Origin of the sequence: Rubripirellula amarantea, assembly GCF_007859865.1 — a bacterium.
Lineage (GTDB): Bacteria > Planctomycetota > Planctomycetia > Pirellulales > Pirellulaceae > Rubripirellula > Rubripirellula amarantea.
The window spans coordinates 115,344-173,014 of sequence record NZ_SJPI01000002.1 but is presented as its reverse complement, the minus strand read 5'-3'; the positions used below and the strand labels follow the sequence as shown (position 1 = coordinate 173,014).

The window sequence follows — 57,671 nt, the reverse complement described above, 5'->3', positions numbered from 1 at the left end:
TATCAAAAGACCAATTCCTATCTTCGCGGAAAAGCCATTTACGACCGGCTTGCGGCGCGTCGTGAACTGGACGCTAACACTTCACAACTTGTCAGTGCCGAAGCCGCGATCGCCGAACGCTACAGCGATCTTGTGCGTGCTCAAGCCGCGGTCCGCAATGCCCAGTCCCGATTGCGTTCGCTGGTGAATAATCCTGCTTATGCCGATGTGGAATTGCTTCCGACCGATGCACCGTCGTTTGCATCAAGTTCCGTGGACCTCGACGAATCGGTTGCGATCGCGTTGCAAAATCGTCCTGAGATCATGCAGGCGCTCAAGCAGATCAAAGCAGGCGGCATCCGCTTGAGCATGTCCAAGAACGAATTGATGCCCGTCTTGAACTTGGTCACTCAAACCTACGTTTCGGGTTTGGCCGGTCAAGGCGATTCCATTGAAGCATTTGAGAATCAATTTACGGTGGGAACGCCTAGCTATGGAATTGGGCTGCAGTATGAATTTCCCGTAGGCAATCGAGCCGCCGAAGCACGCTTGCGACGTCGAAAGCTAGAATTACGACAGGTCAGCAACCAGTACGAAACCACGTTGCAGACGATCCGTCACGAAGTTGCCGTGGGCGTTCGTGAACTGCAGACGTCGATGACGGAACTTTCCACAAAACAGACGGCCATGCGAGCTCGTTCTGCTCAGCTTGATGCGATGACGGCGCGTTGGGATCAACTCCCGGGCGACCAAACCGACAAAGCTCTGTCGCTTGAAAATCTGCTGATCGCGCAGAACCAACTCGCGAGTTCAGAATTCGAATACTTGACCGCCCAGTTGACCTACAACCTATCCCTCGTGAACCTCAAACGCGTTACGGGGCTATTGTTGCAGAGCGAGCGTGTCGACATCGCAAAGATCTGCGAATGCGGACTCCCAAGAAATATCCTTGTGAAGAACAACGACGAATCGTTGGCAAGCTTTGGCATGTTGGAAACGGGGACTCACCAATCGCAAGAGTACCATCCTTCGCAATCACCGGTTGATAATCCAAACGAGGTAGATTTCTATCACTACGAATCGCCAGGGCTGATGGAAGTCCCTTTGGTTGAAGAGCTATAGACCAAGTCATTGGCTGACTACTCAACGCCGACGTGCTACCTAGCACGTCGGCTTTTTTCGTAGGGTCAAGCGGTCGTATCCGTGAATCAACCCATGCCATGCGATTGCCAATCGTTGCGGCGTCTCGCGCCTGACAACCGCCAAAGGACTGACTTCCGCATGCGTTGAACTATTCGCTACGACGCGACGAATCCTTCATGTTCTCGCGACTCGATAAGCAGCCTGGCAAAGACTGACTATTGCGACGGTTAGTGGACACTTGGCTCGCATGATGTGCTGATACAGATACTAAGGTCACCGCCATCGGTGCACCTTGTCTGATCATCTCCGCTTGCCTGTGGCTTGCATTCACGCACCTTCCCCACACGCTTCCCCGAGCGTAACGCTGCACCATGAATCGCACCTCTCAAAGTTTCCTTCGCAATCGCCTTTGGCAACACCTCGAACCACGCGTCCTATTTGACGCTGCTCCCGAGGCCGAAGTTACGACAGTTGATGATACCGCAGCGCAGGATTCCGAACCCGAAGTGGCCATCGTAGCGGCATCGGACGAAACGACATCCGCAAGTGTTGAAGAGCTGGACCAAGAGGCAACCCGTGAACTTGTGATCGTGGATGCGAGCGTAGAGAACTACCAATCGCTCGTCGCAGATCTGCTTGGCAACCAAGATGAGTCACGAACCTTTGAAGTGATTGTCATTGAGGCTGACGAGGACGGTATTGCGCGATTGACAGAAGTTCTCGGCCAACGGGATAACCTTGATGCCTTGCACCTTGTTTCGCACGGCGAAGAAGGTGCATTCAAGCTCGGTCATACCTGGATCAACGATCATTCGTTGACCGCCAATGCCGGTGCGATCTCGGCATGGGGCGATGCGATTAAGGACTCCGGCGACATTCTTCTTTACGGATGCGATGTGGCGGGAAATGCAACGGGCCAAGAACTGGTCGAAAGCTTGGCCGCGTTAACGCAACAACAAGTTGCCGCCAGTGATGACGGCACGGGGTCCGCCAATCAAGATGGCGACTGGCACCTGGAATACCACGTCGGAAACGTTGATACCGATGTCGCCGTGAGCGAGTCGTTTCAGAACAGTTACGCCGAAGTGCTAGCGGCCGGACCGGGCGTTAGTTTCGCGACCGGCGCATCAAATGTTCCGATCGGTGAAGACTTTACCTTCATCGTTGAATACCAAAACACTGGCTTGGATGTCGGCTACGGTCCCTTTATCGACTTGCTGATGCCAACGTCCGGTGAGGATGGTGACGACGGAATCACCTTCAATGGTGCGACGTACCTCGGCACCAGTGTCAACGCCACGCAAATGACCTTCGGCGACTTGGGCGGCGGATACGGAATCGTGTCGCACCCATACAACGTGCAACCGGTTAACGAGACTCAAGCCATCGTAATCAATGGCGATGTCACCGGTGGAACGTTTACCCTCACGTACAATGGCCAAACAACTAGTGATCTCGCCTACGATGCGGACGCTGCCACGATTGCTAGTGAACTGGCGGCACTGTCGTCGTTGAGCGGCTCGAATATCTCCGTCACGGGTTCCTTGGCTAACGGGCACGTCTTGGTGGAGTTCATCGGCAGCTTGTCGCGAACTGACGTCAGTCAAATCAGCGTTGACAACACAAACATCGTTGCAACAACGACTGGGATAGTCGACTCGCTCAACGTCAACCAAGGCAGTGCCACCGCAGTACCAGTGAATCTTTTTGGTCGAACTGGTGACGTGCTTGTAGTTCTGGAACTGCCTTTCGGATCCTTCTCGCCCGGACAACCCGCGGCGGCGATCGCGGTGTCAGCCTCGGTCAGTGATCTTGCCGACTTGAGCACCCCGATGACCGTTCAAGCGAGAAGCGGATTCCGCTTCGGCGAAGATCCAATCGACAATCCCGATGCAGATGCCGTTCTCGTTGACGATAACGGTATCGATGTGACCGGTGAATCGCCAAGCACCCAGTGGTCCGACACGATGGACGTTACGCCGACATTGATGTCGGTCAGCAAAACTTACAGCGGGCCCGAGAGCGAAACGGCAACGGGCGAAAGTTTCTCTCGTACCTATTCAATCGTCGTAGACGTCGCCGACGGGCAAACCGTCAGCAACTTGGACATCATCGACATGTTGCCCAACAACATCGTGGTAACTAGCGTCGACAGCGTGACCGTCGGCGGGTCTCCCGCCACCTACAGTGACAACCTGGCGTCGCTGACCCAACCCGGTAACAACCAAGAATTGGTGGTAACGCTAACCGACGCCGTGGTGGGTGGCACAACATCGTCGGATGTGGTGGTAACGATTAGTTTTTATGTGGCAGAATTCGACGCCAACGGTGATCGAGTGATCCCAATCAATGGCGAAGATGATACGACCAGTTCGCCCGATTCTCGGTCACACAACAATGTCAAAGCGGTAGGTGATTGGAATCCAATTGATGGTCGTGACTCCGGTGGCACCGACAACGCCGTGTCCGACCCCGTGGGCGACGAACACGTTCTGGACGACAAAGCTATCGCGATTCAGAAATCTGCGGTCATCATCACCGACACCGGGACCGCCGGCGCGACCCCCGGCGACACGATTGAATACACGCTGAACTTTCAGATCTCGGACTACTTCACGTTCGGTGATCTTCTTGTCACCGACACGTTTCAAGACGGTCAGCGATTCGACTTTTCATCGCCGGTCACATTCTCCATCACCGATATGAATGGAACCGTTACGAACACGTTTACCGTTCGTCAATCCACGGACCCCGATGGCGGTGAAACACTAGTCGTTGACGAAACCCAAATCGACCGAACCGATGACGATCCCGATTCCATTCCTGGCAACGCCGACGATGAAGACGGCGTAACTCCCGACGGTAGCGACGGTTCGACCACGCTGACCTTCGACCTTTCTCAAGCATTGATTGACAACGGTGCTGCCGACGGGATCCTGCAGGGCGGATTGACCAATGGGGCGGTCAACGGCGGTGCGGCTTACGGCCAAATTAAGTTCCGGACCGTTATCCAAGAAGACTATAGCGATACGTTTGCGTCCAATGACCGTAGTGTTGACCAAGGCGATGTCATTACCAACACGAGCCTAGCGATCAGCGGCACGGTCCGTGAAAACGCGGAAGACGACGACCTCGGCGATGGGTTTGCGACGCTCCAACGCGTGCTAGGATCCGAGAGCGACGAAAGCAGTGCGAGCATCACGCTCATCGGGGGCACGTTGGAAAAGACGGTTTACGCGGTCAATGGCAGTACGACTCTTCCGACCGGTTCCAATGGCAAGGTGATTCTAGTTGCCGGTGACGTCGTGACCTACCGTATCAACTACACCCTACCGAGTTCCGACTTTGAAGACCTACGGATCACGGACTTCTTGCCGCTTCCCATTTTCGATGTTACTGACCATGACGCCGATGGCGTGGACAATGCCGGTGGAACCTATGGTTGGACGTTCAACGTTGGCGGTTCGTTTGACAGCACCGCTCCCGCTTCAGGTGTGATCGAGTTCGGCGACAATGACTCGTTCTACAATTCCAACCCGACATCTTCGAATATAGTTCCAACAATATCGGTGGACGCCGGAGCTAACTCGATCTCGTTGAACTTTGGCGACTACGACGACCCCAGTTCAATGCCCAGCAACATCGAACTCTTCGTTAGCGTTACGGCAAGTGACTTGCCGACTGCCGACGGATTGTTCTTGACCAACCAAGTGCGAGTGGAAGAGGGGACGACTCAAGTTTCCCCCAACGTCATCGATCGAATCGTTCAAGTCGAGATGACTCAACCGATCTTGAACATTACCAAAGGAATCGTTGCGACGGACCAGGGTGACAGCTCTTTTGATGCCCCCACCGGCCCGGTGACGTTTGCCGGGGTGGGTTCCCTGGGATCGCCATTCAGCGGAACCCTTAATAGCAATGGCCTGGACGCCACCAATGTTGACGCCAATGTGTCGAACCTTGAAGCCGGTGACCGAGTACGATTTGCCATCGTGATCGAAAATGAGGGAAGCAGCTACCGTGGAGCGCACGACGTCACGATACAAGACTTGCTACCGCCCGGGATGTCGTTTGTTGCTGGAACATTGCAGGTCGTCGATGGCACCGGCGCGTCTCATACTTTCACCGATGCCAACGCTGGTAATCCAGGCCTGTTCGGGGACGGAATCATCATCGATGATCCTGGGCCAACTCCCGACAGCAGCGGTGCGGATGCGGGATCAATCGACGGCAGCGATGCCACCAGTGGACGAAACATTTTAGTCGTCGTGTATGACGCCGAGGTCTTAGACACTGCGACGATCAACAGCACACTCACCAATACAGCCGAGATCGTTCATTACGCCAGCAAGGAAGGTGGACAGAACCATGCCGCTGGGCTAATCGACACAGCGGAAGCAGACCTTCGCAATTTCTCAGGCACCAAGACCATTGTCGGAACCAGTGAATCGCACACCGCCGAAAACGGGGGAACCGAAGAGGTCACCATTGGCGAGATCATTCGGTATCGAGTCGAGGTTGAAATCCCTCAGGGCTCGCTGCTCGGAATGTCCATCTTTGACGTCTTGCCCAGCGGATTGACGTACCTTGACGATGGCACCGCGACAGTCGCCTTTGTTTCGGACACGGGGATTACGTCAAGCACCCTCACCGATGTCAGCATCCAAACGACGAATCCGTCGTTCACTCCAACATTCTCGCTCCCAGACGATGCGACCTCACGAAACAATTCAACGCACGACGACAACTATGCGACCGGCACCGATGTTTACTTTAAGCTTGGTGACATCACGAATTCTGATAACGATGCCAACGCGGAATACGTGATCGTTGAATTCAATGTCCTTGTTGATAACAACAGTACTAGCGCCCAAAACGACACCTCTGACACTCGGCGAAATGACTTCTCGGTCTATTCGGGTACGCAAATCCAGTACGACCTTCCCCAGGGTGATCGTCCGGTCGTACGAATCGTCGAACCATTGATCAGCGATCCCAACGTCGCGGCGGATGTCTCCACCGGCGATGCTGGTGATACCATCAACTACACCATCGACTTTGCAGTTGCGACGGGGTCAAACCGCGCAGACGCTTTCAACGTGGTTTTGACGAATGACTTGGCCGCGAAAACAACCTTCGGTTCGTTCACTTCCATCACGGTGGGTGGCGTCGTTGTAACCTCGGGTGATGCCGCTTACCCGACCATCAACCAGGTTGGCAACCAAATCACGTTTGACTTTGGCGACTTAGACGAAGGTACCGATGTAGAAATCCAGTATTCGGTGACCGTTGACGGCACGGTGACTCCTGATGAAGACTTGGTCAACCAAGCCTCTGTGACTTGGACCAGTTTGTCAGGCAACTTTGGTACTGATGATGGAACCGGAGGCAACAATACCGGCAGCGACCTGACTTCACTCAACGGCCTTTCCACGGGCGGAAGCGGTGAATCGGCGTCCACGACGTACGCCACCTCATCCGGTGCGTTGAGCGGAATGAGAGATGGCAGCACTCCATCGGGCCAGCCCAATGACTACTTCGCTGACGATGCTTCGCCGGCATCGTTCAATGTCGATGTCACCTGGGATATCGACAAAACGCTCATCAGCAGCGAGATCGATGACTCGTATAACGGTTTGACCGACGTCGTCGTTGGTGAGCTCGTCGTCTACGAGATCGTTGTTTCACTGCCGGAAGCTAGCACGCCATCGTCGGTCATAACTGATCAACTCGATGCGGGGCTCTCATTTGTCAGAATGATTAGCCAAACGGATTCCGGTATCACAAGTGAGTTCACACCGACGCCTACGGTATCCACCGATGGGTCACTTATCACGTGGAACTACGGCGATATCGTCGACAGTGACACATCCGATGGGAACGGCGGAACGATCACATTGCGGTATGAAGCAGTGGTCACGAATGTTTCAACCAACCAAGCTTCGAGTTCCCTGGATAACGTTGCCACCTACACCTGGGGCGGCAGCGCAACCAACAACGTGACGGACGACGCGGTCGACGTCGTTGTCCGCGAACCCGCCATATCGCTATCGCAAACGATTTCGATTGATGGAAATGTCGGCCAAACCAATGGCGATGCTGGCGACGCGGTTGCCTATTCAATCGTTCTGCAAAACAGCAGCGGCTACGATGCATTCGACCTTGGTTTCCTAGATGTGATTCCTAAGAATGGTACGGCGTCTGCGTTGAATGGCGTGAACTTTACCGTCACGGATTCTCTGGGAACCATCACCGCGTCCGACTTCACTCTCTCGGGTGACGACGCAACGGGTTATTCGTTGCAACTCAACGGCGGCGTGGACTTAGACATGCTGGCATCTCAAGCATCCCGCACGATTACCATTGGGATCACAGGAACGATTCCATCGACGGTCAGCCCCAATGCTTCATTTAGCAATGCTCCGCAAGTCACTTGGACAAGTCTGGACGGTGACATTTCCGACCGCAGCACGCATAACGCGGCCAGCGATGAGCGAGACGGCACCAACGCATCGGACGATACCCATGACTATGTGGGCGGCGACGCGATAACGTTCATGGTGAACCCACCGGGGCTTGTCAAATCGCTTGTCTCGACAAACCAAACCGAAACGACCGGAACGGATGTCACAATCGGCGAGCAGGTCACCTACGCCATGCTTGTGACCTTGCCCGAAGGAAACACTCCTGGCCTTTCCGTTGTCGATCTATTGCCTACTGGATTGATCTATACCTCGCACTCGATTGTGACCACCGCGGCTTCATCGGGAGGGTTGTTGACTAACGACTTCAACGGAACCCTTCCCGCGGAATCTCAAACCGGTGGTTCAACCGATGGTGAGGACGTGACACTCACGTTCGGTGGAATCACGGTCGTGAATGACAATGTGGACAACAATAACTCTTTCGTTGTGTTCATCACCGCGACCGTGACCGACAACGCTGCCAATGTTGGTTACGGGGTTGGTCAAACAACGCTGTCCAATGGTGCGAGCATTGACGTCACGGGCGACGCAGTGGGGCCGCTGGCGAGCAACACCGTTGATGTTGATGTCGTCGAGTCAAACCTTCAGATCACCAAGGCTATCGACTTAGACAATGTCAATGCACGCGACACCATTACCGTCACCTTAACCGTCACCAATTCCGGCGAAGGCAACGCTTACGACGTGGTGATTCGCGACATTCTGGATTCCGCGATCTACGATGTCTCAACGGTCGCGTTGGGGTCTTCGGGAACCGAGTACCCAGCGGATTTTGCCGCAGTCAACTCGTCTGGCACCGTGACGTATAGCGGCGGAACGATCGCCGCGGGCGCTAGCGTGACCATGACCTTCACCGTCAACATCCACGACAACGTTGTGCTCGGACAAGACGTCACCAATACGGCAACGATTACCGACGCGTCGACCCTTGCAGGAACCGAAACCGGTGAACGAACTGAAACGGATGCCGACGGCGACAACAGCGATGTCGATACCGACACCTTCCACGTTCGCGAGAATACGATCGCTGGCAACGTCTACTTTGATGCCGACAACGACGGTGTTTTCGACGGGTTGGAAACCGGCATTGATGGAGTCCTTGTGACGTTGACGGGGACCGATCATCTCGGGCGTTCCGTTAGCCGAACATTCACCACCGGCACCGGTGGCCAAGCAACGGGCGGTTACCTTTTTGCCGATTTGCACCCAGGAACCTACACCGTCACCGAAACAACCGTGCCCACTTTAGCGGCCAATGGAAAAACCTATCTCGATGGACTCGACACGGCTGGCTCGGCAGGTGGCGTCACCACGATCAACGACCAAATCAGCGCGATATCGCTGGTCACCTCTGCGGAAACGGATTCGACGGGCAACAACTTCGGCGAACTTGAAGAAGTCGAACTATCAGGTCTGGTTTGGCATGACGCGAACAACGACGCAACCAAGCAAGCGGGTGAAGTCGGCATCGACGGCGTCACCGTGACTCTATCGGGCACCGATGACCAAGGCGCCATCACCAACGTGGTTACCACGACATCAGGCGGCGGACTATTCTCGTTTGATAATCTTCGGCCTGGCGAATACACCATCACCCAAACTCAACCAACCTTCACCGCACCATCAGGTCGTGACTACGCCGATGGGAAAGATCGCGATGGTTCGCTGGGAACCGGCGACGCGAGCTCGAACGACACCATCACCAGTATCAACGTCACCGCTGGGCAAACCGGTACCGACTATCGCTTTGGTGAACTCGTCGATTCAGTGGTATCTGGCTACGTCTACAACGATGTCAACAACGACGGCATACGATCTGGCGAATCAGGAATCGATGGGATTCAAATTCGCTTGACAGGAACCGACGATCTGGGCAACGCCGTCAACCGAACCGAAACAACTGCCAGCGGTGGGTTCTACCAATTCGCCAATCTGCGCCCCAGTAACGCAGCGGGATACACGATCACTCAAGTTGCTCAGCCATCGGGTTATCTCGACGGCACGGACGCAGTGGGCACCCAAGGCGGTACGCTCGCAAACGATGCGCTAAGCCAGATTGTGATCACGTCGGACACCAGCGGAACCGAAAACAATTTTGGCGAGCTTCGCCCTAGCACGCTGGAAGGCTACGTCTACAACGATCTGGACAACGATGGGAATCGGGAAGCAGGCGAACACGGAATTCAAGGAGTTCGGGTCACGCTTACTGGAACCGATGATCGCGGCAACACGATCAATACCTTCGTGGACACCGACGTCAGCGGACAATATCGCTTCACGAACCTACGGCCTAGCGACGGTAGCGGCTACACGTTGACCGAGACTCAGCCCGCGGATTGGACCGACGGCATTCACAGTGATGGAAGCCTCGCCAATGGGGACATCACCGTTTCTAATGTGATTAGCAGCATCAATGTCAACGAAAACGCCGCTGGTACGGAATACAACTTTGGCGAACAGGGTGCCACCATCTCAGGCACTGTGTTCGTCGATGACAACCGAGATGGGACTCGACAAGTCGGTGAATCCGTAGGTGTAGACAGCGTGCGAATTGAATTATTCGCATCCGATGGAACTACTCTGCTAGATTTCACAACCACGGATAGCAGTGGAAACTACGAGTTCATCGATTTGGCTGCGGGCGACTACGTTGTTAAAGAAATCCATCCCAATCGCTATACAAGTACGTCGTCGGATACGATCAGCGTCAACCTGCCCACCACCGGAATTAGCGATCAGAACTTCGGCGAGGCACTGTTCGATATCGGCAACTACATTTGGTTCGACGAAAACGGTGATGGCGTTCAAGACGGAGATGAACAGGGCATTGGCGGCGTCACGGTTGAGTTGATCTACGATGGTGGCGACGGTGACTTCACTAATGGGAACGAAGTGGTTTCCAACACGACCACCAATGCAAGCGGGTCCTACCAATTCACCGAGCAGTTCAACGGCAACTACCGCGTCGTCGTCAACGGCGGTGTTCCATCGGGGACAATTGCGACGAGCGAAACGGATGATTCAAGTGTCGCGGTCGACGGCACTTCCCATATCGTTATTAGTGGAACCGACCGCTTCGATGTCGATTACGGCTTCACGGGAACTGGCACCATCGGTGATCGAGTATTCTTTGATGGCGATGGTGACGGACTTCAAGACGCTGGCGAACCCGGCTTCGAGAATATCACCGTGAACCTTGTTTATGCGGGCGTCGACAATGTCTTCGGAAACGATGACGATCTGCAATTTTCGAAAGTAACGGGAACCAACGGAATCTACTCTTTCGCCCGCATGCCCGGTGGCGACTTCCGCATCAACGTCGACACGTCCGACACTGATTTGCCAGGAGGTTTAACGGCAACCTCCGGCGCCGAGTCTCATTCAGGGTTAGTCAACGTATCACTTGCCGATGGTGCGACCAACAACACTTTGGACTTCGGGTTCACAGGAAATCGCACGGTTGGTGACACGGTATTCTTCGACATTGACGGCGATGGAACTCAAGACGGTGACGAGCCCGGTATCATCGGTGTTGTTGTGCAAATCGCAATCGACATCGATGGGGACACTATCGCCGACTACACCGCCTCCACCACGACGGACCAATCCGGCCAATACTCGTTCGATAAAGTTCCCGACGGCACTCACACCATTACCATCGTCACGCCCAACGGTGGCACGCCAACCACGGACCACGATGGCAGTGCTGGCGGTGATGCGGCATCAACGTTCACGATCTCTGGCACGAATGACCTGACGCAAGACTTCGGCGTCATTGGAACCGGCAGTATTGGCGACACAATCTACTGGGACATCAACCGAAACGGTGCCCAGGATGCTGGCGAAGCGGGTCTTTTCAACGTACCCGTGCAGCTTGAAATTGACTTCAACAGTGACGGAACACCCGACCACACACTCAACACCACCACGGACAACACGGGTCACTATCTTTTCGAGAACTTGCTGGCGGGCACCTATACATTGACCGTCACGCCGCTTACCGACACGATCCAAAGTGATGACCCCGATTCAACATTGGATCACTCTAGCGTTGTGACGCTAACGGCAGGTCAGGACAAACTTGACCAAACGTACGGCTACTATGGCCAATCCACGCTAGGCGACTTGGTGTTCTGGGATGTCAACAACAATAACGTTTTCGATGCCGGCGTGGACCAAGGAATCGAAAACGTCGATGTGACGCTAACCATTGACTTCGATGGTGACTCGACCATCGACTATACCCAAACGGTCCAGACCGATTCCGACGGCGAGTATCTTTTCGAAAACTTGGTAGCGGGCACTTATGCAATCACCGTCACCCCCGCCTCACTTCCCGGAAGCATCGCCGCGAACCCGACGACCGATGGTGACGGCACGGGAACCGCTCACGTATCTACCATTGTCTTAGGTTCGATCGAAACTGATCGTGACCAGGACTTCGGATACACGGGAACTGCTCGAGTAGCGGATCTGGTTTTCTGGGACGCCAACAACAATGGTGTGTTTGATGCAGCGACGGAAGCGGGGCTTCCGAATGTACCGGTGCAGCTAGAAGTCGACATCGATGGCGATGGCTCCTACGACTACACACTCAACACAACCACCGACGCCGACGGTCTTTACGAGTTCGTCAACTTGCCCGCGTCCACCTATCGAGTCACCGTCACTCCGATTGCAGGTACTTCACCCACTGCGGACCCCGACGGCACCCTTGATCACGTCACCGTGTTTTCGCTAACGGCTGGCCAGGACAAGTCGGACGTGGACTTTGGCTATCGCGGCAATAGCAGCATTGCTGAACGAGTTTTCTTTGACTACGTCGGTGACGGCGGCGTCTACAACGCGATTGAAAACGATCGGGGTATGAGTGGGGTCGACGTGACCTTGTCCATTGATGTCAACGGTGACACCACAGTTGACTACACCATCACCACGACCACCGATTCCAACGGGCTGTATTCCTTCAATCATTTGATTGCCGGTGACTACACCATCGTTGTTAACTCCACCGACTTGCCGGATCAAATGGGGGCCAACCCAACGTACAATGTCGATTCCACGGTCGATAACACAACGGTGGTGACGCTTCCAATTGACACTTCCAACACCACCACGAATTTCGGCTATCACGCCACCCCGGACTACAATATCGTGATCGATGACGGCAACGATAATGTTGTCACAGGCCAATCTTTCAACTACACCGTTACCGTTCGCAATGATGGAACTTTGCGCGGCAACAATGCTGTCGTGACGGTCGCTTTTCCGAACGACATCCTTGAAAACGTTGCTGCAACGACGGGTGGAATCGTCGACGCCACAGCGGGTACCGTTACCTGGAACTCTACGACCACACCTGCACTGGCAGTGATGAACGTAGGCGAAGAAGTGACGTTGAACATCACTGCCGACGTGGTGGAAATCCTAAACGGAAACAATCAACCGATCGTATTAACGTCGAATGTCACCGATGACCTCTTCAACGGCATCGATCCTGTGTTGACCAACAACACTGAGCCCGACTTAGATCAGATTGCTGACATTCAGTCACTCAAGAACGTTACGAATGTCGTAGCCAATGGCGACCACTGGGACGTTTCATTCGAATTGACCGTTATCAACACTGGCAGCGTTCAGCTAGACCAACTCACGCTGTTGGACAACTTGGCCAGTCAGTTTGGGTCGGCCTACGTATCCGTGACGACACCCGTCGTCGACGCGACCGCCATCGCCACCGGAATAGCGCCCACGGTAAATCCGCTTTGGGCGACTGACACATCGTTGGACATGTTGGATCCAACCAACACCAGTGAGTTCTTCGCTGCCGGTGAATCCTATACAGTCACCTACACCGTCACGCTTGATCCCGATGCCTCGGGGACCTCTTTCACGATCGACAATACGGCTACCGCTGGTGGAATCGACATCAGTACCGTACCTGGCACACCCTTGGCAGTAACCGACGACAGTGATTCCGGTGCGAGTGCAACGACGACCAACCCGGGCGCCCCGGGTGACACGGGTTCGGAAGACGACTCGACCCCAATCTACATTCCCGATGTATCGATCGCGAAGATTCAAACGGGAGCGGTACAGGACTCCATTTCGCACAACTATACCGTTGGCTTTCGATTGTACGTCGAAAATATAGGCACGGTGACTTTAGACCAGCTTAGTGTCGTCGATAGCATTGCGGCTCAATTTGGGAACGCCTTTGTCGGCATCGAGGCAGGATCGCTAACGCTGACCGCAGCAATCGGCACCGGCACTTTCCCGGTCGTCAACCCAGGTTGGGAAACCGACACAACGGCTTCGATGATCGACGCTACCGGGGCGAGTCTAGACGCCGGAGACTCGTTCATCTTGAACTTCAACGTGATTGTCGATCCAGACGGGATCGACGGACTATCACAAGAAGTGACCAATCAAGCGACGGTGTCCGGTCGTGGACTCGATGAAAACGGAAACCCCTTGCTCGATTCAGGGAGCAACCCGATCATCACGACGGACTTGTCCGACAGCGGTGCGAACGCTAACTCGAACAACCTGAACGAACCGGGCGATTCAACGGGCAGCGATGATCCGACACCTGTTGTCATTCCCGAAATCGGCGTCGCCAAACGTTTGGTTAGTTCCGTGGCCTCGACGACCGCGGGCAACCGAGACCTCACGTACGAACTAGTGGTTCGCAACTTAGGCACGGTTGACCTATTTGATCTGTCACTATTAGAAGATCTTGACGCTCAGTTTGGAACTGCGTTCAAAGGTGTCATCTCGAACCCAGTGTTGTTCGATTCCACGGCGTCGACCGATCCAACACTATCGACTTGGGATGGCAACGCCGCCGTTGATATGTTTGACGGCGTCAGCGGAACACTACGCCCAGGCGAGGAATTCAAAATACGTTTTACTGTGGAAGTCGACATCGACGCGTTGAGTGCATCGTCGAACAATCAAGTCACCGCCTCGGGTGACTGGGACGTTCAACCGGGTGTGGTAGGGATCAACGGTACGGTCAGCGACCTTTCTGATACGGGCACTGATCCGGCAGGTAATAACCCGGGCAACCCCGGTGATACAGGCGGATTCGATGATCCAACGCTTGTTCCCGCGATCGGAATTGCCAAGGATCACGGTGACTATAGCGAAGCGGTTGATCTCGACGGAAATCCCACAGGTGTCTTCACTGTTCCGACCGTGTTGATGATCGAAAACTTAGGTGCTACTGACCTAACCAACTTGAACCTTCGTGACGATATCGCAACTCACTTCGGTGACAAATTCGTTTCTGTTGAAAACTTGGCGGTTGTGGCAACTGGTGTCACTGGCACCGCCCCGACCGCGAACGCTGCATGGATGGACGACACGACGCTCAATATGCTTAGCGGTGGTTCGCTGCGTCCCGGAGACTCATTCACCGTAACCTTTGACGTCACCATCAACCCTGACGCCGGCGACGAATCGGGCTACTTAAACAACCAAGCTGTGATCACCGGCAGTGACCCATCGAATCCGACCGCAGTTGTTCAAGACTTCAGCGACAGTGGACCCGATCCGTCGGTGAACAATGTCGGCGAACCGGGTGATACCGCTGGTGCCGACGACCCTACGCCGATTTCCATTCCTGACATTGGGCTTGCGAAGCGAATCGTCAACGTAAATCAAAAGGGATTGACCTTTGAGTTGACGATTGAGCTGAACCTAGAAAACATCGGAACCGTCGACCTCAATGACATCGAACTTTTCGACGACATCGCAACTGAGTACGGTGCCAATTTTGGCCGCATTGTTGCGACGCCTGTGATCGTTGGTTCAACCGCGACGGCGACACCAACGTTGAACGCTGGATATGCGTCGGACACCTCACAAGCCATCTTCGACGGCACCGACGGATTCTTCAAGCCTGGTGAATCACTAACACTACGTATTGTCGTAGAAGTCGTGCCCGAGAACGGACAAACGGAGGTCACGGTGATCAATCAAGCCACCACCAGCGGCAATCCACTAGATGAAAACGGTAATCCGCTGCGGGACGATTCCAATAGTTTGATTGGACGGATCTATGATCTGTCCGATAGCGGAGCAGTTGCGACGGGATCTAACCCGGGTGCTGCGGGCGATACCGGTAGTTGGGACGATCCGACGCCGCAACCTCTGACGTTCTTCACCTTCGATGCGTTCAACGATCCCAGCCAGGGACAAAAGGGACTCGAACAGGATTTCCGCGAAGACTCTTCGAATCCGTTCAACAACCGGGCCTCGGTAAACCCCGACGATTACCGCAGCCGAGGAATGTTGACTCACCAAATATCGCGACTTGCACCGGAGCCTATCTTTAGTGGATCAGCTCGTCCGGGCACCCAAATCTTCGGACGGGTTTATGATTCAGCCGGACGTTTGATTGGCGAAGAACTTTCAATGGCTGATGTCGGCGGAAACTGGATGATGCAGTTCCATCACCTGGGAAGCCAAGACCACGCCCGCATCGAGTTCACCGAACTACCAGGATCCAGCGGAGCGTTCGATGCGAGAGGCGACGTGTACGGATACCTCGGGATGGACAGCCTGAATAATGACTACGCTTCGCTTGAACCATGGACCTTCTACGATCAATCGCACGAGTTCACCGCCACCTATCGTCCCACCGTCCAGCAATCACTGCTCGGCGAACACCAAAAAGCCACTCGCCCCCTTGGTTTAGGACGCTAGTCGGGCCAATCGTACGTCGTTGCATTCATGTACCGTACGTCGTTGCATTCATTTTCGTAGAGCCGATTTGGCCGACATCCAGTCTACAGGCTGACGAGATCCGCGAGCGATCCCCATGAATGCTTGTGGCACAACGTTCCGGATACTTTCACCGTGAACGTGGTTAGATCGAACGAAAACTCATCGAGCGATGCTTTACCGACGTTCCCGAAGGTGATGCGATCGAAGAACGAGGCTAACCTTTCACCGGCTGGCGTGTCGCGAAGGTCCAGGTCGAAACTGTCATTGGCAAAGTCACGCAGGTCGTCGAACTCGCTGCGAATGAAGTCGACGTCAAGGTCTAGTCGGTCAAGCAACTGCCCCGCAATGACACCTTCGTAGGAACGTGCGCCCAACATCACGTTGGCCAACTCACCCAGGATTTCAACCGTCAAGTCGGGTAGTCCCTGTTCACGCAGCTCTCGCACTGCCAAGTCAACAAGTTCAGCCGTTAATGTGGGAGTCGAGAACTCGTCAAAGTCGAAATCGTCCAGGTAGCCGTCGATGGTGGCATCCATGTCCTCGAGCGTTGGGATGTCTTCCCCTTCTGGGATCTTCCAAACCAAAGTGAAGGCCGCATGAGGGGAATCAACATTCAGGTCCAAGCCATCAATCAACGACTTGACGTAGGGAGTGTCCAAGACTTCATCGGACGACAATTGCGCGAGAGGATTTAAGTCGCCGAGTTTGCCACCCGCACTGGTAAGATCAAGTTCATATCGGTAGGTCACCGGAGTCCATTTCAGTTCCAAGTGCGGCGATTCAAACGGCTGCTGAGTTAGCAACGCTTTGATGATTCCCGGCACGATTGCTTCCCATTGGGCTTCCCCTTTTTGCTTAAGCCAACTGAAGAGGTCGTTCAATTCCATTCGCAGGTGGTTGGCGAAATCTTTCAACGCGTCCTTCGCCGACCCACCGAAAGTTGCCACCAATTCGGCTGCATCGCCGAGCATCGTTTCGCCACCGAAGTATTCGACGAAGCGCTCCGACGCAAAATAGACGTTGGTTGCCCCGAACGCACTGTGCTGATCGTCACGAATGTCGTCGTAGTTGTTGGTTACCAACAGCTCAACGCCGAGGACGTTCGTGATTACTTCGATGGGATCCAGATCTGGGAAGGAGATATCACCCTGTAGCAAATCGAATAGCTTGCGACTGTCGTAGTCGACGCCGGGCGCGATGTTGGCATCAACGAACAGAGAACCATTCACTAGATTGAGTGTCAGATCGAATCCAGTTTCAACCTTGTAAGCAATCAATTCTTGATCAAAGACTGAAAGCAGATTGTCTTTGACCAATTGTGAAACCTCGCCGCCGGTATCCTTTGCCCAATCGGCGAATTCACCGCCGGCTTGCTTGACGGAGTCAACGGCAGGTTCAAGTTGTTCCTTGACGTCGCTTAGGACGTCGGTCGCGTAACCAGCCGCCATTTCGATCGAATCCGCGATCTCTTGGACCGACCCTAACGGATTGTTTTGATCGAGCGTCTGAAGATCATTCGCGAGCACTTCGATTATGCCTTCCGGCGAGCTCATCGCTTCGATTCTGGCATCAACGTGTTCGAGCCCATCTTCAAGAATGCTTTCCGCCTTTGACTGAGTGAACTGCACAAGGCCTTCACTCGCATCCTTAACCTCGTTGACCTTATCAGTGTAGGCCGATTTCGCTTTTGCTTCGAGCTTGACAAACTCGTCGTTCGCATTGTCTCGCAATTCAATGAAGTCGTCTTGGATTTGGCCAAGACGAACTTTCATCGTTCCAATTTGTCCGTTAATTTCAGCCTGGACGATCGCGGATACTCTTCGAATGTTCGATTCAAGATTCGATATTTTATCTTCAAGTTGATTCTTGGTCTTGATGTACAACTCTTGATAGTGCCTGCTCAACCGGTCGAAGAAGCCGCGAGCCTCTTTGACAACCTGATCGCGACAGGCAGCCGGATCGCTAGCGCAACTCACTATGTTTTCGCCACCGCCCGTGACAAACTCCACGACCCCGCCCCATCCGTAAAATTCCACCCGATTGACGTCTTCGCTGATTCGTTCGATGTTCTCTTCAGATTCATTGAGAGCGCTAACGCTAGACTCAAGTTTGACCTTTTCTCGATTCCATTGAGCTTCTTTTTCAAGCTCACGTTTGGCTTGCGAATCGCGAAGCGCCGCGATCTTTGCGACGGCATCGGCTTCGAGCTTTCTACCTAAAGCGCGGGCTTCGCTAATCTTATTGTCGCGATCCAAATCGAATCCTTCGATCTTGCTATCCCGTACTGCTTCCGCTGCCTCAATTTGGCTCTGTTCCCACTGTTGCTTTTCAAACTGTTCGGTCGCAAATCGCTTCAAGCCTCCGGAAACGTCCAGACCTAATTCACGAATTTCGGCACGCATGGTATACGGCGCTCGCTCCGCGATCATCTCGATGCCCGCCAAATACTGGTACCCGAGAAGTTGAAACATATTCACCGCATCGGCGAGTTCGCCGCTAAACCCGCCGCCACCGTACAACTGATCTTGCACAGGCTGTGGATCAATAAAGCCATCGACAGTGTGAAGCGGATCAATACGCGAAATCAATTCCGGCGGTTCTATGGCTTTCACGGCATCGAGTTCCTGCAATCGAACCGCCATCAACTCGCTGAATTTGACGTCAACCAATGGAAGGAGTGCGATGCCTTGACCGGTGCCGCCGACAACCTGGACAAGCAATCGCAACTCGGTGCTACCTCGGTTCCAGAAAGGATCTTGTTGCGGTGGTAAGGTCAACGATGTCTGAAAGTCAATACTTTGCCCACCTTGGATCTGTTGATCGCTCGCAAGGGAACCTAACAAACGATCACGGTTGTCGATCACGTCATCATGGCTAAGGTAGTATGCGAGCGTCAGCGGTTGAGAGGGCTCAGAATCATCGTTGGCAACCGTGGCAATCACCTCGATGGAGCCTCCCACGGTAGGCGTCTGGTCCGCTAGTGAGCTCACATCAACTTCGACGGGACGCAACAAAGGCTGGACTTGCAGATTGAAAGCTTGCGTATAAAAACTTTCTTGATTCGCGTTTGAGTCAGAATCGAAGTACTCAACTTGCAGCGTGTCCAAACTGGCGAACGTAACGTTGTGTGAATAGTGCCTCGCATCTTCCGGATGGATCTGAACCGACTCGCCAACCAATCGGCCCAGAGGATCCAAGACCTGCATCGAACGATTGGCCAACACCATCCATCCTTCTTCATTGATTGCAGCGAACCAAGAATAAATTCCGTGCTGAACGATTTGCATTGACTCGGCGTCATCTACGTTTCCGATGGCAGCCAAGTTTTCCCAAGCGACGACATAGTCACCGTTGCTATTGATCGCGGATGAATCCCATTCCGAACCATCGTGAAAGCCGCCGTTGAAATCAAATTGCCGAACTTCGCCAAGTTCTGCACCCGCCTGAGTAAAGGTCTGCACAAACACGGGTTCGGCAAGATAGGTTTCTTTCCAAGCGATCACTCCATCGCCATTCTCATTCATCGCGGCAGTGAACGTGTAGCCGTCGGATCCATCACCGGCGATCAAAACGGGATCGCCGATAGCTTCGTCGTCCGGCCCCAGTCGGAACATCCAGAGGTTGGGTCCCGTAGTGTCGTCGATTCCACTAACGTCGCTTGCGAGAACAATCAAATTGCCATCTGCGTCACCCTTGAGTTCGTACTTCCACGGGCTTCCGGGAACAACAAGCACCGGATCACCCTTCGCTTCGCCTCGACCATCGAGTCCTGCGTCGCTGTATCGAGTGACGTAAACTCCCGCGTCTTCACCAGCAAAAATGGAAGTCGCTACCGCCGAGTCGCCGTTGTCATAGCGAACAATGTGATCGGGTTGTGGAACATCGTCCTTTTCGACTTCTTGCTGATGAACAGGATCACCACTGGGCACTAAGACTGACGCCGTCAAACGCGGTACAGAAATCACGTCAATCGTCGCTGATACCGCTTGGCTTTCGATAGCTGCCGAAAACGTATAGGCTCGCGATATTGCGAAGAAAGTGACGTCATCGCTGTTTTTTTCCGCGATGGGTGTGCCAGTCCATGTCCATCCATCGTCGCCGTTCTCGTCTTCACCGAGGTAACGATCGATACCTTTGATTAACTGTCCGTCGCCGTCGGTATCTTGATAGAACAGAACTTCGGAAATTTCATATTCCGGGTGCCAAGCACCGCGAGCGGTTAACGTCACCTCATCGGTTCCAAGATCCGAGATGGCGGATGGTGAAGCCGTTAACAACTGTAAGCTTGATTGGTCGGCTGACACATTGACGGTGAAGCTGAACGACGAATCGTTCCCTTCGCTAAGGCCTCTGGCTCGGATGGTGAACTCATGAGTGCCAATCGCTTGTTCTGGCACGTACCACGCAAACGCCCCTGTCTGCACACTGAATTCCAAATAGCCGTGCTCGTCGCTGTCAAATCCTTCCAACACATAAAATGCCCCGACGTCCACGGGATGAATGGTTCGGAAGTCCAAGACCAAAGTGTCGCCGACCTTGGTTTCGATCGGATCGCTATAGTCATTGCCCAGCACGAACAAAGGCGGAGCGGATTCCAAAGGATTGTCAGCTAACAGCGAATCGCTGTAGGTCGCCAACGCGGCTTGGTAGTTGGTCTTCAGAGTCGCAAGCTGGTCCTGTACCCAAGCGGCAACTTCCATCTTTCGCTGAGTCGAGCGTTTGTTCGATAGCAGCCAGTCCTCAGATGCAAGCTGACGTTTCACCGTTTGCTCATAGTCGAACAAAATAGTCGAAAGCATTTCGGTGAGTTGACCACGAAGGTGAGGTTCAAACTCGTCTAGTTGTTCAGCCACCGAGGCCAAGAATGCCGGGGTGGTTTCTAAGTCGAGAGCCTCGGCCTCGTCGATCAGGGCAACAACGCGGTCGATCTGCAATTGGTTGTCATCGCGGGTGTCTTCCACCGTCAACTTGAATTGACTCACCACGCTATCGCTGGAATCGGCGACCGCGATGTTGATCAAGACCTCTCCCACGAGTCCTTCTTCTGGGATCACCGTCACTGTGTCCTGAGTGACCGACACGGTCGCGGGTGCAAGAATTTGTGGTTCTGCTTCACCAAGCCGTAGTGGTTCGTCGTAGATGCTACTATCAAGCACGGCAATTAACTGCTCGGTGCGACTTGCTGTTGCATCCTCGCCCAACCACTCAATCAACTCGCCGTCGGGCAACAGAAAGAAAGACGTGCCGTTGTCACCAAAAAACCACTTTTCGTTCAGGCCTGTTAAGTTGAAGAGTTCGTCACTACCGTACCTGAGTCCATAAGTGGAACGAATCTCATGAAGATGATTCGCAACGGTCGCAAAGCCAACATATTGCAGCGAATCAGTGTCTTCGAGATCGAACACTGTGATGGGTAGTTCGATTGCTCGCTCGTTGAGCAAAAGCGTTTGATCGTCGAACGACGACGTGATTACGGGAACGTCGTTGACCGATTCGATATTGAGTGTCAACGTGACCAGACCGCTGCTATTTTCGCCGTCGCTCACTTCGTAGATGACGAAGTCGGTTCCAAAAAAGTCTTCCTGTGGATCATAAAGATATTGTTTGCCGTCCACGCTAAGCGTCCCAAACTCGGGCTGATGAACGATCGTGATCACCAGCGATTCCAGGTCGCTATCGGGATCATAAATCTGGGACGAGATATCGAGCACGACCATGCTATCTTCGGCAAGCTGTGTTTCTACCAACCCAGGTTGCGGTGGCGCCACCAGGATTTCGATTTCAATGTCCTGTTGTTTTCGATTCTCATGGTCGTGATCGGCCCCCAGCGAGCTGAAGAAAAGTGTCACATCACCAGGCCCCACCACGTCTTTTAGCATCGCACGCATCTGTCGATCGCTGAGCTTGAAGTAACCTGTGGAATCCACGTTGGGTGACAGATCAATCCAGGTCAACTCGCCGTCCTGTTCCACGCCGATGTAGACCGAATCATCGCTGCCAGCAAAATTGATCTTGCCTTCGATGCCAAGGTCAAACGTCTTTTCATCGCGAACACCAGATTGATCTGGGTCGGTGTCGTTAGCTAAACGAAAAGTGACTTGTGTACTGTTTCGACCAATCGCATTGATGAGTTGCAGAGCGTCTCGCGCGGTTACTCCGTCGGATCCGGTGACATCAAAATAGAAGTCGCGTGGCGGTTCGGTTTCTTCTGCATTGACGCTCGATTGTTCCCCATCGTTGCTGGCGGTGATCCTGGCGATCTGATTGATAATGTTCAACGCGTCCAACGCGGAAATCGTCAGGTCGTTATTCACATCCAGCGGATTGCCGGGATTCTGAAGATCACCCGCGAGTAACTCGCGACGATCGAGTTGCTCGTATCGAAGAGATCGTTTTCCGGTTGACCTTATTTTGCTCCCACGCCTCCTTGCCGCCCGCTGGATACCGCGACGTGTGGGGTCGCCCTCGGAAGCCTGACAAGCGAGTTTGGATGAAAAGGGGAGCCAAGTTTTCATGGCAAAAGCCGATGCAGGTGGGTTCGAATTGAAATAAGCCGTCCATGGGGCAACCTCTGATTCCCTGGCGTATTGAGCCTCTGCCCCCCAAGTTACCATAGATCGACTCATTACCGACCCCAGGAGAAGGGTTTGGTCCGAATGAACTTGGACAGTCCTTAGATGGATGGCTGATCTGGCCGAGGGCGGGTCCTCGACGCACATCCTTGGACCAACCTGATGTCACTGGCCATAGCAGGAACTCCGAATGAAATTCAAAAGGCATCAACGCACAACGAAAGAATGAAAACGGATACCAATCACAGCCCGAACGGTTGAACCGACGAACCTCGGTACGACTCATTTTTCCTGCTGGAGAAACATGTTGGACAGGTATGACGGACAGGCATGGTGCACAAACATGCTGGGCCGTTCGATTGACTGGCATCGTGATATGGACTGGCATGAACGAGCGGCGTTCACGAAGACCGATTGCGATCACGCGAAGGTCAAGCGAGCGAGTACACGGGCTTGGTTCGATGAATTCGCTTAGTTCGCCACATCGTGTCGCTTGATTAGCTAAAATGCACTTCAACGCTTTTCCGGAGTAGCTTGTACCGCGTCATGAACCGGACTGCTTCACCGATCTACGATCGAACCACTTTGCCATCTGTTGGACCTGAACAAAGAACGATGCAATGCAACCCGATGAAGAGTCTTTAAGTCCGAGGGAGCTCATTTACCGCGCGTTCCTGTTCCGATGGATCAAGAACGGTTGGGAATCTCGATCATCGGTTTGCGTTTCAGATTACTTTCACCCCGAATGTGTCGTTACGGGCATGGCCCCGGTTGTCTTGGAAGGTGTGGATCAAGTTCAAGCCGCCTATCAGTCTCTGCACGCTCGCGTTGAACATTGCCACGCCGAGACAAGCTTCATGTTGATCCGCGATGAATCGTTTTCGCTGGTGATGGAACTGCAAGGCGTCCACCGCGACACTGGCAAAGACGTTGTGATTGAAGTGGGTGTTCACGGACGGCTCAAAGACGATCTTGTCTTTCAGTGCCACAACGTTGTGGACTATACGAGTATGTACGCAAAACTCGGCATCCTCGATGCTACGAAACTGCAAGACGAACTGGGTTGACGCCGGTGCTCGGTGCGGACTTACGACATCTCGTGCCGTTAGGCACTCAAGAACCGCACGTCACATGGCTCGCACAGATCTCTTGCAGTTCATTTTGAAAACTCAGTTTTTCAATCATCCATGTTCCTGCCAACCCTCTCGTCCAGCGGCAACCGTCACGACCGATCCACTGATGGGGTGAGTGAACGTCAAGGATTGCGCGCGTAAGAAATACCCGCCGTCTCCCGGCAAGCCGGGATTGATGGCTCGAGGGATTCCACCGGTGTCGTATAGCGGATCGCCGACCAACCGATGGCCGATGGAGGCGAGATGAATTCGAATTTGATGAGGACGACCGGTGTGAAGGTCAACCTCAAACAGAGTTGTTGACTCGTAGCGTTCAACGACGCGGGCGACGCTACGCGATGGCTTGCCGGAATCGTTCGCGGCGTGGACCTTGCCGAGTCGCGGATGATCGACGGGACCAATCGGAGTCTGGATGTCGTAGATGTCCTCGGCTGCAACGCCACTGGCCAAGGCCGAGTATTGCTTTAGCACGTTCGGCCAGTCGTTCGAAAGCGTTGTTGCAGTCATGGAATCAAGAGCCATCATCACGAGACCCGACGTGCAGCGTCCGAGTCGATGCAAGGGACTGGCACTAGGAAAATCCTTTCGCACGAGATTCAACAACGTGTGATCAAGGAACCCACCGCCGGGTAGCGTCGGAAGGCCACTGGGTTTGTCGACGACCAGCAAACGATCGTCTTCAAACTCGATGGAATAGCGAAGCGGTACATCCGCCTCGATCCACCCCGGACGGTTCCACACCAACCGGTCGCCGGGTCGACACTCTGTATCAACCCGAGCAACGTTTTCGTTGACCGTTACCTCACCTTGCTCAATTCGTTCTCGCCACTGGACGGCCGTCGAATGATCAAAACGGTCGGCTAAGAACGAGAGGACCGATTGGCCTCGGGCACGGGAAGGAATTTGGATTGAGTAGCTGTATCCGTCGTTCAAAGGACCAGTCGCATTTACGGGGGGATTGCTCGCTGAAGATCGACGTTTTCGGTGGTTTGCAGGCCAAGACCAGCGGCCTGCCCCTGTTCTTTGAAGCTTGCCCTTTGACACTTCACAGGTCGGTGGTTACCTTTGCGACGAACGATTCTTGGTGCTGGGCGCGTTCATGAAAACCCGTCCAGGAACAGGGAACTTCGGTGAGATTCCGAGACGGCCCGGCCGCTGTGTGCGTTGTGGTGACGAGTAAATTGTTACCGCCCTGACTTCATTCTGATAGCCATTGCAGAGATTTATCTCGGCGAGAAGGCGAAGCATGGGGAACGACGCGAGTCAGAAGACCTACCACTGATCGGACGCGAGGTGACCTTCTAGGGTGAGGTCCGTGTCGAACACGTGTCGTTGGAAATCAGTCGCTGCCCGAATGCAGAGATCTCGACTTGCTTTCTGCAACCGTAACCACTGAAGATTCCTTCCCTTCTTCGCCGGATCGAAACGTTGGTGTCCCGATCAGCCAGCTTCGAATCACGCCCTCAATGCGCAGGCGGCTTCACGCTTATTGAGTTGCTGGTGGTGATTGCCATCATCGGAACTCTCGTTGGACTGCTATTGCCAGCAGTGCAGGCGACTCGCGAGGCGGCTCGGAAGATGCAGTGTCAAAACAACCTGCATCAAATCGGGATTGGAATCCACAACTACCACGCCGCGTTTAAACGGTTCCCACCCGGTGGATTAGAAGTGCGGCCCACCGTCCCCAACGGAAAGCAATTCGCTTGGTCGGCGATGATCTTGCCGTTCATTGAAGAACCGGGTGCCTACCAAATGATCGACTTCAACGTTCCCTTCGACGACGCTGTCAACGCGGACGCGGCATCGCAAGTGATTGAAACGTTTTTGTGTCCAAGCACACCGTCATCGGCTCGCACCAGTGGCGATGGACGCAGCCAAGGACGCGGAGCGACCGACTACGGCGGCATTTATGGGGAACGTGTCACGGCCGTCAATGATCCGCCGAGAGGATTTTTCGTTCATGAACTGGCACTTCGTTTTCGGGACATTACCGACGGAACTTCTCGCACGATTGCAGTGTCCGAAGATGCCGCCTTTCGTGACGGCCAGTGGATCAATGCGTGGAACTTGTTCGACCAAGCCTTCCCAATCAACCAAGCCCCTGACTTTGAAAACGACATGCGGAGCTTTCACCCGCAAGGAGTGCAAGCTTTATTCGCCGACGGATCGGTCACCTTCCTTAATGATTCCATCGACCTTGAACTCCTTGCCGCTCTTTGCACACGCAACGGCAACGAATCTCTTCCGGATCTACAACCTTGAACCGAATTTCTAAACTACAAAAATCACGACGACCAATTCAACGACGGCGACTAATCACCGAGCTACTTGAAACTCGGAATTTGCTGGCAGGTCCCTATGCGCCCGCGGCCGGGCAAGTGGGTTCCGAAGCGATCAACGCGGGCAGTAACCTGATCGCCGCCTGGGCAACCGGGGTCGCCAATTACACCCCAGGATCAAACGTCAGCGAAGACTTTCAAACCCCCGAGAACGCAACGGGACCGAGCGACCCGCTCGAAGGCGACGACAGCCCCATTCCTGACACCGTCACACTTGGCGATGGCGGTGAGATCACGCTCACGTTTGACGATCCTATTCGTGACGGCATCGGAAACGACTTCGCAGTATTTGAAAACAGTTTCAGTGACACGTTTCTTGAACTCGCCTTTGTCGAAGTCAGCACCGACGGAATTAATTTCGTTCGCTTTGACAACGAATCGCTAACGCCGGCCCCGGTTGAGGCCTTCGGAAGCCTTGACCCTACCGACATCAACGGCCTAGCGGGAAAATACCGCGGCGGTTTTGGCGTGGGGTTTGACCTGGCCGATTTGGGGCTCGACAAAGTCACGTACGTTCGAATCGTCGATATCGTTGGCGATGGATCATCAACCGATACCAGCGGCAACCCAATCTACGATCCGTTCCCAGGAACTGGCTCGGCCGGCTTTGACCTTGATGCCGTCGCTGTTATTCACCAGTACGCTATGGCTCGTGATGTTGTCGACTTCGAAACTCTTGGCGCGAGTCTTCCCACCAACAGCTTCTTCAACGGACCTACTGCCAACGGAAATCCATCGACCGGTGAATTTGGTGACGCGGTTGTGATCGGATCATTCACCGCCGAAACACTGACGCTCAACAACACCTACTCGCAAGACTTCGGTTCGTGGAATGGGTTTGCCTATTCCAACGCGACCGACAATACCACCGCCGGGTTTGCCAATCAGCATTCGTCCATAACGGGAACTGGTGCCGAAGAAAGCCCGACCTATGGCGTTGGGTTTGTTCCGTCGGGCAACTTCTACGCACCGCCTACGATTACACGTGATGTCGACGACGATCGCAGTTTTGAATCACTCGCGATCACCAACACCACCTACGCAGCTTTGTCGATGCGCGACGGTGATATGTTCGCCAAGAAGTTTGGTGGGACCAGCGGCGATGATCCGGACTACCTGTTACTGACCATCAATGGGTTTGATTCCGACAACAATTCGATTGGCACCGTCGACTTCTACCTAGCGGACTACCGATTCGATGATAACTCATTGGACTACATCGTCGATCAGTGGACCACGGTCGACCTGAGTGCGGTTGCAGACGCTTCGTCATTGCAGTTTTCGATTGAGTCCACCGATGTAGGTGCGTTTGGAATCAATACGCCAACCTACTTTGCAATCGACGATATCACATTGTCGAAGCCGGTACTGCCAATCGGACTTGCCGACGGCGAGGTCCAAGAGAACGGTGGCGATGCGGCGACAATGCTGCGGCTTTCGCGCGCGGACTCGGATACGTCTAGTGAACTTGTCATTTCGCTAGCGACAGATGTGTCGGGTGCGATCAGCATTCCGGATCAAGTCACGATTGCCGTGGGCGACTCATTTGTCGACGTTCCCGTGGCAGTGATCGACAACGCTATCCTGAGCGATGACCTCGACGTCTTGATCTCGGCGACCGCCCCCGGGTTTGCTGATGCCTCGATTACTCTTTCGATTGTCAATGATGATTTCGCTCTATCGATTAGCATTGACTCGGCGCAGTTGACGGAATCTGACGCGCCACCTACCGCGACGTTAGAAGACATTGGTCGCGGACTTGCGCCCGATTCGTACCTCAATCAAGCGAACGACCCCGATGGTTTTACCAGTGGCGAACTTTCGTTTAGCAATTCGTTTGACCCAACGTTCGGCAGTTGGTCAGGTTGGGCGGTTTCCAATGTGACCGATATCACAACCGCTGGTTACACCAATCAATACGCGGCCATCACGGGCAGTGGGGCGGGCGATTCGGCAACCTACCTGATGGGCAATTCGTACCCTGGCGGATTTGCGGCCACCATTGAGCGTGACCCCGCCACTACGACGGCTTTCACTTCGATTGACATCACCAACTCAGTCTACGCGGCCTTGTCGATGCGAGATGGCGATGGCTTCGCGAAGAAGTTTGGCGGAGCCGACGGATCAGACCCTGACTTCTTGACGCTAACCATCACAGGATTCGATTCCGCTGATACGTTAGTGGGAACGATCGACGTCAGCTTGGCTGACTTCCGGTTTGATGACGGTTCCCAGGACTTTATTCTTGACGTATGGCAAACGGTCGACTTGACGTCGATCGGTACAGCGATTGAGCTTCATTTTGGCTTGGAGTCTTCCGATGTCGGCCAGTATGGAATGAATACGCCAGCATACTTTGCTGCGGACAACGTTCGCACCGTGGGCATGACGGCGTTGCCGACCTTCACGATCACTCGCGAAACGACGAATGTTGCCAGCCCGCTGGATGTAACGGTTACAAAAACAGATGGTTCGGAATTTTCTACGCCGACGATTGTCACGATACCGGCGGGCCAAAACTCGATCGAAGTTCCAATTAGCATCACCCCCGACCTCATCGTCGACGGATTGCAATCGGTTACTCTTTCGATCGATGCCGATGGATACGTGGGAACAACGACTGAACTTACGGTCGCGGATGCCGACGCACCATCGCTTTCGCTAACGCTATCCGCACTTGAAGCGTTCGAAGATACCGGCAGCCTTTCCGCAGTGCTTCACCGGAACGACGATGATTTGACTTCGCCACTTGAGGTGACGCTTGGATCATCCGACTCAACCGTCGCCACGGTTCCCACTACGGTGACAATCCCGGCCGGGCTGCGCACGGTTTCGTTCGACATCTCGTTGATCGACAATGACGAAATCGAAGACGACCGGACGTTGACAATTACGGCGGTCAGCGGTGAACTTTCGGACGAAGTGGTTCTTGTTGTCAACGACGACGATACGTTACGCCCGGCCCTTGAAGTCCAGTTGACCGAATCCGTCGTTAGCGAAGCAGGCGCTCGCACAACCGTTGACTTCGAGGAACTCGGATCTCACATCGCCGCAGAGTCATTCAACAATGGTTCTGATCTGGCGGGCGGCTTTGACGCAGGCGGGGTCATGTTGGACAACGACTACAACACAGACTTTGGATCGTGGAGCGGATTCGCAATTTCCAATGTGACTGATTCGCAAACCGCTGGGTTTACCAATCAACACAGCGCGATCACAGGTTCCGGCGCCCTGGCGTCGGCGACCTATGCCGTTGCCAACACGTTCGGCACTACGCCTCCTACGTTAACGTTGACAGATCCCTCGCAGTCATTCGCGTCTCTTGACATCACCAACGCAACCTACGCAGCATTGTCCATGCAGTTTGGTGATGCTTTCGCAAAGCAATTCGGCGGCGAAAGTGGAGACAATCCTGACTTTTTCCGGCTCACCATCGCAGGCACCAATGCGCTGGGAGAATCCGTTGGCGCAATCGACTTCTACTTGGCCGACTTTCGGTTCGACGATCAATCGCTTGATTACATCGTGGACCAGTGGACCACCGTGGACGTATCGGAATTGGTGGGCGCTCGGTCGTTGACGTTCTCGTTGATGTCATCGGACGTGGGGCAATTTGGGATGAACACGCCAGCCTACTTTGCCATCGACAACGTAATCTTGACGCAGGCCTCGGACAGCCTCGCTCCGATGGCCACCGTCACTCGTCGCAATTCGGATACCACCGATGCATTGGAAGTCATGATTGGTGGCGGCGACGAAACCGAAGTTACTCTGCCGACGCGAGTGGTCATTCCGGCCGGCGAAACAAGCGTCTCGTTCCCTATCCCTGTGGTTGATGACTCTTGGGTGGACGGCGATAAGATAGTTGAGTTTACTGCGTCTGCTGAAGGGTTCTTCTCGGCTTCGGGATCGCTGACTGTGGAAGACGATGATGCCCCCACTCTGACGCTAACCCTGGTCAATGACGTGGTGAGTGAATCTGCCGCCACCTCGCTGCTGGTTCATCACAACTACGAAACGCTCGCGCAACCGTTAAATTTGACCCTTAGCGCTGACAACGCCGATATCACGCTTCCAGAAGAAATCGTGATCCCGACGGGAAGTTCGTCTGTGTTGGTCGATGTCGCGGTAAGCGACAACCAGATCGCCGATGGAAACCGGAATGTCACCATCGAGGTCATTAATGACGAAACACTTTCATCGACGATCGGCATGACCATCAATGACGATGAGGTTCCTGCGATCGTTGTCAGCATTGCCGGTGAAGGACTGCTGACGTTTTCCGAGGCCATCGAGGCGGGATCGTTTGACGTTCGTTTGTCGGCTCAGCCCTTGGGCAATGTTACGATCGCGGTTAGCTCTGATAGCGATGAGCTAATGGTGATGCCAACCGAATTGACGTTCACACCTGAAGACTGGAATACCGCTCAAACCGTCACGCTACAGTCGCCCATCGATTTGATCGCCGAGCCATCCGAAACGTTTACGATTTTGTTGACGGCAAGCGACGCTGATACCGCGGCGTTGTTTGATGGGATTGGAACCAGCATTGACGTGGTGGTGGAAGACTACCAACCCAGTTCGCTGGTGATTGCCGCGAACGAAACCCACGTGACGGTGAGCGATGTTGATTTGGACGTGGTAATTCAACAAGAACTGCTCGCCGATGGACTTGATGTCACCACCAGCGATTCTTCCCAAACGTTCGTAGTGGAAGGCTTGCCGGATACAACGGGCACGATCAACGTGCGAACCGCAGGCGGTGATGACTGGGTGACGTTGCGAACACCTAACTTTGTCTTACTCGACGGAGGCGAAGGGTACGACACTCTGGAAATTGACGCGAACCTTGCGATTGACATCACGTCCCTTGTCGGCGAAAGCATTATCGGTTTCGAAGCTTTTGTGCTCGGCGGCGAGTCGTCGATCCGACTCGATGTGCAACACCTCGATCAACTCGTTGACCCAGAAGGCGTGCTCGTCGTTCGCAAATCGACAACAGCATCCTTCGCCATCGAAGGCGAAATCGCTTCTCAACCACCGATCATGGTCGACGATGAGTTTCGGCAGGTCATTCAAGCGGGCGAGTATGTCATTCAAATCGTGTCAGGCACGCCATGGCAAAACGCCGCCAACCGCTTTGACACCAATCGTAGCGGAGACATCACCTCGCTCGATGCCCTGCAGGTCATCAATCGAATCGCTCGACAAAACACATCCGAACTTTCCGAGATCACCAGCCTGGACGATTTTGACGATCGCTACTACGACGTCAACGGTGACAACCACGCCACCGCCCTCGATGCTCTTCAGATCATCAACGAGATCGCTCGCCAGCAACCACCGGCCGAAACAGAGCACATCGATCTCGCGTTTTCGCAGTGGCCCGAGTTGAACGACGACAAGACGGATCCCACCGAAACTTCCGAGTCCGAATGGAATGAGGACACGCTGTTCTGATGATACAAGCGTGCAAGAAAAGCGATTGCGACCGACTTCGCCATCGCTTTCGCGCAACACAGTGTTTCCAGTTGAAGCTTAAGATTTTAGTGGTGCTGAACACGACTGGTCTGATACTAGAGCCATCCGCTACGCACTGTGTGTTATTCCTAATAGCCGCCAAGCATCGAGCATTTTTAAGAAGCTACTCGGATTGTTTCTTCAACGCGGACGCTTGAAAACTGGGTTCGTAGTCGCCCGCGACGTCCTCGTTCGTGGGAGTGATCGTGTATTCCAATACTCGCCGCGAATGAGATGCCTCCCACGCTCATGGTACCTGAATAGGCTACTGGTACATCGGGCCTCAGGCAGATGTCTACGGATTGGGCGCAATGCTGTACCATATGATTAGCGGTCGTCGAAAAAGAGCCCGATCAATTGTCGTTTAGGGAGTCGCTCGACCGAGTACTGTACGCCTACGCGATCACATTGCTTGAGCAAGGACGCGACAAGCAAGAGAACGACGTGCAAGGACAAGATGTACAAGGACAACGTGAGCGAGCGATGAATTTGTTTGCTGAAGTAACTCAGATAAGGCGTGAGTTGCTTGCGACCGAACCGGACAACACGACGCGTCAAATCGCGTTGATCACGACACTTTCGCGGATTGGCGAAATTGACGAAGCCGTCGAGTTGGCTCAATCCGCTCGCGAGAACATCTCTGGCGACTCCACGTTCTTGTACCACTTGGCTTGCGGCTATGCACAAATCGCGGGAGCCCTCGATGCGTCCGGTAGAAACGAAAACGAAAAGTTGCGGCAACAAATGATCGACGAAGCGGTGGAGGCGTTGCGTGGCGCCAAGCGGGCTGGCTTCTATCGGCAATCGGACTTGCGGTTGGACCCTGACCTTGATCCCATTCGCGGCTCGAAAGCGTTTGAGCAGTTTGTCGAAAATGGTTTGTGAGTTCGCATGAATGTTAGCTTGGTCCTTCTTGCACATCCCAGATCGGGCAGCACGGCGATCCGAGATATCTTCGACCTTCACCCAAGGCTCTCTGTACTCAACGAACCATTCAACCCTACACGAGGGTCCGATGGATGGGGATATGATTTCCTGGCTGACTTGAATGCTGGTCAGCAATTGCCTGACATCCTGCAAGACTTGAAAGAGACGTCCAATGGTGTAAAGCACCTGCTGGGGCAACTGACGCTAAAACAAGACTTGGAAGTGTTCGCTTTCTTCCCAACCAAGTTCTTTATGGTCAGGCGAAATCAATTGCAGGCGGTCGCTTCTTCCTTGATCGCCGAACAGACTCTGCAATGGCATCGCCGTGGTGCGCCGCGTATGCAGGACCAACCACTAGAACCGCTCGACCTCAATCGGATTGCCGAGTACCTCGATACTCAGGGTACGGCGATTGCCCAAACCAATGCTTTTTTGGCTCAACACGAAACCGGGCACCAATGCAGGCGAATCGTGTACGAAGACCTGTTCGGCGAAAACGTTTCGATTTCCCAACGACTCGAGATCACGTTGGAGTTGGTTCGTTCGGTGGTCGGGAATGACTTGAGCAACGCTTACATTGAAAAGGTCGCTGCGAAATTGGACCACGATTCTAACAAGGTCAATTCGACCGAAACTTACCGCCTGCTCCCGAACTTGGCCGAAATCAATCGCTTGTTTGGCGCTGGCCAATTCGGTGCGCCGCTAGAGTAGCAATCGTCGAAAGGCGGCAATTAGGATTCCGACACAACCACTCGTTGGGTTGGTTCCGCCGTGATGGTCGCCGTGGCTTCGATGGGTTTACCGTCGACCTGAACGATGAATCGCACCACGTCGCCAACTTGAAAGAAAGCAAGGTCAATGTTCCCTAAGTCGTCGGTCGTAAAGGTGGCGTCAGCACCGCTTTGAGCGTAGATCATGTGTTCTTTATCAGGCGTTTTTCTGCGAGCGATAAAGACACGCGTCTTGCCAAGCGATTCGCCATGTTTATCGACAAAGCGAAACTTCGCTCGCAACGCATTCTCGAGCGTAAATTCGAATGAGTCGATCGCCTCGCCTTTGCCAAAGGTGCGATACTCACTGGTCATTTCATACCCCTGCTTCAAGATCGTCACCAATAGAGCTTTCTTGTCGGCCTGTCCTGGCATCTTCGACAATGCGAAGTTCCCATCGCGACCTGACTCTGTTTGCAAGACCTGCTGACGGAATCGACCGTCCGGCCAAGTCTTCAAGACAAGCAACACGTTTGCACCAGCGATTGGTTGGCCTGACGAACTTACCACACGACCTAGCGACGGTGCATTCGAATCCACCACGTCCTTGTCGGTCGCCCCCTCCATCACTCGTCCTTCGACTGCTTCGATCGCAACTTCTAGCCGTTGGTCCGAGGGGATGTTGATCGCGTGCTCGCTGATGTTCCCGTGGTACTCAACCATCAACTTACCCTTTTCGCCTGGCAAGAACGCGTGCAGTTCGGCTACTCCGGAATGGTTGGCGGTGATTCCCACATCTTTCATTTCAATGGGATAAGTCTTGTGCTCAGAACCGTCGGCCGTGATGCGAGTGAGCGGAATGACCTTGGCGTGAGGCAACGGCACACCTTTCGTATCGGTGAGCGTGATCCGAGTTGGTTCTGAAGGAGTGACTCGTAGCTTAACCGCAGGCTGTGACTTGCCGTTTCGATCACCACGGTATTCACTCACCATGCAGTGCCTATCTGGCATCGCCGTTAACAAGAACTCGTATGGCCGACCGCGAGTCGCGAAATCATCGAAACGAAACGCGCCTTTCTCGTTGGTTCGAGTGCTCAAAGTATTCATTTGAAAGCGACCACGCGGCCATGTCTTTTGAATCGCAACCACCGTAGCGTCGGATACGGGTTCACCAGATTCGTCGGTCACCACCCCATGCACTGAAACCATGCCTGCCGCTCGAGTCTTGACTCCATTGCCACCAAGCCAAACCAGCAGTGCCAATCCCCAAACGCCCCAGTTGCGCCCCGAAATGGATTGATGTTCTCGCGAGTTGATGAGGAATTGAGTACGAGTTTCCACCACTAGGCTCCGTATCGAATGTGCAAAAGGGATACTCACTTCACACACAGGACGATTGAGTCTGTCACCGAATCAGAACTTTTTGTGAACTATTTCGGATATCCGCATTTGGGCCGACATTCCTTGGCAAAAGCGTCACTGGACTCGGTGGTTACGAATGATGGTGACTCAGGAGGCTCGATCGCGGATAATCCCGATCCTCTTTCTACGATGCACTCAGGATTTCAGCAGCATGACGCTACCGACCCCACGCCGTTTTCATTCGGCCACGACGCCTTCGTCGAAACTCAGTCGTCGATCGATGTTGAATCATACAGCTCGATGCTTGGCGTTAGCGACGACCCTCGCCAGGGGTTCAGCCACCTCGGCTCAAGACAAACATGCGACGGATTCTAAGCCGAAGGCGAAACCAGAACCGACTCAGGGACCAACAATCCTGAGCAAGAAGCGCCGCGTCGTGCGAGTATTGGGGACCCACGTGACTCTCCAGGAGGACCTGCGCAAACGAGCCGAAGCGGATCTCGGTATCGAGTTGCAGTTTTCGCCGGGCGGGAGTGCTGAGGTATTGCACCGTGCTTCGACGCGACCGGAATCATTCGACCTTTACGAGCAATGGTCCAACAGCATGCGGGTGCTGTGGCAAGTGGGTGCCATTCAACCGATTGAAACGAAGCGTCTACGGTACTGGTCCGAGATCAACCAATTGACCACCACCGGGCGCTTAACTCCCAATGCCAAGATTGGCGCAGGTGATGCACCCAATCGTTTGTTGTTCGTTCAGCCCGATGGAGCCTTGGGAGGAAACGAAACATCGAAAGTCAGCTTTCTGCCGTACGTTCACAATGTGGATTCATTCGGATACGACGCGGGAAAGATTCCGCGTGGGATTCCCTATGAAACCGAAAGCTGGAGTTGGTTGTTGGATGAACAACACCAAGGGAAGGTCGCGATCGTGAACGCGCCCACGATCGGCTTGTTTGATCTCGCCCTAGCAGCCCAAGCCAAAGGTTTGATTGAGTTTGATGACATCGGCAATATCAGCCGGTCCAAACTTGATGAACTTTTCGACATCCTGATGACCTACCGTCGTCGGGGTCACTTCCGGGGCATCTGGAGCAGCGTTCCAGCGTCGGTCGAATTGATGAAGAGCGGTGAATCGGTCGTGGAAAGCATGTTCTCGCCAGCCGTGTTTGACCTTAAAGCCCAAGGAGTTGACTGCGTGTACGCGTCGCCGGTCGAAGGCTACCGCGCATGGCATGGCGTGATGTGTCTATCAGTTGCGGCCCAGGGTGACGTCAAAGATGCGGCGTACGAGTACATGAATTGGTGGCTTTCAGGGTGGCCGGGTGCCTTCATCGCGAAACAAGGCTACTACATTTCCAATCCGCAGCGTTCGCGAAAAGAATTGACGGCGGATGAATGGGATTATTGGTACGAAGGCAAACCGGCACGAACTGATTTGTTGGGGACTCAAGGAAAGGTTGTCGTCAACAAAGGCGCTTCAAGGGACGGCGGATCCTACGAGCGCAGGTTCAGCAACATCGCAGTTTGGAACACGGTGATGCCAACTTACGAGTACAGCCTGACTCGCTGGAACGAGTTTCTTTCAGGGTAGGAACAACCCGATCGGCCTGATGCCACCTTTCAACCTGCCTCACCCTTCGAAATAGAATCACGATGCCTCTTGAAAACCCTGCGACGATAGATTCGCAGCTCCCCACCGCCCCCACGCTGCTGCCGACGCCGTCTTTGCGAAACCGCATTTACTTGACGGTGTCGGTTCTTGTGGCCCTCTGTTTGCTAAGCACGTTGATTGGATGGTGGGGACAGTCCAAGTTACTCGAGCAGTTTCAGTCGTACGAGCAATCCGAGGTTCAATTGGTCGAGATCGCGAGCATGGATCGGGACGTCGAGGAATTGAAGACGAGGGCCGAAAAGTATCTGCAAACCGGAGCCATGTCTCAGCTTTCTCGCGCTAAGCAACTGCATGTTCAACTGAAGAACCAAATTGCGTCGGCGTTGAAACTTTCCCAAGACGAACAAATGCAAGCGACGCTACAAGCGATGAACGAGTCGCTTGCGATCTTTGCTCAACGGCTAGATCTTGCGTCGACAGAGCGAGAACTGCGGACCAGGCTCATCAAGGTTGAACTGCCGAAACAGGATTTCGACGTCACCGAGTCTTTGCAGCAACTCGAATCCGCCATCCTTGCCGACGATCGCGAGGACTTGTTCAAAGCCTACCTTCGCTTGGTCAAGTCTCAGTCGAACTCTCGCCAACTCTTCCAGCAGTATTTCACGGAACCAGATTCGGTCGACTTCACACTCGGACTTCAGTCAATCAGAGAATCGCGACAAGCACTCGCCACGATCCGCCAACTCATTCAAGACGATGTCGCTTTATCGGAAAGCACCTTCGATGAAACTCTTGACGACGCTGACTTTGACGACGCCGTGAACAACGACGAAGCCGAGAACGCAAATGACGGCCCAACCACACGAGTGAACGCGACGCTTGACAAGCTTGAACGAGAGCTGAACGAATTTCGGCGTCTTGGATCTCGCGCCGTTCAGGCGACTCGGGGATACATGTTCTATTCCAACGTCGTGATGGCAGGCGAGATATCCGAGTTTGTCTATCGATCCAAACGCTTGAAGGATTATTCAGAAGACCAACGCGTGATCAATCGACAATCAATGGCTGAACTAGCGAGACGATCTCGTATCTACGCGATGCTCGCATCGGTCGCGGCGGCCGCTTTCGCGATCTTGATGGCAATGCAGTTGACGTACCTGATCGTGAATCCCATCTTTCGAATCACCGAGACGTTTCGTCAGCTTGGCCAGGGCGATTCGGTCAGCGAGATTCCTTTGCTTAATCGCAAAGACGAGATTGGAAAGTTAGCTCAGGCTGCTCAAGTCTTCAGCGACAAGAACCAAGTGACCAAGCAACTGCTGCTGATGTCCGAGAAGATGACCCAAGAGCTTGCCGCCAAGGCTTCGGCGTTGGAAGAAACCAACCTCGAACTTGATAACTTCGCGTACGTCGCATCGCATGACCTTCGCTCTCCATTGCGAGGCATCAAGCATTTGGCAAGTTGGATTCAAGAGGATTGCGAAGACCTGTTGCCCGAGGGATCGAAGGCACACTTGATCCAAATGAATGAACGCGCGACCAAGATGGAAAACTTGCTCGATGATCTGCTTCAATATTCGCGTGCGGGACGAATGAATCTGGCGCCCGAAACCGTCGACATCAACGATATCGTTAGTTCGATCGTGTCGATGATTGACCTTCCCAAAGGGTTCTCCATCGAACTGCCACAACGGTCTTTGGAATTCACGACAATGAAAACGCCCCTGACCCAAGTGCTGCTCAACCTGATCACCAATGGCGTCAAGTACAACGACAAAGGATCCTCGGGTCGCATCACCGTCAGTGCCGAGAACGTCGGTGACACCAGCATCCTCATTCAAGTGTCCGACAACGGGCGCGGCATTGCACCGGAACACCTTAACCGCGTTTTCGAGATGTACCAACGCGTTGCAACGGATGTCGAAGGTGGAAGCGGAATGGGGCTTGCGATTGTTAAGAAACTGATAGCCAAGTACGGATCCAACCTGAAGCTAACGTCCGAAGAAGGCAAAGGCTCGGTGTTCTCGTTTCAATGGAACCGGGTTCAGACGCCCAGTTGAAACGATAGATCCGCGCTATTTACGCAGCCATGAACTAGAGACTTCCCCTGAGTTTTCAAACTGCGGTTTCCGGCAAATGGCCGCTCCATCCACGGCACCAATAGCCGTTAAACGGCATTAAACGGCAAAATGATCGACTTTCATTGGATAATTGCGAAGTTTTATGATACCGCTTCGTTGTTGGTTGGCCGATAAAACGATAGGTTTAAGTGGTTGATCCAGCAATCTTCAAGCGAGCATTCAAGTGCCTAACATGTTCACAGTACTCCTAGTCGAAGATGATGACCTCGACGCTGAAATGGTGAATCGGGCATTCAAGAAGAGCGACGTTCCGGTTCGGCTCGAGCGGGCCGTTGACGGAAAGTCCGCTCTGTCGATGCTTCACAATGAGTTGTCGATCGCTAAAGAGCATCCTCTGATTGTGTTTCTCGACCTGAACATGCCTGGGGTCAATGGGCACGAGTTTCTGGAACGGCTTCGCAATGATGACACGCTCCGGTCCACCACGGTCTTCGTCCTGACCACGTCGTCTCATGCTCGTGACGTCGAGCGAGCGTACGAGAAAAACGTTGCCGGCTACTTTACCAAGCCTCAACTATCACACTTGATTGGCGTTCTGAAATCATACAGCCAGGGCGCGGAACTGCCCAAGCTGAAGTAAAGCTGCCGCTTCGCCATCGCTCGGAAGCAAACGCTCGGGAGCTAACGTTCGCAAGCAAACGTTCGGGAGCTAACGTTCGCAAGCTATTGATTGGAAGCCTGCTCTCGCGGCGATCACAACCTAATCGCTTTGGTTCGGTGGTCGTGTAAACACAACGAGCTGCCCAGCCCGTCTTTGTGACAATTCTATAGGGCGCGTTGGTGCTTAACGCTTGCCAGCTATCAGCGCTCGACGGACCGTTTCTTACGCCAGTGAGGATCGAGATTCATTGTCGATGCGCAACTTGGTGACTCAATCGAGTTCCCGATCTGCTCTCTGAACGCATGCGTCTGTACTGCACATGCATGCACATGCCCATGCGTACCCCATTTTCAGCGCAGTGCGTTTCCAATGGTCGCATTCAATCAGCGATAAACCCTTTATCCACCGAGAGTTTCGTTGAGGGGAGCGGTGTGATGACTTAAGGTAGGGACAGTGCTCTCCCTCGACCGAAGGAGACGCAGAATTTACCCGCTCACTATGCCGCCCCATCTGCGTTCTCGAGTCTTGCTTTCGTTGTCATTGCAGCTCGATTTCGAGTTCGCACGCAACAGGTCCTGCCATGACGACCATTCCTCTTCGGTCTCGTAGCCACCGCTATCTATCCCGCATCAAACAAGAGAACGACCGCACTTGCTTTGCGAAGTCCGCGTCTGGGTTGCGACGTAGAGCGTTTGCCGAATTGCTCGAGCCGCGTCAAATGCTCGCCGGCGACATCACAATGCTGCAGGCAGACGTTTCGGTGCAAAGTCAAGCGTCTGGCTTGACCATCCAAACTCTTGCCGAAGGTGAAGACGTTGTTGATCAAGCGGAGCGTTTCGGCGCCGCCGCGACCGATGCAGCGGCCTCCTTCGCCAACGGCTTGCGCGATGCGGTCGCCGAAATTTCACGCGTGATCAGTGCGGTGAACAGCGCACCAGCGTTTGCCGCTGAGATACCCTATCTTGGATCGTTGATTCCCGATTCGATTGCCGGTGCGACCGTCATCGACACGGAGTCGATCCAATCGTTGTTTCAGCTCGCTGATCGATTCGAAAATGAAGTGGTCGAACCGCTTGAAGACTACTTAGATTCCAACCCCACCGCGTCGGCGGCTCAGTTGATCGCCCAGTTTGATTTTTTGAGTCCAGCAACCAATCTGGCCAATGGCCAAATTGGCGTGAAGTTGAACTTTGATCCGCAAAGGCAATTTGAAAGTTCGCTTGCTGCCCTGTTGGACCCAATCACCTCAGCCGGTGATAGTTTGCTTTCCACCATTCCGGGCGACGCCCTATCGCTCGACTTGCCATTTGACCTGTCGCTCGAAAACTTCGACTTCGATGTCATTCGAGATGAGGCCGATAACTTTTCGATCGCGATTCCCGACCTGCAGCTCAACCTTTCTCGAGCCGCAAGTATTCCGATCGACTTCGCTGCAAACGTGGGTTTCCTTTCCGGTGGTGTAACAGGTGGCTCATTCGATTTGGATCTGGGACTTCGAATTCAAACCAGCAGCTTGCTCGGAGGAACGGTGTCCTTGGAATCGCTGCAAGAGCTGTCTCTTGGATCGCTGCTTGACGACGTAGATTTCGAGATCATCGGCGATGGATTGAATGTTCGGTTGCCCTTCGACTTCGACCTAGCTGGTTTTGAAACCGACGGCTTGCTGCCGACTTTTGTGTTGATGGATTCCAATCCGCTGGATCTGGTCTTTCCTGAGGTCAACCTAGAAATTCCCAACGACGCTGATTACACCGCTGAATCGCTGTTGGGTTTTCACACGATCGATTCATCGAGCATCCTGTCGTCGCTCGACCAGCTCGGCAGTGTTTTCGGGGCATGGCAAGAAGGTGATTTGCTAAACTTTCCTTTACCGCTGAGTGAGGATCTAACGCTCGGCCAAGCTTTCGGACTAGCGGAAGGCTTTAGCGGCGGGGTGCTGCAGTTCTTAAAGGACGGCAACGGCTTGCCGGCTTTCAATTCGATCCAAGAGATGATCGATCTTATTCCGGGTGTCAGCGATTCGAATCAAGGCGATGCGTTTTCGTATGACCCACAATCGCAACTACTGACTTTGTCGCTTGACTTTTTTCGCGCTGCCGACCCTATCGTTAGTCAGGCGAACCTGTCATTGATTGCCGGAGCCAGTGATTCGCCGATCGGGTCCATTCAGGCTACGCCCGGCGATTCGCTTGATGACAATCGACTTGAAGTAACGCGAGACCTTTCTTTCGGATTGCAGTTGCAGATCGACCTTTCCAACAATGCCAAGGCTAGCGAGGTCGTTGATGTCACCAAAGATACGATCGAATTGAGCGACCTTGCGCAAAACTCAGGGGAAAACGCTCGCTTGTGGACGCCCGTGATCGATCTGCTCGAACGCTTAGGGCTAGCGCACCTTGCTGGCACCGAGCAGGTCTTGCAAGTTCAACTCAAAGATGGATCCGTCGTTTCGGCCAACATGGGAATCATCGAATCCCACACCACGTTGGGCGACTGGCTTCAGCGAGGACGAGTGGTACGCGATGGCGAATTGGTGATGGAACTTGAATTGGTTCCCTACGGCTTTGCCGCCAACGAAGTCGATGGATCAGACATCGTCGGCTTTGACGAAGGCAATCGTTTTGTGATCCGCGACTACACGTCGGCACCGACGCAAGACTTCGGTTCGGTTGACGTCGAGATCACGCTATTCGACAGCGGAGCTTACGGCTTTTTTGATACCGCGATCTTTCCACCGGAATTACGCAGCCCCGAGATACCAGCAAACCAACAAACCGTGGGTGATGTGCGTCAATGGTTCTTGGAACGCCTTGAGTCTTATCTCGAGTCCACTTTCGCGGCCTCGTACCCGGGTGAGACATGGCGGATTTCACTTCAGCATTTCAAGTTCATAGGCGAAACCGGCAACCCAAATCCTGGCTCCGCTGTTCCCGAACTCACCGCCAATGCAGATCTTCTTGCGGCGGCCCGACCCGAAGACCACTACCCGGTCGACGCGAATGTTTCGCAAACGGTTTACCCGCCGGTCCTTGCCAAACAATTGGACCTGATCGACCGAACACGCACCCTTGCGGACATTGAAGTGTATTTGAACACCGATGTTTCGTTATCCGATTATGACTACAGCATTGATGGTAGCGAGACCGTAAGCGGCGATCGATACTTCAGCGTGCTGCTGCATGAGGTTCTTCATGGACTCGGTGTGATTTCGGGAATCGAGGCGCAAGGTAATTTGCGATTTCCTGATCGACCATTTGCTTACGATTGGTTGCTTCAACCCAGTGGTTCGGACGAGTCTCTAAACGACCTGAACGATGCTCAACGCCAAAGCTTGATTTCACAAGGCGACGCGATCGAGTTTTCGGGAGCCTATGCTCGTGCCGCAAATCCACTATCCGAAGACCGCATTTCAATTCACAACCCCGCTGGCTTTGATGCATCTGCTTCGCTTATCCATGTCGACGCCAATGCTTACGCGGGAACCGGTGAAACATTGTTGCCGGAACTGGACGCTTCAAACCGACAACCGTCATCGTTCACGCCTTTGACCCTTGGCATTCTGCAGGATCTCGGTTACCAGCTTCAGTCACCAAGTGAAACCACGCTGTACCAAACCGAACGTCAGCCGCTTTTTTCAAGCTTGTTGGATACCGATCGCGACTTTGATGGACAACTACGTAGCCAACCACTGTCGTATGGATACAGCCTTGGCGACAACGACGTTCCGCTTAGTAACTTTGTCGACGGCAGTGTTGACACATCGGCGCCCCTAGAAACGCTGGTCTTTCGTTTCCGCGATGGCACTCAACAGGAAATCAACTTGGGTTCTCTTGAAGGCGCCACCATCGGCGACCTCCATGACATCGCCGCCGCCGTTGACAACTTAGCGATTGAGCAACGGCGAGGCACATTGGTGTTTCGCGATCTCTCAACTGCCGTCGACGACAATCCATTTTCGATCTCGTGGAAAGACTCTGGGCTCGGCTTGCTTCGCGAGATCGGGGGCTTAGTGCCCATTGGAACCGCATCGACGACTGGGTCGGCCCATGAATTGGTAGCGGATCAGATATTCCGTGACCTGCCTTACGACGAACAAGCCCCCGTTGATCGCACAACAACGCTTGGCCGATTGCTTTCCGGCACCGCCTACGAATCGTTGCTTGGGCAAGAATCCATTGCATCGGTCCAACTGGCCAGCGGTGACGTGGTAACCGTGTCGTCGGGCATCCTGAATGCGGATACGACCATCGGTGAAATCATCGGGACGCTGTTCGTCAACGATGATGTTGATCAGAACCAAATTGTGCTAGCGGCCGATATCGATGACCGCAGTGATCGACTCGTGTTGGTCGATCAAAGCTTGACCAACGGTGACGTTCCGCTGCCCTCCGTCGCCACCATGAGCATTTCCGACGTCAGTCCCAACATCGGAATCTACAGCATCTTGTTCGGTGACCCAATCAATGGTGTAGTTGGGCAGGTAGATACGGATCAGGACCAGCGGATCATCGGACGATCACTCTCGGGACTCGAAGGCCAACAACTCGAACCGTTGGAACGGCCAAGCATCTACGTTGATCTCGCCCAGGAAACTCCCACATGGACTAACGTGGGTGATTTACTGCGTCGCGAGGGCGCGGATTCGAACTTGGAACAGCAAGCACAAGTAACGTTGCGGAACGGTCAGGTCTTGGATCTGCTTTCTGGCTTTCCTGACTTCTCGACGATCGCCGACGTGGTACGCCAAAATCGCTTCTTCAAAGCGAACGGCGATCCACTGGCCGAGTTGAAGTTCAACGGCAGTGGTTTCACATTCCACGATTACTCAGGTGGAACCGGTACGCTAAGCGCATCCACGTTTGACGGCCCACTCTTTGCGCTCGGGCTGGGAAGTGTCGAGAGTGACCCCAATGTCATCGAAGCCGGACTAGTCACACGAAGCCCGCTGCTATTTGGTGCAGACGCTCCATTATCGGAATTTTTAGGCGACAACAGTCCGTTTTTGGAAGAGGCATCAAGCAACCTCATCATCCGACTTCCCGGTGATGATATTGGCGGCGGAGCATACGTTAGCGCGCCTCGTTGGCATTCGTTGGGCAATCTACTGGAACAACTTACTATTCGCCGCGATGGAGTTCAGCTTACTCGAGCCGAAGTCGTCGATGAACGCATTGTTGTCACCTATTTAGGCAACGAGACCGGCGTCATGGAAATCGAACATCTCGGTTTAGTTGGACCGGCTTGGCTGGGTAGCCTCGTTCCAATCGGTTCCGTCTATTCGAGCGGCGTTGGGGGTGAGGCTAAGTTGGTTGGTAGTCCGCTGGTGTCGCCGCTGCCGGAAAAAGGTCTGCCTCCCATTAACACCGATTCGCTAGTGATGAACACGATGCGTCGTCAATTGCTGGTCCGCGAGGACATGACCAGCAACGCGACTGTGAAATTGCGAAACGGAGACGAACTTCCGATATCCACAGGCGAAATCACGGACGAGATCACTTGGGGTGAACTTTTAGATCGACTCTCGCTAACCGACGACGACGGAAACTTAGTGCTGCGTGCGTCGCTAGTGGGTGACCAACTCTTACTTGAAGACCTCACCGTTCCTACGGGCGACGATGAGTTCGAGCTTGCTGATGCGGAAGGCGGAATCTTTTTCCGCGCGATGAACTTCATCAATTTCGACGGCCAATTCTTGCACGATTTCGATAATCCTAACCATCTGCTTTCTCCGTCGCTATCGACCACGCATTGGCAGAGCGGCACGACGCTCGGCGCGATCGTCGGTGAGAATTCGCCGTTATTGCAGAACGACGAGTCGGTGCTTTCCGATGAGGTCTTTATCTTTTTCGGGAACGGTGTTGCAACGACGATTAATCTTCCGCAGTTCACCGCGACGTCGACCATTCAAGACGTGCTTGACGAGATGCAGTTCCGAGGCGATGGCATCGAAGAGCATTTGCAGACCCGGTTCGAGAATGGCCGGTTCATCATGTCAGACTTAACTCCGGTGGGTTATCGCCAAGAACCGTTCACGATCTACGCCAACCTACGTCAACCGTTGATGAATGCTTGGTTTGATTCGCTGATCGATTTGGACCGTAACGCCGAAGTGAAGAGCGCGCCGCTGCTAGTGAGCCCGTTGGCTGGCAACCTCGATCCGTCGACCACGGTGGGCGAGTATCTGCAGTCGAAAGGTTTGTCTGCACTACTGCCCACGGCCGTCAACTACGGCGTCAACTACACGCTTCGGGACGGAACGAGTGGCGAATTGAGAGCGAAGATTGCGCCCTCGATGTCGCTATCCGAACTGGCGTCATTGTTCACAGTTCGAAACGATGAGGGCGAGGTTATTTTGCTGACGTCGTTGCGCACTAGCGAGAACGTGATTGGTGAAACGCGGTTGCAGTTCGTGATGACGGATTTGACCCAAGCTACCGGTGACGCAACGTTTAGTGTTACTGCGGATCCGAGCGACGCCACCACCGGATTGATCGGTGTGACGCTCGGGTTGGCGGGAATAGATCAAAGCGGCGGCGGGAAGATTGTCGGACCAACGCTTAGCCTGGCGGAAAAGGATGTGACCGACCGAACTCGAATCAAGCTGACCGAGCCACCGGTCTTTCACGCCGGAATCGGGTTCAGTGCGACGAACTTGAACGCCGAAGCTCGGATCGGTGAATTGGTATCGGCGGGACTGCAAAACGGGAACGCAAACGGATCCGCAACGATCGACGTGACCATTCGTCCGCCAGCCGGCCAGGACTATCTCACGCTAAAGGACTTGGCTCGCTCGATCACCAATCCGCATGAGTACCTGGACGTCGACATCGACGCCGACTTGCAGTTCGGAACAGAGTTGGTCGTGGACTTGGCGGGCCTGAACGATATTCCAACCAATCCAAACGAGATTCCGCGAATTGATTTTGTTTGGGAAAACATCATTACTTCGCAGCCCGCACTGCGACTGCAACCAGAGAACCTATCGTTCACCACGGCTAACTTTGAAAACTTAATTCAGTTTGGCCAGTTGTCGGTTGAAGATATCACGAACCTGATCCGCAAAGTGGTGGACTTGGTCGAACGGATCAGTGGCGAAGGTTTGCTCGACCGTCAACTGCCACTGGTCAACACATCGCTGGGCGAAGTCCTCGATACGGTGGACTATGTTGCTGACCTTGTCGATCGGATCACGACCGATCCGAATGCTTCGCTTAATACTTTGGAAGTTGAGATCGAATCGTTGCTCGGTTTGCTGCCCGAGCAGTTCTCGCTGACGTACGATTTAGACGAACACATTCTGCGAGCAGACTTGGACCTCAACATCACCAACAACACCATGGCCTCGTTCAATCTGGACTTGGCAGACCTGAACTTGTCCCAGCTTGAAGGCTTAGTTGACTTTTCGACCAGCGGCAATGTTAGCGTGTTCGCTGACGCAACATTAAGCGCTCACTTAGGCTTGGACCTTGATGACATTGCCTTGGGCACCTTCGATGACGCCGTCGTAGTCTTTGACACCAGCGGATTGACGGCAGGCACTCGCATCGCAGCCGATGACATTGCATTCACAACGTCGGTGCTTTCGATTGGTGTCGAAGTGGGTCCTGGGCGAATTGTCCTCGATCAGGACGGTTTGAATTTCGATGGCAGTACTGAAGACAACACACCGGCAACCATCGGCGTCAAGTCGCGAGGCACGTGGCAGGGTGGTCGTAAGAGCTTAACGGAACTGACGGCTAGCGACTTTGAGTTTGACTTTAATCCTGCGAACGCCAGTCTCGGTGTGGACTTGCCACTTACGTTTCTAGGTCAAACCGAGCCGCTGCAAGTTCGCTGGAACGACTTGTCCGAGTTCGATTTCTTGGTGCTTTCACCACCCGGAACCACGATCGGGGATTATTCCGGAACCCGGCCAAATGTGATCGCGGTGCCAGATGTCCAAGGTGCGGTATCGAACGTTTCCTTGGGCGACGGATTGATCGCTTTGGCGGAGGGTTTGCAGGGCCTGTTTGGTTTGATTGATGATTACCTGGGCGACGAAGTCCTTGGGATTCCGATGCCGCTTATTGGCGAAGGTCTCGCCGATGCGGTCAGTTTCGTTGAATCCTTCGTCGCGCCGCTGGCGGATGAACTTCGTGGTGCGACCTTCGAAGAGGCCGTTTCAACGGTAGGGCAAAGCATTCTGTTCAATACCCTCGGTCCTGGGGAAAACGGAAATGGCTTGGGAGTATTGCGTGACCTTAACAACGACGGCGCGATCACTTTGGCCGACGTTGGCATCACCATCGACTCCGACGACGAGATTGCCTACGCGATCAATATCGGCCGCGACGGCTTGAGCTTGTCGACGCCGATTGACTTGGATGTTGGTGGAAGCGTTCTTGGCTTGGAACTCGATGGCGATGCGATGATCAGCGCCGGCTACGGGTTGGATTTGGTCGTGGGCTTTAATCGAACCCAAGGCCCCTTCTTAGAGTTCGGCACCGGTACCGAGATTGCAGTTGATTTCTATGCCGGCGTCGATGACCTCGTTGGCGAAGCGAACCTAGGTCCGTTGCAAGTTCAAATCGCGACCATTGACGCGGCTGAACTGACGCTTGCGCAAAGACAAGCGGCTCGAATCGACTCCGACGATCCTAACACGGAAGCCATCAACGCTATTCGCGGTGGATTCGGACTCGATTTTCCCGCTGGCCGTTACACCTTGTCCAGCCTCGGAACGGCACTCAACAGTGTGTCCGTGACCAGCGAGTTTGTGGGCAGCCTGCATACGCGCATTCACACCGGGATCAATACTTCGATCGATGGCATTCCGTCGTTGGTTGCCGACCTACATTTGAATTTTGATCCCGCAACCGGATCACTGGCAAGTGTTTTTGATTCTCTCACGACGCCCGGTGTGACGCTAACGAACGTTGGACTCGATCTTGGTTCGTTCGTGAGCAATGTCCTTGCTCCGGTGCTCGGTCCGGTCAACGACTTCTTGGACCCAATTCGTCCGGTGCTCGATAAGCTCACGACGCCAATTCCCGGCATTAGCGATTTGATTGGTCCAACTACATTCACGGACTTGATCGGAGTTTTCGGTCAGGGCGGTGAATCAGTAGGGCAGTTCGTCGAAGCGGTCCAGAACATTGTCACGTTGATCGACATCCCGACCAACGCCGAGACAATCATTTTGCCGCTTGGAAATTTTGACACGACGCTCGATGAATTCGGTGCGCTGGTTCCAGTGCCAATGGGTGGTCAAACGAACTTCGATGATTTTTTAGACACCGTCGGTGAAGATGTCGCAGAGATGCGTGACTACTTGCGAAATATTCCGCAAGAAGCACCTCAATACACATCAGGTGGCGAATTGATGACGACGCCGGGTAAGTTCAGTATCCCGCTGCTTCAGGATCCGACCTCGGCGATTGGCTTGCTGTTTGGCAACGATGTCGACTTGCTGAAATTCCAAGCACCTCGACTGGAAGCCTCGTTCGACTTCAGCGTTTCGATTCCGGTCTTCCCCGTTTTCAGTCTGGCTATCGGAGGACAATTCAGTACGGCGATTGACTTTGCGTTTGGCTACGACACCTCTGGGATTCGGCAGTACGCCGAAACCAATCGGGCCGCCGATTTGCTGAACGGATTTTTCTTCGACGATCGTGCAGTGTATTCCGGTGGAGCCAAGGTTTCCGATGTCCCCGAGTTGACGTTCCGATTCGCCGTGACCGCTGGGGGTCAACTCGACTTGCAAGTCGCGAAGGCAGGTGTGGAGATTGGCGTTGGCGCTCAATTGAACCTCGACCTGAACGATCCCAACCAAGACGGCAAGGTTCGCTTCTCGGAAGTAATTGAAAACCTTCAACTGGGTAACGCGCCGGGACTAGGTCCTTTGTGGATCTTTGATCCCTCGGGACAACTGGACATTTTTGTAACGGCCTACGCCAAAGCATTCGGCATTCGAGTCGAGACCACGCTTGGCCCTAAGGTGCTGGTCAACTTTGACTTCCCAAGACCTGAGCCTGCCAATCCCGTGCTGGGGCATGTGGAAGCCGACGGACGTCTGGTCATTCACGCTGGCCCCAACGCAGCACTGCGCGAAGAGGGAGATCTAACCGACGGTGAAGACGTGATCTTCATCAGCCAGGACGAGGACACTGGCCAAACCATCATCACGGCGTATGGAACCGATCAGAAGTTCAACAACGTCACAAGCGTTTTTGTGGACACCGGCAAAGGCAATGATGCGATCTATGTCGACGAAGCTTATGAATTACCCGTCACGGTCTATGGTGGTACCGGCGATGACGAGATCACAGGCGGTATGGCTCGGTTGGTTGCCTACGGTGGCGGCGGTAACGATGTGATCTTTGGCGGCAGCGGCAACGACTTGCTCTTTGGAAACGGAACCGATGTCATTGGTTCCGAGATCGTCCAGATTCCTGGTGTCGGACCAGTGACAGTGATTACCACTGACGAAGACTTGATCGACGGCGGCGAAGGTAACGATGTCATCTATGGGGGCGAAGAACATGATCAATTGCAAGGCGGACCCGGCGACGACCGTCTATTCGGCGAAGGTGGCGATGATTACATCGGTGGTGGTGACGGCAACGATTTCCTAGTCGGTGGAGCAGACGACGATGTCCTGTCGGGAGACAAAGGTAACGACATCGCTCATGGTGACGAAGAAGACGGCAGTGGCGATGGGAAGGATTTCCTGCAAGGGGGCCAAGGCGACGACGTGCTGCGTGGCGGAGGCGGCAACGATGAACTATTCGGCGGCGTCGGCGGCGATGATCTATTCGGCGAAGGCGGCGATGATCTGCTCGTCGGTGCGGTAACAAGTCGCGATACGCCCGACTTTGAGCTCCTGCAATCAGAACCCGATACCGAATCGCATACCTTCGATGGTGGCGAAGGTAACGACGTGATCTACGGAACGGCAGGTGTGGATATCGTCGTTGATGTTAGCGGGATCACTCGTGTTTACACCTACGAATCGAATGACCGTGTCACTACCGGCGACTTTGATGACCTGATTCACACCGGCGATGGCGACGACGTCGTCGACGCCGGCGGGGGCAACAATCGCATTTACACCGGTGCGGGCTTTGACATTGTTGACTCCGGAGACGGCGATGATCTAATCGACCTGCGAGGCACGTTGAATCTGACGAGATCGGTTTCGCCAAATAGCGGCGGTCAAGTGACCGACCAAGGTGGCGATAACCGCATATTGACGGATGATGGCGATGACATCATCGACGTATTGGGTTCTGGATCAAACTACATCGACGCTGGCGATGGTGATAACTATGTTCGCACACTTGGTGGCGGAGGCGACATCATCCGGACCGGCAGCGGTCAAGATATCGTCGACGCTGGCGACGGCGGTAACGAAATCAACGTCGGGGCGGGTGACGACCAAGTCACATCGGGCGGTGGCAACGACAATGTCTTCTTGGGCTCGGGAAATGACACCGCTTTCGTTGGTGCCGGCAGCGACGTGGTCATCGCTGGGGACGGCAATGACTTTGTCGACGGTGGTAGCGGCAGCGATTTGATTCGAGGCGGTGATGGCGATGATGAATTGGTTGGCGGTATCGGCAGTGATACGATCAGCGGCGATGCCGGCATCGACGTGATTTGGGGCGGCCTGCTGATTTATGATCGCACCACATTGCTCGCCGAACTAGTCACGCCCAATGAGTACGACGCCTCTGCATCGTCAATCGTGTTCCCCGCGATCGTGCCGGCGGTGGTTGCCAACGGACCGCTCGAAGGATCACTCGAAGACGGCGACGACTTTATCACCGGCGGCGCCGATCGGGACTTTCTGTTCGGCGGTGGGGGTAGCGATCGTATCCAAGGCGGCAGCGGCGATGGCTACATCGACGGCGGCCGAGGTAACGATACGTTGATCGGAACGACGGGGATCGATGTGATTCGCGGTGGTGATGGCGACGACGATATCCAAGCCGGCCGACACATCGACTTCTCGTATGGTGATGGCGGCGACGATTTCATTGTTGGCGGCAGCGGTATTGCGATTGATGGACAACATGAAGTATTTGGCCAGCGATCATTTGGTGGTACGGGCAACGACGTGATCTGGGCTTACGCTCACTCAACCGATAACGCTCGCGAATCTGTTCTGCGTGGTGAGTACATTGACGGCGGCCAGGGACGTGACGAACTGCTCGGCAACTTGCGTCGAGACACCTTGATCGGCGGTGGTGGTGATGACCGAGTCCTGGGAGACGAACTATCAGGCCCCGACTTCCTCGAAAATGAAGACTTCAAGACTACCGGTGGTGGCGATCTTCTGATTGGCGGCTTTGGCGATGATATCGTGCAGGGTGGTGGTGGTGACGACTTGATCTACGGCGGCGGTAATGTCGATGAACTTGAAGGTCACGCGGGCGAAGACACGATTTACGGTGGCGGCGGCATTGACTTCATTCGCTTGGACGTAGATCCGTCTTACGCGTTCGGCGGCGATGTTCTTGACGGGCACTACGACAATTCGCCCAATGAAGGTGTAACCGATGACTTCGCAACGGACATCTTGTTGATCAATGGAACCGATGGCAACGACGTCATCACAATTGCTGGTGATGGATTTGGGCAAGCGATCATCAACTACAACGGGCGACAATTGCCTGTCACAATCAAAGATGGTTTGGGCAATACGTTAATCGAACAATATCAAATCAATGGATTGAGTGGGCACGATGAAATTGGCTTTGATGTGTCCTTCGATACCAGCGACTTGGCTCAACGAAGTCGCGATTGGGTGGGAGTATTCCAAGGCGGATCAGGAAACGACACGCTGATTGGATCCGCTGGCCGTGATCGACTTGATGGTGGCCGTGGAAGTGATTTCGTCTATGGACTCGGTGGCGACGATCGTCTTTGGGGCGACAGCGGCGAAGGAGTGGCCGGAGACACCGATCGTTTGTATGCGGGAACCGGCAACGATGATCTGCTTGGCGGGCAAGGCGTGAATTACCTGTATGCATGGAGTAGCGATCCCGGTGTGATTGGCCCCGATTACGGGATTTTCAATCTAGATGGCACTCGCGAGGACACCGGTCTGAATCGAATGCTCGGCCGCGACCGAAACGATTTCTTGTTTGCTGGCACGGGTCTCGATTTCATGTACGGCGGCGGAGGTGTCGATGTGCTGCACGATCCAGACGGCATGCCGCTTGAGAACTTTGGCGTTCCCGAAGGTGACGAGTGGCTGGAGTATGCCCGAAGCAACGACTCGGTTTGGTATTACGGCGGCAGTGGCCGAGACGACGTCATCACCGTTGACTATGTCACCGAACCCGGATTGCTTGGCGGTCACCACCTGATCACACGGCTAACGGAAAACAACGGGTTCTTCTCTTTTGATGCTCAAGTGCGTTTGGATTTTGCCGCCACGAACGCGGACGGCAGCCTTGTTTGGGATCCGTCGGACTTGGTTCAACGTGTCGAAGAACTCACAACAGCGGTTGACGACGATGCGCGGCGACTCGCCGCCACATCGCTGGAACTCAGCGGTGACCTGTTGCCTCCGGAAGGCGACTTCTTAGCGATCATCGTTAGTGCGGGCGATGGAGACGATCAAGTATTCGTCGGTCCCACCGTGCAAAAAACAGTGTGGGTATCGGCAGGTGCAGGTGATGACCGAGTCGAGTATGCGTCGGGCACCGCGATTCTGGTCGACATCGCCGACGCGGATCCTCGCAATGAAGTCATCGGCGATGCTGATGATTTCTCCTCTGCGTTTGAACTCGGATTGATTTCAAACTCGGTCTACTACGAAAAACTGACGCTCGACAGTCCCGACGATGTCGACTGGTTCACGTTCACGGTGGATGACCTGACGTTCCATCCCGAGGCCCAGTTCGTTGTCGATTCGTTGTCCGATGATGACAGGATCGAGTTTGAGTTTTACCAGCTCAACGCTGCGGGTACGCTCGACATGATTGCCGAAGGCGACCTGCAGCCCGATCCCGCGAGCCTTGATACCGATCGCACGTCTCGAACAGCGATGCGGTTGGGCGAAAAAGAGTTTCGGGCTGGAACGAGAGTTTACATGCGGGTGCGCAGCCTGACGCAAAGTCCCACGACCTACAACTTAGGACTCGACTTTGCCAGCGAAGATCTGCTCGGACTCAATCGCGTCGCACTGGGCGTCCAAAGCGATACGTTCTTGCGACGCGACGTGATCGTAGGAGGCCCCGGAGACGATATTCTACGTGGCGGTCCAAGCGAAGATTGGGTCATCGGCGGAAGCGGCAACGACATCATCACGGGAGGCGTCGATGGGGACGCGTCTGACATCCTGATCGGTGAAGACGGCGATGACGTTTTCCAGATCATTCCAAGCGGAACGACGTTTGACGTCACGCTTGCTGACGAAATTGAAGGCAACGCAGGCTTCGATCGAATTCTTTTCCTTGGTGGCGATCTTGATGATCGTGGCAGACCGGTGCCCGATCACGTCACGTTGCGTTATCAACCACTGCTTAACGCCTATGAATTGGCGGCGAAGGTTTGGGATACCGCCAACCAAGAGTTCCTAGTCGATGGGAACAACTTCGTCGTCCACACGGCCAGCTATCGAGCCAGCAGCGTCGAGGCAACTGAGTTTGATCTACGAGCCGGCAATGATGAATTGCACCTGGAAGCATCATCGATCAGCATCATCGACGGGGAACCCATTCGCGTGAGCGGATATCAGTTCGATCGTCCGGACGGCACGACCGACGAATCCGAAACGTATGGCATATCACCAGGAGATCGCCAAGTCGGCGGCGGCGCGGTGAACTTCATCATCCGCGGAGGCGACGGAAACGATTTGCTCTTTGGCAGTCCGTATGACGACATCATGTTTGGCGGCGCTGGCATCGACCAAATCGTTGGTGGTGGCGGCAGCGACGAAATTGACGGGGAAAGTGGTGACGACATCCTGATCGGCGATCTACCGACCGCCATCACACCGCTGTTTGATGACTACGAAATCGTCGGCCGATCCGAACGCACCAACGATGTATTGGGCAATGCGACCGTGCTTGACCTTTCGACTCGCATGGTCGGTGGCTTGACGCTGCATGATGGGGATTCGGCCGATTGGTTCTACTTGCCATCGCCACCCAACAACTCAGCGTTATCCATTGATTTCGTCAACGGGGACTACGGACGGTTGCGAGAGAACATTCTAACCAAAGACATCGAAGTCTTTCCCGCTCGCTTCAACTCTTCCACCGGCAAGTACGAAATTGCCGAATCAAACGCCGTGCCCACCGGCACGTTGGTGTTCGTCGACAACCCGACCGCTTCGACTTTGGTTGCCGATGAATCGCCTCGCACCGATGGTATAGGCATCGGCAATACGGTGACGGGACAATTTCGACTCGAAGTGACCGGCGAGAATCCCGAATTGATCGATGTCACGATGTCAGGCGGCATGTCCGGTGAAGAACTCGAGACAGCGGTCAATCAAGGAATCAACGCCGTCGGTTTAAGCGATGCGGTATTCGCGTTTTACGATGTTGCGAGAGAGAGATTGATGCTGCAACCTCGAGACGGTCAACGGATCACCGTGGAAAGCCTCAGTCAATTTTCATTCGTGTACTTTGGGTTCACTGATGGCCAAACCAATGATGGAGCTCCGTTCGCTTTGGGTGAGTATTCGATCACCAGTAATAAATCCTTCGAAGCTCCCGTTCAAATGGGGCCAACTCAATCGCCATCGCCGTTCGCATTTCCCACGGCTGATCGAAGTTCACTCGCCTTCGATTCGCAAACTCAGTTCGACCTTTTCTCTAGCAATGACCTGGATTTTGCTCGACGACTTGACGGTGTGAACCGTGACGAAGCGATCGCTTCGGTAATCAACGTGGGTGATGTCAATGCGGATGGTCGTAACGATGTATTGTTGCAAAGCCAAACGACCGGCTATTTGTTCTTTGGTGACATCGACGCGTCAGCATCGATCGACACCGTGCGTGATGCCGCTGACTTTATCATTCACTATCCATCGGAAAACTATTCGGCGATTGCGGGTCCCGTGGACTTGGATGGTGATGGACACGACGACTTGACGTTTGCTCGCGAATCAGTCAACAAGTCTCAACCGATCTTTAAAGGACTCATCACGATTGAGGCTCTCAGCGGTGCCTACTTGGCTGACGATTCGCCGGTTCGCGTAATTTCAGTCGGTGGCGAACTGCAAATCATTGACGTTGATCGTGAGATTCCCGCCGCCGGTACCCCGATAACGTACATTGGGACCGTAGGCAATGAAGATCTCGACATCGCCTGGATCAACCATAACGGAGATGAGTTCCCCGATCTTGCAGTGTTCGGACGCAATCCAAACATTCGTTTGATCCAAACGCTTAATACGAAGGGGTACGGCGTTGTGCAGGATGGCGAGGACTTAGCGTACAACTTCACGACGGTACCCAACATCGTTGCGAACAACTTGATCTCGGTACTCGGTGTTATGGAAAGTTCCGCGACGGTTTCCACCGCTCAGTATGGTCGCGTCGTGACGGAAGTAAGGACGGACGACACAGCACACACGACGTTCGGTGATATTGATGGTGATGGAACCGATGACGTGATCGTAACGTTGCCGCGAGGTTGGACGTTCGACCCGGGTTCAGACGACGAGGTCGTTTCTCGCACCTACCGCATCGCCGGAGGTAGCAATGCGTTTTCCGTCGCACTGGGTACGTCTCGCTACGGAGCGATTGCTCAGTACGCCGAATTCGATTACGGCTTACGAGATTCCAGCGACCCATCTCTTGGACATAGCGGAGCACTGAACGTGGACCTTCCGGTGGCCGTCGCGGATGTGGACGGGAATGGATCCGATGACTTGATCTTCCTATCCGATGCAGTCTCAGGCGACCTCAATGAGGCTCAGTTACGCGTAGTGCTTAGCGACGATCTTCTCGCCCAATCCGGCTCGCTAGTGGACCTTCGTGGTTCCGTTTCCGTGTCCGGCTTCCGCTCGACCGACAACGTGTTCTTGAATCCATCAGTGTCCACGGGCGACTTCGATGGTGATGGCCAAGTCGATGTCGCGTGGGGAGCCGACAACAGTACCGATGCAACAGCTTGGGTATTGTTCGATATTGCGAGTGGACCAGCACGACGTGTTGTGACAAGTTCATTTGGCGACCCCAGAGTTGATTATGTTGCCATTTCTGGACCAACTGGCGGCAGCCACTTTGGACGCATGCCTACCAGCGCGATCGACGTGACAGGCGATCGCATCGACGATCTGCTGATTGGTGCAAGCGGCTTTGATACCGATGGCGGCGCGATCGACGGGGGTGCGGTTTACGTGATTGCTGGTTCCCATCGAATCATTGGCACGCCCGACGAATCGCTAGTCGTTGATCTTAGTAACGATTCCGTCCGCGGCATCGGTGACGTCGTTCGCGATAGCCAAGGTGATGTGAACGTTGATTCGGTACTCGCGAAACAAGTCGACACTGACTGGTACCGTTTTCGTTTGGTGGGTGATGGCCAGATCGGTGATCGCATTCGAATTTCACCGCCAGCTCTGTCTACGACCGAAACACGGGTACGAGACGTCGCGGGACAGTTTGGGCCTGGCAATAGCGTCTATAACGACACACCGACGTTCGACGTCAATGAAGATGGCACCGATGGGGTGCTTGAATTTGACGTTGAATCGTTATTGCAGGCCTACGATGACTCGTCCGTTATCGCTGGCGCATCGTTGCGATTGCAGGGATCAGCGACATCGTCAGCGGAAACGAGCGAAGCACTCACGCGTCCCGAACACTTAACCCCGATTCCGGGAAAGAACGGAGCGAGTGACCTGGTCTACTTCGCGGGCGGCACCGAAGCTACCGGTCGCGAACTTTACGTGACCGATGGAACGGCGAGTGGAACGCGACTCGTTTACGAAACGCTCGACGGGCCTGAATCGTACTACATCGATGAAGTCACCTCCGCTGGCGATACCGTTTTCTTTATGGTGAACTACCCCGGTGATGGTGAAAGCTTTGACCGCCGGTTGTTCATGACGGATGGAACCAAAACGTTCGAAGTCACCGATGACGACGGTGAAGAACTGGTGCTGATCTACGGATCATTTGAGGACGAACTGTACGTGATCAGGGGGTACGACAAACCTCAACTTTACAAGATACAGGTCGAGAATGACGGCAGCGGTACTTTCGTCCAGGTAGGCGATCTGCAAAGTGATGCTTCGCTTTACGACACATCGTTCGCGGTCGTGGAAGACGGATTCTACTTCCAAGTGAACGAACAACTTTGGAAGAGCGACGGAACCGATGCAGGCACAGTGCTACTGAAAACATTCGATGCTCTCGGCACATCCTTCACGTCCTTCACTCCTTTCGCTGGCAACGGCATCGT

The 57,671-nt window shown here is 54.1% G+C and carries 14 protein-coding genes and 1 riboswitch (2 of these 15 cut by a window edge); of the genes, 11 read left to right on the top strand and 3 right to left on the bottom strand.

Annotation, left to right across the window (positions count from 1 at the left end):
• Together Pla22_RS14160 and Pla22_RS14155 are read left to right on the top strand one after the other, a co-directional pair.
• Positions 1-1,101, top strand: partial view of a TolC family protein gene (locus Pla22_RS14160; RefSeq protein ID WP_165440670.1) — the 3' portion only. It extends 696 nt beyond the left edge of the window; only the last 1,101 of its 1,797 coding nucleotides appear in the window; the start codon falls outside the window, past its left edge; its stop codon occupies positions 1,099-1,101.
• 392 nt (positions 1,102-1,493) lie between these two features.
• Positions 1,494-16,319, top strand: a complete 14,826-nt coding sequence (locus tag Pla22_RS14155; RefSeq protein ID WP_146515506.1) for an SdrD B-like domain-containing protein — start codon at positions 1,494-1,496, stop codon at positions 16,317-16,319.
• An 83-nt stretch (positions 16,320-16,402) separates the two neighbouring features.
• On the opposite strand, the gene Pla22_RS14150 is transcribed toward Pla22_RS14155, so the two are convergent.
• Entirely contained in the window at positions 16,403-22,855 is a 6,453-nt protein-coding gene (locus Pla22_RS14150; RefSeq protein ID WP_146515505.1) for an Ig-like domain-containing protein, read from the bottom strand.
• Positions 22,856-23,532: 677 nt separating this feature from the next.
• On the opposite strand from Pla22_RS14150, the gene Pla22_RS14145 reads away from it, so the two are divergent.
• Positions 23,533-23,979 carry a nuclear transport factor 2 family protein gene (locus Pla22_RS14145; protein ID WP_146515504.1) on the top strand — a complete coding sequence of 149 codons (447 nt, stop codon included), beginning with the start codon at positions 23,533-23,535 and terminating at the stop codon, positions 23,977-23,979.
• Positions 23,980-24,093: 114 nt separating this feature from the next.
• Here Pla22_RS14145 and Pla22_RS14140 read toward each other — a convergent pair whose 3' ends face one another.
• Positions 24,094-24,978 (bottom strand): RluA family pseudouridine synthase, encoded by an 885-nt coding sequence (locus tag Pla22_RS14140; RefSeq protein WP_146515503.1) that lies wholly within the window; start codon positions 24,976-24,978, stop codon positions 24,094-24,096.
• A gap of 132 nt (positions 24,979-25,110) precedes the next feature.
• Positions 25,111-25,339, top strand: a riboswitch (cobalamin riboswitch).
• A 137-nt stretch (positions 25,340-25,476) separates the two neighbouring features.
• Between Pla22_RS14140 and Pla22_RS14135 the strand changes: the two genes are divergently transcribed.
• The 4 genes from Pla22_RS14135 (at position 25,477) to Pla22_RS14120 (ending at position 33,542) form a co-directional block, all read left to right on the top strand.
• A complete protein-coding gene (locus Pla22_RS14135) occupies positions 25,477-26,307 on the top strand; it encodes a DUF1559 domain-containing protein (protein ID WP_242632061.1) in 831 nt (276 codons plus the stop codon).
• Entirely contained in the window at positions 26,304-31,844 is a 5,541-nt protein-coding gene (locus Pla22_RS14130; RefSeq protein WP_146515501.1) for a DUF4465 domain-containing protein, read from the top strand. Before Pla22_RS14135 ends, Pla22_RS14130 begins: the two co-directional genes overlap by 4 nt.
• 417 nt (positions 31,845-32,261) lie before the next feature.
• Positions 32,262-32,789, top strand: coding sequence for a hypothetical protein (locus Pla22_RS14125; RefSeq protein ID WP_146515500.1), 528 nt, complete (start codon positions 32,262-32,264; stop codon positions 32,787-32,789).
• Positions 32,790-32,795: 6 nt separating this feature from the next.
• The gene (locus Pla22_RS14120) at positions 32,796-33,542 is read left to right on the top strand and encodes a sulfotransferase family protein (RefSeq protein WP_146515499.1); all 747 of its coding nucleotides are present in this window, start codon (positions 32,796-32,798) and stop codon (positions 33,540-33,542) included.
• A gap of 20 nt (positions 33,543-33,562) precedes the next feature.
• Here the strand turns inward: Pla22_RS14120 and Pla22_RS14115 are convergent, their stop codons facing one another.
• Positions 33,563-34,882, bottom strand: a complete 1,320-nt coding sequence (locus Pla22_RS14115; protein ID WP_146515498.1) for a carboxypeptidase-like regulatory domain-containing protein — start codon at positions 34,880-34,882, stop codon at positions 33,563-33,565.
• 301 nt (positions 34,883-35,183) lie between these two features.
• On the opposite strand from Pla22_RS14115, the gene Pla22_RS14110 reads away from it, so the two are divergent.
• The 4 genes from Pla22_RS14110 to Pla22_RS14095 all read left to right on the top strand — a co-directional run.
• Positions 35,184-36,497 (top strand): ABC transporter substrate-binding protein, encoded by a 1,314-nt coding sequence (locus tag Pla22_RS14110; RefSeq protein WP_146515497.1) that lies wholly within the window; start codon positions 35,184-35,186, stop codon positions 36,495-36,497.
• Between the two features lie 62 nt (positions 36,498-36,559).
• Positions 36,560-38,578, top strand: coding sequence for a sensor histidine kinase (locus Pla22_RS14105; RefSeq protein WP_146515496.1), 2,019 nt, complete (start codon positions 36,560-36,562; stop codon positions 38,576-38,578).
• A gap of 253 nt (positions 38,579-38,831) precedes the next feature.
• Positions 38,832-39,239 carry a response regulator gene (locus tag Pla22_RS14100; RefSeq protein ID WP_146515495.1) on the top strand — a complete coding sequence of 136 codons (408 nt, stop codon included), beginning with the start codon at positions 38,832-38,834 and terminating at the stop codon, positions 39,237-39,239.
• Between the two features lie 601 nt (positions 39,240-39,840).
• Positions 39,841-57,671, top strand: partial view of a PKD domain-containing protein gene (locus Pla22_RS14095; RefSeq protein WP_146515494.1) — the 5' portion only. 7,225 nt of this gene lie beyond the right edge of the window; 17,831 of the gene's 25,056 nt are visible here — the first part of the coding sequence; the start codon lies at positions 39,841-39,843; the stop codon falls past the right edge of the window.

What these genes read in the sequence shown, in the direction of transcription:
- Pla22_RS14155 (WP_146515506.1), top strand. Translation starts at nt 1,494, where the DNA reads ATGAATCGCACCTCTCAAAGTTTCCTTCGCAATCGCCTTTGGCAACAC.
- Pla22_RS14150 (WP_146515505.1), bottom strand. Translation starts at nt 22,855, where the DNA reads ATGAAAACTTGGCTCCCCTTTTCATCCAAACTCGCTTGTCAGGCTTCC.
- Pla22_RS14145 (WP_146515504.1), top strand. Translation starts at nt 23,533, where the DNA reads ATGCAACCCGATGAAGAGTCTTTAAGTCCGAGGGAGCTCATTTACCGC.
- Pla22_RS14120 (WP_146515499.1), top strand. Translation starts at nt 32,796, where the DNA reads ATGAATGTTAGCTTGGTCCTTCTTGCACATCCCAGATCGGGCAGCACG.
- Pla22_RS14110 (WP_146515497.1), top strand. Translation starts at nt 35,184, where the DNA reads ATGTTGAATCATACAGCTCGATGCTTGGCGTTAGCGACGACCCTCGCC.
- Pla22_RS14105 (WP_146515496.1), top strand. Translation starts at nt 36,560, where the DNA reads ATGCCTCTTGAAAACCCTGCGACGATAGATTCGCAGCTCCCCACCGCC.
- Pla22_RS14100 (WP_146515495.1), top strand. Translation starts at nt 38,832, where the DNA reads ATGTTCACAGTACTCCTAGTCGAAGATGATGACCTCGACGCTGAAATG.